This is a genomic window from Bradyrhizobium sp. GCM10028915 (genome assembly GCF_042666195.1).
In the GTDB taxonomy this organism is placed as follows: Bacteria; Pseudomonadota; Alphaproteobacteria; order Rhizobiales; family Xanthobacteraceae; genus Bradyrhizobium; species Bradyrhizobium canariense_D.
The window spans coordinates 687,443-743,699 of record NZ_JBHTFN010000065.1 but is presented as its reverse complement, the minus strand read 5'-3'; the positions used below and the strand labels follow the sequence as shown (position 1 = coordinate 743,699).

Below are 56,257 nucleotides of genomic sequence, written 5' to 3'. Positions count from 1 at the left end.
GGAAAACAGCTCGTTGAAGCGGTGGGTGTCGGCGCGCGTTACCGCGGCATGCGCCATCCATACCTGTTGATTGGCCCAGCCTTCACCCTGCGGCCCCGGCTGGGTCGCCTGGCGAAACAGCGTCCATTGCAGGCCGCACGCCGCGCCGCTGCTATCGACAAGATTCGCCGTGAGATACCACCACTCGATGCGAAACTCCGGATGCGGTCCGTGATCGCCCGGAAAGGCGAACGTCTTTCCCGGTGTGACCTTGGCAAAGCCATCGGCCGTCGCGCCGAGCCCGGCATAGCCTTGCGCGCCCGCTCGGCGGACTGCCGCGAGCGCGGCGATGCCGCCGGCGAAGGTGCGCCGGGAGATCCTGTCAGCGCTCATTGGCAAACACCTTGACGAGGCTCGCCGGCTGCATCCGGGCCAGTCGGATCATTGGCAGTAGGGCGGCAAGCAACGAGGCGAACAGCGCGACTGCGACAAGTTCGACCAGTTGCAACGGAAACACATGGAATGGCAACCGCCAGCCGAACGCTTTCACGTTCACGATCGCGATCAGGCACCACGCCACCAGCAGCCCGAGCGGCACGGCCAGGAGCGACGTGAACAGCGCGACCGACAGCGTCTTGGTCAATTCGATCGCGGCAAGGCGCGGCCGCGTGATGCCGATTGCCCAGAGCGGCGCGAGCTGCGGCAGGCGGGAATTCGCCAGCGTGAGAAGGCTGGTCAGAAGCGCGATCCCGGCGACGCCGAGTGTGAATGCGTTCAGCGCCGAGGTCACCGCAAAGGTGCGGTTGAAGATCCGGATCGACTCCGCCTTCACCGTTGCCTGGTCGGCGACGCTGCGGTCGTCGAGCGCAAACTGCTTCTGCAGCGCCGCGATCAGGCCGGGGATATTTTCCTTCGCGACAATGAGGCCGATGCGTGTCTGCGGCGTCTGCGGAAATTGCCGGATCAGCGCCGCGACATTCACCGCCAGCTGTCCCTTGGGGTTGCCGTAATCGGCATAGATGCCGACGATGTCGAGCTCCCAAGTCCCACCTGGCGCCGGGACGTCGACGACATCGCCGACGCGGACGTTGAGGCGGCGGCTCAGCTGCTCGCTGATGAACGCGGCATTGCCGGGTACGAGCCGGGTCCAGGCACGGGGCGCGGCTTCGAGCAGCGGCCAGCGCTCGCGATAGAGCGCGTGATCGGGCAGGCCGAGCAGCTCCACCGGCTCGCCCTGCACCTGCGTCTCCGCGCGCCCGCCCGACAGGATCGCCTGGACATCGCTGCGCTCCTTCAGCCAGTTGCGGATCGCGACGCCTTTCGCATTGTCGGAGGCGCTGATGTAGACGTCGGCTGCGAGCCGCCCGTTGAGCCAGCCGATGAAAGTGCGGCTGAACGTTTCCACCATGGTGGACACCCCGACATTGACGGCGAGCGCGAGCAGCAGCGCCATCAGGGCCAGCGACAAACCCGAGAGCTGCTGTCGGCTGTCCGCCCAGAACCACAGGGCGAGCGGCCTCCGCGCCAAACGCTGCCCGGCCAGCAGGATGAGTTCGAGGAACGCGGGCAGGATCAACGCGGCGCCGAACATCAGCGCTGCCAGCACGCCAAAGCCGGCGATCAGCGATTGCCCGTACTGGAGCAGCAACAGCGCGACCGCGAACACGGCGCAGGCTGCTCCGCTTTGCAGGATCAGCCAACGGCGCTGTCGCTGCTGCCAGGCGCGCGGCTGCGCGGTGGCCAGCACCGGCATCCTGACGGCCTTGATCAGGCTGGTCGCCGCGGCCACCAGCGCGCCCACAATGCTGATGCCGATCCCGGCGAGCCACCATTCGGGACGCAAGCTGAGCTGTCCCGGAATCTGCGCACCATAGAGTCCACGCAGCGACGCCGCGACGTCGGGCAAGAGCGCGGCCGCAATGAAATAGCCGCAGGCAAGCCCGATCAGGCCTGCGATCAGCGACAGCGCCACGAGCTCGACAACCAGCACGGTGTTGACCAGTCGCGCCGAGGCACCGCAGGCCCGCAGCGTGCGCAGCATCGGCAGTCGCTGCTCGAAGGCGAGGCCGACGGCCGAATTGACGATGAAGAGACCGACGAAGAACGACAGCAGGCCGAACGCGGTGAGGTTGAGATGGAAGCTGTCGGTGAGACGCTCCAATTCGGTTTCCGCATTGGGCTCGACCCGCTGCAGCTGGTCGCCGACGACGCTCGCCAATGGCGCGGGCTTGCCCTTCGCTTTGCCGATCAGAAGCCGCGAGATCTGGTCGGGCTTGTTCAGCAGCCGCTGTGCCACGCCGATATCGACCACCAGCACATCGGGCACGAGCTGCGGCAGCACGCGCAGCGGCGGCAGTTTTGCGCCATTGCTGATCGCTGGTGCCGCGCCCTCCTGCTCCTGCAAATCGTTCAGCGTTTCCTTCGCGACCAACGTCTGGCCCGGCGGCGCGACGAAGCTGCTTAGATCGGCGGCGCCGAGCCGAGGTGCATTGCCGACATCGACCGGCAGCGTCACCGGCTCGATGCCGAGCAGCCGGACCGAACGCCCGTTGACCTGGACTCGTCCCTCCAGCATCGGCGAGACCGGCCAGCCGGCGCGGCGGAGCTTGACGAACAGCTCCTGCGGAAAGGTCGCGGCATCAGGCGCGATCAGCATCGGCGTGCGCGCGCCGCCGAAGGTTGCCGCGGCGCGGTCATAGGCGTTGCGGGCCTGCTGGTTGATCGCCTGCACGCCGCTCCACAGCGCAGTCGCCGCGATCAGCCCGATCAGGAGCGTCGCGAACTGCATCTTGTGGCGCCGCCAATGACTGAGCAGGACGGCGAGGACCCAGAGCGCGCGCCTCATGCGATCCGCCCGGCATGCAGGTTGACATGGCGATCGAGTGCCGCGGCCAGATGCAGGCTGTGCGTCACCATCAGAAAGCCGCAGCCGGTGCGCGTGACAAGGTCGCGCGTCAGGGCCAGCACGTCCTCGGCGGTGGCCTCGTCGAGGTTGCCGGTCGGCTCGTCCGCCAGCAGCAACGACGGCTTTATCGCCAGGGCCCGGCCGATCGCGACCCGTTGCTGCTGTCCGCCCGATAATTGTTCTGGATAACGCTTGAGCAGGCCGCCAAGCCCGAGACGCTCGATCAGCTCTTTATACCAAGCCTCGTCGTACCGGCCGGCGACCCGCGCCTGAAACACCAGATTATCCCCGACCGACAGGCTCGGGATCAGATTGTACTGTTGAAACACCAAGCCGATCCGGTCGCGCCGCAGGCCCGCGCGTCCCGCATCGGACAATTGGGTGACCTCGGTGTCTTCCAGGCGGATCGTGCCGCCATCGGCGGCATCGAGCCCTGCGATCAGGTGCAGCAGCGTGCTCTTGCCGCTGCCGGACTCGCCGGTCAGTGCGACGCGTTCGCCGGCCTTGAGGTCGAGATCGACGCCGCGCAGGACATGGACCGGCTCACCGGCCGAAGAGAACGTCTTGGAGAGGTTTCGGATGCTCAGCACGATGAATGGCGCCGGACGGAATTAGCGGAATTGCTGCGTAGCACAGTTGCTGCGGAAATGCCGGGTTGCGTTGCTATTGAAGCCGTTGTTAGCTCCTAAGCGGATCAATTCAAAAAAGTGCCAAATAGGGACGACGGGGAGAAGTATGAGCGCTCAGGGAACGCAGCCCGCGGCGGGCAAGATGACGGGGACGTCCAAGGAAACCCCCATGGAAACGTCCAAGGAAACGCCAAAGGGTGCCTGGACCGTTACATTTCTCCTGTTTCTTTTCATGCTGGTGAACTTCGCCGACAAGATCGTCGTCGGTCTTGCGGGCGTTCCGATCATGACCGAGCTGAAGCTTGAGCCCGAACAGTTCGGCCTGCTTGGCTCCTCGTTCTTCTTCCTGTTCTCGATCTCGGCCATCGTGGTCGGCTTCATCGTCAACAAGGTCCCGACCCGCTGGGTGCTGTTGACCCTCGCGGTGATCTGGGCGCTGACGCAGTTTCCGATGGTCGGCACCGTCTCGTTCACCACGCTCCTGATCTGCCGCATCGTGCTCGGCGCCGGCGAAGGCCCGGCGGCCTCGGTAGCGATGCACGCGGTCTACAAATGGTTCCCCGATGAGAAGCGCACGATGCCGACCGCGATCCTGTCGCAGGGTTCGGCCTTCGGCGTGATCCTGGCGGTGCCGGCACTGAACTGGATCATCGTCAACCATTCCTGGCACTATGCGTTCGGCGCGCTTGGAATCGTGGGCCTGATCTGGGTCGCCGCCTGGCTCGCACTCGGCAAGGAAGGCCCGCTGGACACCCACGCATCGGCCGTGATCGAAACTAAAATACCCTATCTCCAGCTCCTGACGTCGCGCACTTTCATCGGCTGTGTGACCGCGACCTTCGGCGCCTATTGGGCGCTGTCGCTCGGGCTCACCTGGTTCACGCCCTTCATCGTCAAGGGCCTCGGCTTCTCGCAGTCTCAGGCAGGTTTCGTCTCGATCCTGCCCTGGGTGTTCGGGGCGACCATCGTCATTCTCACGGGCTGGATCTCGCAGGTGATGCTGGCGCGCGGCTACACGTCGCGGATCTCCCGCGGCGTGCTCGGCTCGGTACCGCTGATCGTCGGCGGCCTGATCCTCGCGATGATGCCGCACGTCCAGGGCGCGGGCCTCCAGATCGCCCTGCTCGTGGTCGGCTCCGGCCTGTGCGGCGCGATCTACGTCGTCTGCCCGCCCATGCTCGGCGAGTTCACGCCGACGTCGCAGCGTGGCGCGGTTCTCGCGATCTACGGTGCGCTCTATACGCTTTCGGGCATTGTCGCGCCGCTCGTGATGGGCAGCGTGATCCAGCGCGCCGGCAGCATGCTGGACGGCTACATGACCGGCTTCACCATCAACGCCGCGATCATGGTCGGCTCCGGCCTGCTCGGGCTGCTCCTGCTCTGGCCGAACACGGAAAAGGCCAGGCTGACCGGTGGAACTGCTCCGCAGGCCGCGTCGCTGAAAAGTGCGGTGTCGCCGACGTAAGGGGGCGACTTCAGCCAACCCAATCACAACTGTCATCCCGGCGAAGGCCGGGATCCATAACCACGATTTTTAGTTTGGCGAAGACTGGTATTGACCAGCTCGCGCCGCGACACCTTTCGGTAGCTATGGGTCCCGGCCTTCGCCGGGACGACAATTGAGTTTGTTGCTCACGCCGCGATTTGCCGCTTCCGCTCCGTGAACGGCGACAGCACCACCGTCGCGACCATGAAAATCACGGACGCCCCGAACACCCAATGCGGCGCGCTCTGGTCCATGATCCAGCCGAACAGCAGCGGGCTGACGATGCCGCCGAGATTGAAGCCGGTGGAGACGATGCCGAAGGCGCGCCCCGCCGCGCCGGGAGGTGCTGCATTGCGCACCAGCATGTCGCGCGAGGGCGCGATCACGCCGGAGAGAAATCCCGCGGCCGCCATCGTGGCGGTCAGCGCCCAGCCCGGCAGTGTGACCAGCGCGATCAGCAGCACGATCGCCGCGTTCGCGGCAAAGCAGGCGGCGGCGACATAGCCGTGGCGCTCGGTGTGGTCGGCAAGGAAGCCGCCCGCGAGCACGCCGGCGGCGCTTGCCGCGAGGAACGCGGTGAGCGCGACATTGGCCGCGGAATAGGTTACGCCATAGCCACTCATCAGCGCCACCACGCCGAAATTGTTGATGCCGGCGACCGACAGGCTGAGCAGCATGAACAGTGCCGTGAGCGTGATCAGCGCCGGCGTGATCACGGCTTGTTTGGGTGCGTTCTCGGTGCCCGGCTTGGTCTTGTGCGCGCCGGCATCGGGAATGTTCATCGTCACCAGCAACAGCGCGACCAGAACGCCGATCGCGCCCGATGCCATCAGCGCACCGGCACCGCCAGACATGGTGACCATCGCGGCGACGATCGCCGGTGCCACCGCGCCGCCGAAATAGCCGGCAAAGGTATGGATCGAGAAGGCGCGGCCCATCCGCGCCTCGTCCATGTGCTCGGCGAGGATGGCGTAATCGGCGGGATGGTAGACGCTGTTGGCGAGCCCGAGCAGCACGGCGCAGGCGATCAGCGAGGTGTAGCTCAGGTGCAGGCCGAGCAGGATCAGCGCGAAGCCGCCGAGGGTGAGACCGCCCAGCAGGATCTTTCGCGCGCCGAAATGGTCGACCAGATAGCCGGTCGGCGCCTGCGTCAGCCCCGACACCACGGCCGACACGGTCAGTGCAAAGCCGAGCTCGACATAGCCGACGCCGAGTTGATTCTTGAGGAACGGAAACAGCATCGGCAGGACCAGCAAATGGAAATGGCTGACCCAATGCGCGATCGAAATTCCCGTCAGCGTGCGTAGCGCGCTGTCCGCCTTGCCTTGTTGCGGTGCGGCGAGAACGTCGACCATTGCAGTTCCGTTTCACACGCGCAAACTATCGGGCAGAGCGGTTATTTGTCCATGAACGCAGGCGCATGGCAGTAGCGCGGGGCAGGACGACAGTTGAGAGCGTGGCAAGAGACGAGCCCCTCAAAACGGCTCGTCGTCCGGCCCGTAGCGGTCGCGCTTTGGTGTCGCGATGTCGCCGTCTTCGTAATCATCGTCTTCGGTGTCGCGCGGAGGCTGAGGCTTCTTCGCCTTGTCTTTTGCTGGCGCGTCGTCCGCAATTTTGGGCGGCGCGCTCGGCTTGCCGATCTTGGCCATGGCTGGTCCCGGACAGTGATGCTGCGCCCAAACCTATCCGGAAGATATGTGCAGTTCCTGACTTATCTCAAGGCGGTCAGTGCACCACCGGCCCGCCGGCCTTTTTCCAGGCATCGATGCCGCCGGCGATGTGGGCGGTGTTGGTGAGCCCGGCCTCCTTGGCGGCGGCGACAGCCATCGCAGAGCGTTCGCCGAAGGCGCAGAAGAACACGACGCGGCGACCGGTGGCGGCCGCGACCTCGCGCAGCATGCCGCCGGGCTTGAGGCTGTCCTCAACGGATGGATAGGGTGTATGCAGCGCGCCTTCGAGCATGCCGTGCTTCATCCGCTCATTGGTCTCGCGCAAATCGACCAGCAGGATATCGGGACGGCCGAGGCTGCGGATCGCCTCGACGGCGCGGAGCACGCGGCCCTCTTTCTCCAGCTCCTCCTGGTGCAGGCCGACATGCATGTTGGCGGGCACCGCGACGTCCATCATCTTCGGATTGGGCAGCTTCAGATTGGCCATCAGCTCGATATAGTCGTCGACCGAGCGCACCTGGAGCCGCGGATTGTAGCGTTTCTCCTCGCCGATGGTGGAGACGGTGTCGCCCTTGTAGTCATGCGCCGGGAACACCATGGTCTCGTCGGGCAGCTTGAGCAGGCGGTTGAAGATCGAATCGTACTGCGCGCGCGACGAACCGTTCTGGAAATCGGTGCGGCCGGTGCCGCGGATCAGCAGCGTGTCGCCGGTGAAGACGCGGTCGCCCATCAAGTAGGAGTAGGAGTCGTCGGTGTGGCCGGGCGTGTACATCACGTCGAGCGACAGGCCCTCGATCGTCACCTTGTCGCCGTCGGCAACCCGCATCGCCACCACGTCGGCCTTGGTCTGGTCGCCCATCACGGTCATGCAATGGGTGCGGTCGCGCAGCTCGCCGAGGCCGGTGACGTGGTCGGCGTGCAGATGGGTGTCCACGGCCTTGACCAGCTTGAGATCGAGCTCGCGCAGGAGCTGGCAGTAGCGGTCGACCTTCTCCAGCACGGGATCGAGGATCAGCGCCTCGCCGCCGGCGCGGCTCGCCAGGAGATAGCTGTAGGTGCCCGAAACACTGTCGAAGAGCTGGCGGAAGATCATGGCAAGACCCGGCGTGAACTACCCCGAGATTCTACTACATTTCGAGCTTACAAGAGAAGCAATTCACTGCGTAAGCAAGAAAATTTGGAAGATTTTTATTCCTGTGACGGGCGGGTGGGCGTCACCTAGCCACCGCTGCCATTCCCCGCGAAGGCGGGGAATCCAGTACGCCGCGCCCTCCCGTACCCCTCGCGCTCTCGGAGTACTGGATCGCCCGCCTTCGCCGGCGATGACACCGAGTATGCCGCGACGCTTCGCCCCGGCAAAAGGCTCAGGGCCTCACCACCGTGTATCCGTTCTCGCTGAGGAACAGGATCTGCCCGACCCCGACCTGCACCGGCGTAGCGGCAGGGATGAACTCCGGCCGCTTGCCGGTCTCCCGCTCGATCGTGTCGACAGTGTTGAGGCAGATGTCGAAGCGTACGCCTTGCGCGATCAGGCTCTCGACCTGCTTGCGGCGCTCGCTGCCGGTGAACAGGAGGTCGATGCCGGGACCGAACGCCACCACCTCGATTGCGACCTTGTCGGGGTCGTAGGCCTTCAGCAAATTGTTGGCGACGCTGAGCACCAGAGCTTGCTTCCTGGCATCGCCATCGGAGAGCTGCAGCACGATCTTGTGCTCGGCGAACGGCTTGTCCTGGAGCGGCACCTGCTGCGCGAAAGCCGGTGGCATCGCCGCCCAGGCGAACAGCGCCAGCAGCATCGCGGATAGGGTTTGCGACCGCATCATCCCTGTCCTGCGATGCCCGGATTACCCTCGACGCCCTTTAGCGTGACGCCGGAGCCGAGCCGCTCCTGAAACATCCGGCCCGAGCGCAGATATTTTGCCACCACATCCCACACCGGCGCGCCTTGCTGGCCGTTGACCGAGGCCCAGCCCGCGACCTTGTAGCGGTGGCTGGCACTGAGCGCCTTGCCGCCATTGAGCTTCAGCTCCGAGATCCGGCTGCCGATCGTCGCCGTCGGCGTGCAGGTGTAGCTGAGCCCACCGGCGCGCACCATGTCGCCGCCCTGCTGGTAATAGGGATCGGTATTGAAGAGGTTGTCGCAGACGTCTTCCAGCACGTCCTTGATCTCCGCGCCGGTCATCTCCTGCACATAGGTCTCGGGATAGCTGATCGCGGTTTCCGCGAGCAAATCCTCCATCGTCAGTGCCTGGCCGGACAGTCCGGTGACGCCCCAGCGGAAGCCCGGCGACAGCGCGATCTCGGCGTCGAACTCGGTGCGCAGCGCGCTGCAGATAAGCTCGTCGACCGGGCCGGCGAAATTGTCGCGTCGATACAGCAGGCGATCGGGCGTCGCGATCTTCTCCAACCAGTCGGTGACGAAGGGTGCCCGCAACCGGCCGATCAGTTCGGCCATCCCGGGATCGGGTTTCAACAGCTCGGAATAGACCGGCAGCAGATGATATTTGACGTCGCCGACCTTGCCCTTGTCGAGCGCGAGATCGAGCACGGCCAGAAATTTTCCGTTGGAGCCGGCATTGGTGACGAGCGTCGTGCCGCTCGCATTCTTCACGGCGATGGGCTGCGGGATCGCATCATGGGTATGGCCGCCGAGGATGACGTCGATACCGGTGACGCGGCTTGCGAGCTTGAGATCGACGTCCATGCCGTTATGCGACAGCAGGATGACCGCATCGACCTTGTCGGTGCCGCGCAGGCCGTCGACATGCTTCTGGAGCTCTTCCTCGCGGATGCCGAAGGACCAGTCCGGCGTGAACCGTTTGGGATGCGCGATCGGCACGTAAGGGAAGGCTTGGCCGACGATCGCGACGCGATGGCCGCCGAGCTCCTTGATCACGGAGGGCTTGAACACGCGTCCCGTCGCCTTGTCGAAGGCCGGGGCATCATTGAATGCGGCTTCCTCGGTGAGAAAAACGTTCTGCGCCAGAAACTCGCCCCTGAAGCGCGCGAGATTGTCGCGCAGCGCCTGCTCGCCATAGGTGAATTCCCAATGCCCGGTCATCGCCTCGACACCGAGCAGGTTTGCGGCCTCGACCATGTCGCGGCCCTGCATGATGTTGGCAAGTCCCGAGCCTTGCCAGAGGTCGCCGCCGTCAACGAGCACGGAGCGTTTTTCGCCGACATCGCCACGCAAGCGGTCGATCAGCGTCTTCAGATGGGCGAAGCCGCCGAGCTTGCCGAAGCGGCCTGCGGACTTCTCGAACTCGAAGCAGCTGAAGGCATAGGCATCCGCGCTGTCGGGCCTGATGCCGAAACGGTCGAGAAAGGCGCGGCCGACCAGATGCGGCGGCCGTCCCGCCATCTCGCCGATCCCGATATTGACGCTGGGCTCGCGAAAATAGACTGGATTGAGTTGCGCATGCGTGTCGGTGAGGTGAAGGATGCGCGCATTGCCGAACCGTTCGAGGTCGTAAATGCTCGCAGCCTCAGCACCGAGCGCAAGCCGCGGCAGGCTCAGCGATGCGGCAGCAAGGCCTGCATTCTTCAGGAAATCGCGGCGGCGGATCGCCATCCAGAAATTCTCCGCGCCCTCTCACGGTCGCAAGGCTGTTGCACAAGCGAACAGTCTAACGGATTTCCATCGCCTTCCAGGCTTCTTTTTCGGAAATCGCCTGGAAGATCGACGCCTTCGCCAGCGCCTCGGCCTCCCTGGCTGCGGCCACGGCGCGGTCGAAATCGCCGCCATCGGCCGCCTTCTTTGCGGCGGCCAGCGTCGAGACGGTCACGGTCCATTGGTTGCGCATGCCGGCGGCCTCCTTGGAGGCGGCCTCGGCGGCGGCAAAGGCCGCCTTGTAGTCTGCCTCATCTGCCGCGCGCGCCGCCGGCGCGAGCCCGAGGGTAAGCAGCAAGGCAAGCAGCCGGACGAAAGGGAGTGACAGCTTCATGGCCGCGCTCCCGGTCCCGATATCGGCAGGCCGTTGGCGACGTAGGACAGGAAATATTCGACGTCGCGATATTCATCCGCCTGCGGCTCCAGCGGAACCGCGCGGGTCTGGCTGTTGCAGGTGACGAAGCGGCGGCTGGTGGTGCCCATGCCGCTCCATTCGGAGCGGTAGATCGGCATCGCGTTCAGAATGCCAAGCGCCGGCGCCAGGATCTCGGCGCGGATGCGCTCACCCGGGCTCTGCACATGGCAGCTCGCGCAGGAGAAATTCAATTGGCCGCGGCGGGTGTAGAAATAGCGCTTGCCGTTCTCGAATGCCGCGAGCGCGCGAGGATCGTCGGGGATCTTGATGTCCATCGGCTTGCCGCGCGAGGTGAAGGCCATGTACGCCGTGAGCGAGGCCATCTCGTCCTTGACGTAAGAATAGGGCGCCTCGCCATTGGCCTCGCGGCAGCGGTTGAGCGCCAGCTCCAGCGTGACGACCTTGCCTTCCTTCTCGTCGAAATAAGGATAGTTCTGGCGGATGCCGATGCCGCCGTTCGGGAAGCAGTCCGCATAGGTCTTGCCGTTCTTGAACGGGGTGGCGAACATCTCCTTGCCGGCGTCGAGCGCAAACTCGTAGGGCGGGAATTCCTCCTTCTCCTGCCACTGCCGCTTCATGTCCTCGTTCATGGAATAAGGACCGTTGACGAAATCCTCGTGCTTCACATCAGGGAATTTCTGGAAGAAGAAGTTCTGGAACGCCTTGGCATCGGCGATGGGATCGACCTTGTCGGCCGCCACCACGCGTGGAGAGGTGAGGGCCAACGCGACGAGCGCGGCGCTCAACGAACCAAGCAGGATGGTGGTGCGGGCCTTCATCACGAGATCTTCGCAGTGGTCGTGTCCGACGCACCCTTGTTATCCGTCCAGGAGACCTTGAGATCGTCGCCCTTCTTGGCTCCCTTGAAGCTGAACTTGACGTAGGGGTCCTTCGAGACCGCGGTGCCCCAATCGGCAACGAAGACGTCCTTGCCGTTACATTCGAATTTCAGCTGCTGGATGTAATGCGCCGGGATCAGTTCGCCCTTGGCGTCCTTGACGAAGCCGGTATCCATCGGGTGCTGGATCAGCGCCTGCACCTCGGTGATGTCGCCGTTGGTGGTGGCGCGGACGCGAATGCTGGATGCCATCTCGATCTTCCTCGCTTAGCCGCCGCAGCCGCCGACGGTGACCTTGACCTCTTTGGTCGCGCTGTAGAGCTTGCCGTCGGCCTCCACGATCGCGACCACGTTGGTGGTCTTGGCCATCTTCAGCCGGTTGGCGACAGCAGGGATCGTGCCTTCGGGAATCCTGTAGCTGGCGGCCAGCGCGCTGGGATTCTCGGCCACGAAGAATGAAATCGAGGTGACCTTGTCGAGTGTCGTCGTCACCGAGATCGGCACCACACCGCCGTTCTCGGCGATCTCGGGGGCGTCCAGCTTGACCTTGTCGGACGGCTCGGCGGTTTTGCCGTAGAGCGCCTTGATGGCGTCCGCCTCGCTCTTTTGCTTGAACGCCTCTTCCGGATATTTGTCGTTGGCCGCGGCGCGCGCGGGCGCGGCGCCGAACGGCAGATTGCCGAGGCCGAGCAACGCGACCGAGGCTGCGCCCTGAAGGATCAGGCGCCGCGTCGCGCTTGGGCCGGTGAGTGTGGTCATCTCTGGTCTCCCAACCAAATCTCGTGGCATGCCTGAAGTCACAGGGTCTGCAGGAAATCAACGATCGCGCTGATCTCCTGTTCGGTCAAAATCCGGTTCCGGCCGAACGGCGGCATCATGGTCTGCGGATTGCGCTTGGTCTCGTCGAAGATGATCGCGGTCAGTTCGTTGCGATCGGGGTACTTGGCCTTGAGGTCCTTCAGTTCCGGCCCGATCGTTCCCGGCAGGTCGCCACCCCTGATGACATGGCAGGTCAGGCAATTGCCCTTGCCGCGGTCGAAAGCGAGTTTCTGGCCGTCGGCCACAGCGGACTGCGCCCACGCCGGGGTGGCGAGGCCGGCTGCAATGGCCAGCAAGATGAACAGAACGGGCGTCCGGGAAAAGGCGGTCAAGGCGTTATTCCGAGGCGTTATGCGATGGTCTCGATTACGAAATAGAAGCGTTCCAAAGCACAAAGGGCGCCGCCTGACAATCAAGACTATCCACGCGACAAAATGGAGTTAATATCTTCCCGATTGCAACTAAAGAGATTATTTGTTCAGCCGGTTTGGTCCGAGAGTTAGGGACCGTGGCGCGGGCCGGCTGTTTCCTGAGCGTTTGGGCGCTCAACCTGTTTTCATCGCGTTCTCGTTTTTTCAAGGGGACCTCACTTGGCTGAATATGTCGTCGAATTCGGCAGGGATGGCGGTCGGGTCGAGTCGGATGGGCGGCTCGATGCGCCGGCATTTCATCGCAATCACGAGCCGCTCTGGGCGGCACTGGAACGGCATCTCGCCGGCTGCACCGGCAACGTGGTCGAGCTCGGCAGCGGAACCGGCCAGCACGTGGTCTACTTCGCCCGTCACACGCCCGGCCTGATCTGGTGGCCCAGCGATCTCAACCAGCGCCACCTCAAGAGCATCGAGGCCTGGCGCGTTCATTCAGGCCTCAAAAACATCCGCTCGCCGCTGCGGATCGATCTCACCGATCCGGACTGGTGCCCGGAGATGAAAAGCGGGCAGGGGCCGTCGAGTCTTGCCGCATTGTTCTGCGCCAATGTCATCCACATCGCGCCATGGAGCGTCGCCGAGGGTCTGTTCGCCGGCGCCGGCCGCTATTTGCGGGCCGACGGCAAGCTGTTCCTCTACGGCCCGTTCAAGCGCGGCGGCAAGCACATCGCGCTCAGCAATGCGGTGTTCGACACCTCCCTGCGTGAAGGCAATCCCGACTGGGGCGTGCGTGACATCGCCGATGTCGAGGCGCTTGCCCGCGGCGTTGGTCTTCGCCTTGTCGATACGATGGACATGCCCGCGAACAATCTGACCTTGGTATTCGCGCGATAGGAGGTCGTCATGCCCGGGCTTGTCCCGGGCATCCACGTTCTTCGTGCACCAGCTAAGGCGTGGATGGCCCGGTCAAGCCCGGCCATGACGGTGCGGAGATGTCAGCGCCGCAAACGCTAGCCCTCGTCCTTCCACCCGATCTTGTCCTTTAAGAACCGAAAGCCAATCACCTCGAACCCGGCGCGCTCCTTGTTGTCCTTGCCGTAGCCGTGGCCACCGGCTTCAGGCTCGTAGAACCAGGCCTCGTAGCCCATGGCCTGGAGCTTTGCCGCCATCTTGCGCGCATGCCCGGGATGGACACGGTCGTCGCGTCGCGTGGTGGCGATCAGGATCGGCGGATACGGCTGGCCGGCCTTGACGTTGTGATAGGCGGAGTAGGACTTGAGCCAGTCCCACTCCTCGGGCTTGTCGGGATCGCCATATTCCGCGATCCAGCTCGCGCCGGCGAGCAGCTTCGTGTAGCGGCGCATATCGATCAGCGGGATGGTGCAGAACAGCGCGCCGAAACGTTCGGGGTATCGCACCAGCATGTTGGTGATGAGGATGCCGCCGTTTGATCCGCCCTGCGCGGCGATGCGCTTTGCCGTCGTCACACCGCGGCGGACGAGATCGGCGGCAACGGCGGCGAAATCGTCGTGCGACAGTTTCTTGCCGGCGAGCCGGCCGGCATCGTGCCAGCGCGTGCCGAATTCGCCGCCGCCGCGCAAATTCGCCTGCACCGTGGTGCCGCCACGCTCCAGCCACAGCTTGCCGAGCGACGGGTTGTAATACGGCTTCACCGAATGGGCGAAGCCGCCATAGGCGCTCATATAGACCGGTGCATCGCCGGTCTCGCCGGCGGGGCCGGTCTGTACATAGGGGATGCGTTCGCCGTCGGTCGAGATCGCTTCGTGCTGGGTCACCACGAGGCCGTCGGCGTTGAATGTTTTCGGCGCCTGCTTCAACACGGTCGGGCTCGCGACGCCGCGCTCGATCAGCAGCAACGACGGCGGCGTCAGCGGATCCTGCACATTGGCAAGCAGGTCGCCATTGCTCTCGGAGGGATGGCGATCCAGCGGCCAGATGTCGACGACGCCAATCTGCGGCAGGCCGCCGAGCGACGCGCGGCTCCAGCCTGTGGCCGACGGCGTGCAGATCTCGAATTGCGGCTGGAGCTCGTCGAGGATCGACAGCACCAGCTTGCCTCCGGTCCAGAACAGGCCTTGCAGGGCGCGGCGAGGTTCCGGCTCGAACAGCACCGCGAAATCGCGGCTGCCGGCGAGGAACGCCGAGAGCGACATGCCGAGCACGGTGTCGGCGGCATAGGTCTTGCCCTCGATCGACCAGGCTTCGCGCAGCTTCATCGCGAACCAGTCGCCATGCGCCTGCAACCAGATGCCGGTCGGCAGATCGAGCTTCGTCGTCGCACCGTCTGCATCGCGCAGCCAGAGCGCATGATTGAAGAAGTCGATCTGGTCGACGATCCAGCTGCGCGGGGCCGCAGCGGTGTCGTCGACGATGCCGGAGATCGCCATATGATCGGCCGTGGTCTCGATGATCACCTGCGCCTGATCGACAGGCTGGCCGCGTCGCCACAGGCGAACCGTCCGGGAATATCCCGAGCTCGTCGCCATGCCTTCGCCATGGGCGCTCGACAGCAGCAGCGTGTCGGCATCGAGCCAATCGGCGCCGCCCTTGGCTTCCGACAGCGCAAATCCGTCCGCAACGAAACTCTTGGTGTCGAGGTCGAATTCCCGCAAGGTGACGGCATCGCTGCCACCGCGCGACAGCCCCAAAATGGCGCGCGCGCTTCCCGGCTGCGTGGTGATGCCGCTCAGCAGCCAGTCCTCGCCTTCGCGTGCCGCGAGCTGGTCGACATCCAGCATGATTTCCCACGTCGGATGCGGTTTGCGAAACTCCGCGAGGGAAGTCTTCCGCCACAGGCCGCGCGGGTTGGTGGCGTCCTTCCAGAGATTGTGCAGTTCGGTGCCGCGGCGGCTGACATAGGGAATGTTGTCGGGACGATCGTAGATCGCCGCGAGGATGTCGCGATCGCGCGCGAAGGCCGCTCCGCCGAACGCGTCGAGTGTCAGGCTGTTCTGCCGCGTGACGAAATCGAGCGCCTGCTTGCCTTCGATCTCCTCCAGCCAGAGCCAGGGATCGTCGTCAGGAGCGCTGAGCGTAGGCCTGTCGTCGACGGACATGAACGAAACTCCGGAAGGTCGTGGCGGATAGGATTTGATCGAGCGCAAGCCGTCAAGTGCGCGGCCCATTATCATCGGCCCGATTGCGTCAGAGACATGGCCTGCGCCCGTTTGCGCCGGTTGCCCGCCCTCCCGCGTCCCGCCATAGTGCCGGGAATCAAGCGAGCCCTTGAAAGCACTTAAAAGCCCGTTGGGGCGGAAATGCCGATGCTGGATGTGACTGCAGCCAATGAGGTCGCCGCCGACGCCCGCGTGCGCGCCAATGTGGTGCGCCTTGCCGCCGCGCAGGCGCTGACCGGCGCCAATTCGGCGGTGATCTTCGCCACCGGCTCCATCGTCGGTGCGACGCTTGCACCCGACATGTCGCTCGCGACGGTACCGCTGTCGATGTACGTGCTGGGGCTTGCGGCCGGCACGCTGCCGACCGGCGCGATATCGAGTCGCTTCGGCCGCCGCTGGGCCTTCATCATCGGCACGGGCCTGGGTACGCTCACCGGCCTGCTCGGCTGCTTCGCGATCCTGCACGCTTCGTTTCCGTTGTTCTGTCTGGCGACTTTTCTCGGCGGCCTCTACGGCGCGGTGGCGCAGTCCTATCGCTTCGCTGCCGCCGACGGCGCCAGCGCGGCGTACCGACCCAAGGCGGTGTCCTGGGTAATGGCGGGCGGCGTGTTCGCCGGCGTGCTCGGTCCGCAGCTCGTGCAATGGACCATGGATGTCTGGCAGCCTTATCTCTTCGCCTTCAGCTTCTTGGTCCAGGCGGCTGTCGCGCTCATCGCGATGGGCATCGTCGCCGGGGTCGACATGCCGAAACCGGCGCCGGCCGATCTTCATGGCGGGCGGCCGCTGCTCGAGATCGTGACCCAGCCACGCTTCATCGCAGCGGCGCTGTGCGGCGTCATCTCCTACCCCATGATGAACCTGGTGATGACCTCGGCGCCGCTTGCCATGAAGCTGTGCGGCTTGAGCGTTTCAGATTCCAATTTCGGCATTCAATGGCACATCGTCGCCATGTACGGGCCGAGCTTCTTCACGGGCGCGCTGATCGCCCGCTTCGGCGCGCGCAAGGTCGTTGCCGCCGGCCTGCTGCTGGAGGCCGGCGCGGCCGGCATCGGCCTGTCCGGCATCACCGCGATGCATTTCTGGGCCACGCTGATCGTGCTCGGTGTCGGCTGGAACTTCTCCTTCATCGGCGCCTCGGCGCTGGTGCTGGAGACGCACCGGCCGCAGGAGCGCAACAAGGTGCAGGCCTTCAACGATTTCCTGGTGTTCGGCATGATGGCGATCGGCTCGTTCTCGTCCGGCCAACTGCTCGCCAGTTACGGCTGGTCCGCGGTGAACATGGTGGTGTTTCCGCCGGTGCTGCTCGGTCTCGCCGTGCTCTCGCTGGCGTCCTGGACCCGTCGCCGCAAAGCGCGGCTCGACGCGGCCATGGGCGAGTTCCCGGATGCGATCTGAGATGGCGGGAGGCTGTCAGCAGCGTTGATAGTTCGAGCCAGGTCGAAGTGATTTCTGAGGCTTGGATCGTTACATGATGCTCGTCATGAACAGGCGAGCGTGAAACACGGCGCTCGCGGGGGAAACCAAGGACAAGCGCAAATGCTCGATAACCCCCGACACGACGGATGCGTCGACGAATCCTCTCTCCGCTACGAAGGCTGGCGCATCGTTGCGGTCTGCTTCCTGCTCGCGACCTTCGGCTGGGGGCTCGGCTTCTACGGCCAGAGCGTCTATGTCGCCGAGCTCCAGCGTGCGCACGGCTGGTCGGCCTCGCTGATCTCGTCGGCCACGACGTTCTTCTATCTGTTCGGCGCGCTGCTCGTCGTCTTCGTCGGCGAAGCCGTCAACAAGTACGGCCCGCGCCTCGGCCTGATCGCAGGGACGCTGGCGATGTCGGCCGCGGCGGTCGCGATCGGCGCGGTGCGCGAACCGTGGCAGCTTTATCTCGCGAACGCCGTGCTCGCCTTCGGTTGGGCCGGCACGAGCCTGGCCATGATCACCAACACGATCAGCCTGTGGTTCGACCAGAAGCGCGGCATGGCGATCAGCCTCGCGCTGAACGGCGCAAGCTTCGGCGGCATCGTCGGCGTGCCGCTGCTGGTGACCTTGATCGGCCATGTCGGCTTCGCCAGCGCGATGTTTATCGTCGCCGGCGCCATGCTGGTACTGCTCGTGCCGGTGATCCTGATTGTCGTCGGCCGCCCGCCCGATCTCCATGGCCGGCGCGCCGCGACGAAAACGAAGCCGCAATCGTCGGCGCAGATTCGTAGCCAGGCGTTGCGCGATGTCGGCTTCCTCACCGTGACCATTGCCTTTGCTTTGGTGCTGTTCGCGCAGGTCGGCTTCATCGTCCACCTGATCTCGTTCCTCGATCCCGTGATCGGGCGCGAGCGCGCGGCCGTCGCGGTTGCGGTGCTGACCGCGATGGCGGTGATCGGCCGGGTGCTGTTCTCGCTGGTGATCGACCGACTCAACCAGCGGCTCGCCTCGGCGCTGTCGTTTCTGAGCCAGGCCGTGGCGCTTCTCGTCGTCATCAATTTGCACAATGATTACGTGCTGATCGCCGCCTGCGCGTTATTCGGCTTCTCGGTCGGCAATCTCATCACGCTGCCGTCGCTGATCGTGCAGCAGGAATTCGATTCCGCCTCGTTCGGCGTGCTGATCAGCCTCAACACCGCGATCAACCAGGTGACCTATGCGTTCGGCCCCGGCGTGGTCGGTTTTCTGCGCGATTTCTCCGGTGGCTATGAGCTGCCGTTCTATCTGTGTATTGCGCTGGAGCTGCTGGCGGCGGCGTTGATCATGGTGCGGGGGCACACAAGGCGATCGACCCCTTCAGTCTGATCGCGGCGCGCGCGGTGCCCGCTTGGGCGACCTCGCCTTTCCCGATGCCGCGACCCGCATGAGGCGGCGAAAATGCGGGCATTCCATGTGACTTGGCGCCGGACAGGCCGCGGCATGGCGCAGGCCGTCGCGCATCGCGATAAGCTTGCGGATCGTTCGGTCCAACTCGTCGGCCTTGGCGGCAAGCTTCCGCCGGTCGATACGCGGCCGTCCGTCGGGTGCGAACATCCGGGCAACTTCATCGAGCGAGAAGCCCGCCGCGCGCCCCAGCGCGATCAGCGCCAGGCGATCCAGGATCTCCAGATCGAACAGCCGGCGCAGGCCGCGCCTGCCGATCGGGGCAATCAACCGCTTTTCCTCATAGAATCGCAGCGTCGACGCCGGAACACCGGAGCGCCGTGCGACTTCGGCGATATCGATCGTCATCACGCCTCTTGACCTCAAGTTCACTTGAACTGGCAGTATGCCGCGTCCAACGCCGCCAAGGCAAGACGAAAGGGGAAACCATCATGGACGCTATGCAGAAGGCGATTGAGCAGATGAGGCTTTGGAATGGTCCCGCCGGACGCGCCTGGGTCGAGACCCAAGACATCCTGGATGAGATGTTCAAGCAATTCGAGAGGCCGCTGTGCGAGGCCGTTCCTGCCGGCTCCAATCGTCGCGTCCTGGACGTCGGCTGCGGCACTGGTGGTCTGACCGTTGCGGTCGCGCGAAAGCTCGGGCAAGGCGGCCGTGTGGTCGGCATCGACATCTCCGCGCCGATGATCGGGGCGGCGCTGGCCCGCGCCGAGCGCGAAGGCACCTCGGCCAGCTTTATCTGCGCCGATGCGCAGCACCATAAATTCGACCCGGCGAGCTTCGATACGATCATTTCACGTCTCGGCGTGATGTTCTTCGAAGACTTCGTTGCGGCCTTCGCAAATCTGAGGCGCGCTGCCGCCGAAGGCGCCGGGCTCGCCGTCGTTGCATGGCGGGGCGCAGCGGAGAATCCGTTCATGACGGCGGCCGAACGAGCCGCCGCGCCCCTTCTGCCGAATATGCCTGCCCGTCCATCCGGCGGTCCGGGGCAGTTCGCCTTCGCTGACAAAGATCGGGTCAGGACCATCCTGCTGGAGAGCGGCTGGACCGAGATCGACATCCGGCCGGTGGATATTCCATGCCGCTTTCCTGCCAGCGAACTCGCTCGCTATGTCGGTTGGCTGGGACCCGTCGGAACGATCCTGCAGGACGCCGACAGGGGATTGCGCGAAAGGGTCGTGGATGCGGTGCGGCCCGCCTTCGCCCCCTACGTGGAGGCAGATGCGATCCGTTTTACCGCCGCATGCTGGATGATCCAGGCGCGGGCTTCAGCCGACGCGGCAGGCGAGGTCTCGAATGGGTGAAATGATTGAATTTCTGGTCGGCGCCGCCTTGATCGGATCCGGTGCAACGGCCGTGATCGATGGTTGGGCAGTTCTCCGCGCGCATGTTCTTGGAATCCCATCGCTAGACTATGGACTCCTAGGTCGCTGGCTCATCCTGCTCGCGCGCGGACAGTATCGGCATCTTAAGATCGCGGCACCCGATCCGGCTCCACGCGAGCGCCTGATTGGGTGGGCCGCGCACTACCTGATCGGCATTGCGTTCGCGGCCGTCTTGCTGGCGATCTGGGGGCTCGATTGGCTGCATTCCCCGCGTGTCGGCCCCGCATTGATCGTCGGAATCGGCAGCGCGGCGGCACCTTTCCTGATCATGCAGCCGGGCATGGGCCTCGGCATTGCTGCCCATCGCGCGCCACGTCCCAACGTGGCGCGTCTCAACACGCTACTCACGCATGCCGTGTTCGGCGTCGGGCTCTATGCGGCCGGATGGGTCCTGAGGCTCGTGCAGTGGCGAGGTGCGGACTAGGCCTCCCGCTGCTTCAGCAGCTCCTCCACATCCAGCCGCTTCGTGAACATCGAAAGCTTGCCGTCCGGCCCGAATGGCCATTGCTCCCGCGGCTTGTCCCAATACAGCTCCACACCGTTCTGGTCCGGATCGCGCAAATACAGCGCCTCGCTGACGCCGTGGTCGCTGGCGCCGTCGAGCGCAATGCCGGCCGAGAGCACGCGGTGCAACGCATCCGCCAGCGCCGGCCGCGTCGGATAGAGGATCGCGGTGTGATAGAGCCCGGTCGCATCAGGCGGCGGCGGCGAGCCGCCCTTGCTCTCCCAGGTGTTGAGCCCGATGTGGTGGTGATAGCCGCCGGCCGAGATGAAGGCCGCGCCCGAGCCCATGCGCTGCATCAGCTCGAAACCGAGCACGCCGCAATAGAAGCCCAGCGCGCGATCGAGATCGGCGACTTTGAGATGGACGTGGCCGATCCTGGTGCCGGCGGCGACGGCTTGGTTTTGCGACATGCGGCTGCTCCGTTGATGAACTCCACATAAGTCCGGCCTCGGGACAGTGCTACCGGCCGATCCCGAAACCCAGCGTTTCCGGATAGGCAACTTACGACAGCTCCCGCACCTCGCCCTCCGGCAGCTCGAACTCAAACGTGTTCAGCGTCATCGACACCAGCGTGTAATAGCCGCAGAGACCAATCACCTCGACCACGCCGCGCTCGCCGAGCAGCTTCACCGCCTCGTCATAGAGGCCCTTCTCGACGCCGTGGCTCTCATGCAGCGATTTTGCGACGTCGTAGATCATCTTAGCCCTGGGATCGTCGAAGACGGGCGTGCGGCGGTCGCGGATCGCGTCGATGATGTCAGGGTCCATGCCGCCCGCAAGCGCCAGCCGCTTGTGCGCGTACCATTCGTAATGGGCGGTCCAGTGCCGCGCCGTCACCAGGATCGCGATCTCCGAAAGTTTCGCGGGAAATATCGTATCGTAACGCAGGACCTCGCCGAGCCGCGTGGCGTGACGGGCCATGTCGGGGCTGTTGAGCCAGGCCATCATCGGCGCCGGCGGCTTGCCGCGCTTGCCGGCAATCGACTCGTCATAGGTCTGCCGCTGGCTCTCGTTCATTTCGCCAGGCGAAAGAAGCTTCAGGCGCATTGTTGTTTCCTCTTTGTTTTCAAGCTCGCCGTGGCGGCGACTATAGCGGATGCGTGACACGGAAGTGGTTGAATTCCGCGGGAGCTTGGCCCAGAGTCGCGCCCAACAAACCGACATAGATTGATGGAAACGACCCATGACTGACTCCAGGGCCAGCGAGACTGAGACCGCCGATTTCGAAACATTCCGCAGCGAAACGCGCGCCTGGCTCGAGGCCAATTGCCCGCCGGAGATGCGCAAGCCCGCGACGTCCGACGCCGACGTGTTCTGGGGCGGACGTAACGCAAAATTCTCGTCGGAGCCGCAACGCATCTGGTTCGAGCGCATGCGCGACAAGGGCTGGACCGTACCCGATTGGCCGAAGGAGTACGGCGGCGGTGGTCTGAGCGCCGCCGAGCACAAGGTGCTGCGCGCGGAGATGGCCAGGATCGGCGCGCGGCCCCCGCTGTCGAGCTTCGGCATCTGGATGCTCGGGCCGGCGCTGCTGAAATACGGCAACGATGCCCAGAAGAAGGAGCATCTGCCAAAGATCGCCGCGGGCCTGATCCGCTGGTGTCAGGGCTATTCCGAACCGAACGCCGGCTCCGATCTCGCCTCGCTGCAGACCCGCGCCGAGAGCGACGGCGATGATTTCGTCATCACCGGCCAGAAGATCTGGACGTCCTACGCCAACTACGCCGACTGGATCTTTTGCCTCGTCCGCACCGATCCCGCCGCGAAGAAGCATGACGGCATCAGCTTCATCCTGTTCGACATGACCTCGAAGGGCGTGACGACCAAACCGATCCTCCTGATCTCCGGCTACTCGCCGTTCTGCGAGACTTTCTTCGACAATGTCCGCGTGCCGAAATCGCATGTGGTCGGCACCGTCAATCGAGGCTGGGACGTCGCAAAATATCTGCTCCAGCATGAGCGCGCGATGATATCAGGCATGGGCGAGCGCGGCGTCGGCCGTCCGCTGGGCCAGATTGCGGCCGATTCCGTCGGCACCGATGCGCTGGGGCGGCTCGACGATGCGATGCTGCGTGGCCGCATCGCCAGCTTCGACGTCGATGAAGCCGCCCTTGCAGCCTGCGCCGAGCGCGCGGTCGATCTCGCCAAGGCGGGGCAGGCGCATCCGGCGTTCTCGTCGGCGATGAAATATTACGGCACCGAGCTCAACAAGCGCCGTTACGAGATTCTGATGTCGGCCGGCGGTGTCGATGCACTGGAATGGGAGAGCGAGCGTTCGAAACAAGGTGCTCGTCCGCGCGCCTGGCTGCGTACCAAGGCCAACTCGATCGAGGGTGGCACCACGGAGGTCATGCTCGGCATCGTCGCCAAGCGCATCCTCGATCTACCGGGGGCCTAGGATAAGCCTCATCCTGAGGAGCGGCCGTCAGGCCGCGTCTCGAAGGATGAGTCGGGCCTGCATGGTTCGAGACGGCGCTCCGCGCCTCCTCACCATGAGGGTCACCACGAATTCAGCCGAACCGCACTTTGTTGGAAACACGTACATGGCTCTCGTCCTCACCGAAGAACAATCGATGCTCCGCGACAGCGCGCGCGGGCTGATCAGCGACAAGGCGCCGGTGTCGCATTTGCGGCATCTGCGCGATAGCAAAGACCCAATCGGCTTCTCCAGGGAGTTTTGGCATTCCTTCGCCGAGATGGGTTTTGCCGGCTTGCTGGTGCCGGAAGAGTTCGGCGGCAGCGGCCTCGGCTATGTCGAGGCCGGGGTGGTGATGGAGGAGATCGGCCGCACGCTGATGCCCTCGCCCTTCCTCGCAACCAGCGTGGTCGCGGCCTCGGCACTGAACCGTGGCGGCAATGCCGCGCAGAAGTCGGAGTATCTGCCGAAAATTTCCAACGGCTCCCTGCTCGCGACGCTCGCGATCGACGAGGGCGCAAAACACCGCCCGCTTCAGACCAGCCTCCAGGCCGTGCGCGCCGGCAACGGCTTCAAACTCTCCGGCGCCAAGGCGCTGGTGGTCGACGGTCACGTTGCCGATCTCCTCATCGTCGCTGCGCGTACGGCGGGTTCGGCCGGCGAGCGCGAGGGGCTGACGCTGTTCCTGGTCAACCCCAAGGCCAAGGGCGTTGCGATCGAGCGCACCATCATGGTCGACGCGCACAATGCGGCGCGGATCGAGCTTGCCAATGTCGAGGTCGATGCCGACAGCGTGCTCGGCGAAGTCGACCAGGGAGCCGGCTTGCTCCACGGCGTGCTCGATATCGGGCGGGGCGCAGTGGCCTCCGAAATGGTGGGTCTGAGCGAAGAGGTGTTCAACCGTACCGTCGAGTACCTGAAGAGCCGCAAGCAGTTCGGCAAGCTGATCGGCGAATTCCAGGCGCTGCAGCACCGCGCCGCCGAACTCTATGTCGATATCGAGATCACCCGCGCCGCCGTGATGAAGGCGCTGCAAGCGCTCGATACGGACGTCGCCAAGGCGGCGTCAGCCGTCGCAGTGGCGAAAGCCCGCGCCGGCACCACCGCCACGCGCGCGGTGCAGGAAGGCGTGCAGATGCATGGCGGCATGGGCATGACCGACCAGTTCGACATCGGCTTCTTTATGAAGCGCGCGCGCGTGTGCGAGGAATTGTTCGGCGACGCCAATTACCACACCGAGCAGCTGGCAAGGGCGCGGGGGTATTGAGGCGCACCGTCGCGTCGCATTGGGTGTCATCGCCCACCTTGTGCGCAATTGCGCACTGGGGCGGGCGATCCAGTACGCCGCGGCCCCTCAGTATGCGATTGATGTCTCGGAGTACTGGATCGCCCGTCAAGCCGGGCGATGACAGTTGAGAGAGTGGAAAGCGCCTGCCCCAAGCTCGTCATTGCGAGCGCAGCGAAGCAATCCAGTCTGTCACCGAGGAGCGACTCTGGATTGCTTCGTCGCTGCGCTCCTCGCAATGACGGCGGATAGAGCGCCTTACCGCACCGGCGGCGCGTACTGCACGCCGCCCGCATTCCACAGCTGGTTCATGCCGCGCGGGATCTTCAGCTTCGACTTCTCGCCGATGTTGCGCTCGTACATCTCGCCGTAATTGCCGACGTGGCGGATGATGCGGACCACCCAATCCTTGGTCAGGCCGAGCTGCTCGCCGTAATTGCCCTCGGTGCCGACCAGCCGCATCACTTCCGGCTTCTTCGACTTCAGGGCCTCGTCGATGTTCTCCGAGGAGACGCCGAGCTCCTCGGCGTTGATCATCGCGTACAGCGTCCACTTCACGATCATCATCCAGTCGTCGTCGCGCTGGCGCACGACGGGGGCGAGCGGCTCCTTGGAGATCATGTCCGGCAGGATCATGCTGTCGCCGGGCTTCGACAGGTTGATCCTCAGCGCGTAGAGCTGGGAGACGTCGGCGGAGAGCGTGTCGCATTTGCCGGTGTCGTAGGCCTTCACCACGTCGTCCAGCTTGTCGAACTTCACCTCTTCATACTTCATGTTGTTGGCACGGAAGTAATCCGCGACATTGAGCGCCGTGGTGGTCCCGGTCTGGACGCAGACCTTGCTCCCGGTCAGGTCCAGCGCGGTTTCCTTGTTGCGCGCGCGCGGCAGCATGAAGCCTGCGCCGTCGTAATAGGCGACCGCGGGGAAATAGAGATCGTAGTCGAGCTCGCGCGCCATGCTCCAGGTCGAGTTGCGCGAGAGGATGTCCACTTTCCGGCTCTGCAATTCCTTGAAGCGCTCGTTGGCATCGAGCGCGACGAATTTCGCCTTGCTCGGGTCGTTGAAGATCGCGGAGGCCACCGCGCGGCAGAAATCGACGTCGAAGCCGGTCCAGTTGCCCTTGTCGTCGGGGATCGAGAAGCCCGGCAGGCCCTTGTTGACGCCGCACAGCACCTCTCCGCGGCGTACGGTGCGCTTCAGGGTGCGGGTGTCGTAGAATTCATAGATGATGGCCAGGACGGCGACCAGCACGGCGACTGCGAGCCCGATCAGCAGGCCGCCACGAAAAGTGCGCATCATGTTGCTCTCTCGAAATAATCGGGAAAAGGAATATTCGCTAAGGCGAGGAGATCAGATCAGAGCTCGGGCTTCTGCCGGATGACGACCTTGGTGCCGACAGGGACGCGATCGTAGAGATCGGCGACGTCGCGGTTGACGAGCCGGAAGCAGCCAGAGGAGACCTTGGTGCCGATCGTGTCGGGCCGGTTGGTGCCGTGGATGCGGTAGACCGTGGTGCCCAGATACATGGCGCGCGCACCGAGCGGATTACCGGGGCCGCCGGCCATGAAGCGCGGCAGATAAGGCTGGCGCTGGATCATCTCCGGCGGCGGCGTCCAGTCCGGCCACTCTTTCTTGTTGGTGATGTTCACCAGCCCCTGCCACTGAAAACCGTCGCGGCCGACGCCGATGCCGTAGCGGATCGCACGGCCGCCGGGCTGCACCAGATAGAGATGCCGTTCGGCGGTCGAGATGATGAGGGTGCCCGGCGCTTCGGTGGTGCGGAAGTAGACGACCTGCTTCTGCCATTCCGGATCGAGCTCATAGGCATCGTCCGCGACCAGGCCCGGCTCGTCGCCGCGGTCGGGCTGCTGGGCGTAGGCGTGGGGCGCGGACAGGATCAGGCCGATCGCAGCCACAAACATCCCGGTCAGGCGACGAAAATCCGTCATTTCAAGCTCTCCCCGCGGCCAAAGCCAAATCATCTGGAACCATCAAATCTCAGGGCCATCTTCATGGCAAGTTCAAGGCACCCTTAGACCATATGTCACGAGAATGCTTTGGTTTTTTGACGGACCGCGCGCAATGCCACAAACGGGGGATGGCGCGAAAAGCAGTGGTCGCAGCATCCTCACCGCGCGCGGCCTGTCAGATCTGGTTATTCTCAGCCGCGATCCCGAGCCGCCGGACGATTTCGGCACCTACGGCCCGGGCCTCAGGTCGAGAGCCGATGCGAGGACTGCGAAACCGTTGTCCTGACTGCAATCGGATCACGACGATGCAGTGCTCGTCCTCGGAGCGGCCGCGGCGCTCGACCGTGATCGTCTTGACGTCGCGCCCTTCGATGTGGTCGGCGCGCAACGTGCCGTCGCCCCATAGGCGTTCGACGCGGATATCGCCCTGGCGGATGATCCAGAACGCGCCGGTCACAAGGTTGGCATAACGGGAAACGCCGAAAGCGGCCATCGCGCCGACCGGCAGCAGCACGATGTCGACCGGCCCGGGCGACAGGCCGCGCCAGAGCCTGTAGGCGTAGGGAACGGCGCACAATGCGACGACGATCAGCGCGACGATCCTGATGTCTCTCTTCGAGAACGGCTCGAGGGGGTCGCCGAGACGCATCTCGGGATTGCTGGCATCGAGCGGATTGACCGGAGACTCGACGTCGGGAACGTCGAATTGCGCGGCGATCCGCGCCACCGTGTCGTGTACGTGGGTGATATCGGCGATCGGCGGCGATGTCAGGCGCTCACCGGAGGCCAGCGTGAATGCGAGCTGGAAGCGGGCTTTCGCCCTCTTGCTGCCGGGAACCTGCAATCCCCTGATGTTTTCCTTGGCGACGATCCGCGTCCGCAGTTTTCCGAACGGGCGCTGCTCGCCGATCAATATCTCGTCCGGCGTGATGATCCACACCACCGCCGGCGCCAGCATGATGATGCCGACGAACGCCGCTCCCACGAGCAGCGCGACCACGGAGATGAGTACCTCCAGAGTGTCGTGCGTGAACAGGCCCGGCGTGAAGCACAGCGCAACGGCAGCCGCAAAGCCGGACATGACCAGCCGCTGCGCGATCGAGGCGCCCTCGCGAAGGCGAATGTCGGTGCTGTTGGTGGCGTCGTCCATCGCGGGCGGCTGATTACGTGGCCCGCGAAACTCCACGGACGGGTCCGTGGAGTCAAGCAACAAGGGCGCGACCCGTGCCGGGCGTCAGCTATTGGCGTTCAGCAGCTTTGCCACGGTGCGATCGATCTCGTCATAGCGGCCTTCGCCCTCGTGCTGGAACACGATCTTGCCGTCCTGGTCGATGATGTACTGCGCCGGCCAATATCGGTTGCGGTAAGCGTTCCAGGTCCTGGAATCATTGTCCTGCGCCACCGGATAGGTGATGCCGTGGCGCTTCAGGGCGGCCTGCACATTGGACGCCGAGCGCTCGAACGGGAATTCCGGCGTGTGCACGCCGACCACGACGAGGCCCTTGTCCTTGTACTTGGCATAGAGATCGGTGACGTGCGGCAATGTGTTGACGCAGTTGACGCAGCCATAGGTCCAGAAGTCCACCAGCACGACCTTGCCGCGGAGATCGGCGATATTAAGCGGCTTCGAGTTGAACCAGTTGTTGATGCCGGCGAAGTCGGGCGCGGTGTCCTGGCTGGCGGCGGCGGTGACGACAGGGACAGCGCGCGCGGCCTCGTCGCAGATGCCGGGGATGACGGCGCCTGTTACGGCGATGCCGATCAGTGCGGCGGAGACGGCGAGCAGTTTGAAAGTCATGGAAAGATCCTCCGGTGAAAATGAGTGATGATCACAGGCCGATCTGGCCGGTGGGATAGAAGCCGGTGAGCCACGCCACGATCAGCGTGTCGTATTGGAAATAGGCGGCGAGCGCGAAGCCGATCACGACGACGCCAAAGCCCTGCTGCAGCCGCGGCGAGATGCGCGCGAGACTGCGCACCCGCGTGGTGGCGGCTTGCCCGCCATAGGCGATCGCCAGCATGGGAATCGCCGCGCCGATGGCGTAGGCGATCAGCAGCGTGCCGGCCCAGGTCGCGTTCTCAGTGGTCGCGACCAGCGTCAGGATCGAGCCGAGCACCGGGCCGGCGCAGGGCGTCCAGACCAGGCCGAGCGTGGTGCCGAGCACGAGCCCGCCGAGTGCGCCCTCGCGCTGCGTGGCGCTGGAGTTGCCGAGATCGAGCCAGCCGTTGAGCCGGATCGACAGCCATTCGAACGGCGCCGGCCACAGCATCAACAGGCCGAAGCCGAGCAGCAGGATCGATGCCGCGTCGCGCAGCACGTTCGGATCGAAATCGAACAGCCGCGTGATAGCGCCGAGCAACAGCGCGGTCGCGGAGAACGAGATGACGAAGCCGAGCGCGATCATCGCCGGGCGCAGATGCGAGCTGCGGCCGATCGAGGCGCCGAGCAGGATCGGCAGCATCGGCAGCGTGCACGGCGCGGCGATGGTGAGGATGCCGGCGAGGACAGCAAAGACAAGTTCGAGCATTGGGGCACTCGTGGAGAGGGTCACGAGGGCAGTTCGGGATGAGCGAGGCAGTCGTTACGCCGCGTCACGCCTTCGTGACGGGAGTGCTGCTGCCGCAGCGGTGCCCCAAGCACAAAACGACCCGGAGGGGGGCATCCCGTCCGGGTCGTTGGAGGTCTTGGGAGGTTTAACGAAACCGTATGTGAGCTTTATAGGAGGGAAGTTTTTCCGCCTGATGTTGTGCTTTGTTTCAATTGTTTCGTCGGCGGTAACACTTCCGTGTCCGGGGTAGGGTTTAAACTTGTGTCCTATCCCATTGAAATATCTGAACTTCAGGCGGCGAAGCGCTCGACGCCACAGCCCTTAAGCAATTCGGCCAGTTGCTTGCGGGCGTAGAACATCCGGGTCTTCACCGTGCTCTGCGGGATGCCGATGATCTGTCCGACCTCCTCCACCGACTTCTCATGGTAGTAGACCAGCGTGATGATCTCACGATGCGCGGGCGACAGCTTCTGAACGCAGGCGCGCAGGATGGCGCTGGTGTCGCTGCGGTCGAGCGAGGTCTCCGGCGTGTCGCAACCATCGGCGATCTGGCGCACGTCTTCCTGGTCGATATCCTCGAAGCGGCGCTGGCGCATCGCAGTCAGCGCCTTGAAGCGAGCGATCGAGAGCAGCCAGGTCGAAACCTGCGAGCGGCCCTGGAATTGGCCGGCGGTCCGCCACACGTCCAGAAACACCTGGCTGACCAGGTCTTCCGCCGTGGTCGCGTCGCGCACGATCCGCAGGATGAAGCGGTAGACGCGCACATTGTGCCGGCAATAAAGGATGTGCATGGACGTCCGGTTGCCGTCGGCAATGCTTTCGAGAAGCATGTCGTCCGAGGTCGCCTGAGCGGCAATGATGCTCTGGCTGGCTTGGGCGTTGATGGCGATGACGTTCGGCATTGACTTGGCTCCCCGTAGCGCCGCAACCGAGCGGCGTTTCCTTGGACCAAAGTGTTAATGAGCCAACGTTTCGGGACGTCTGCACGAAAAGCGGAAAATGGTTTCGTGCGCCGACAAATTGTTTCGTCGAATTAGCCGCGACGAAACATTCGGGGCAAAAAAGCGTGTAATTTCAATGTACGGAAAATACGGGGATGGGATTAGGCAGCGAGCGGATGCGCCGGGAACGTATTTCGGGCCTTTGCGTTCGCACTCCCGTGTCGTCCTGGACAAGCGAGCAAAGCGAGCGCCGATCCATGACCCATGACCCCAGGGAGACGTTTTGCGGAAACGCGTGGTTGCCAGCCTCGCGCCACAATCTCTGCCTGGGGTAATGGGTCCTGGCCTTCGCCAGGACGACGATGGGAGGCGCTACGCCTTCTCGCCCGCCGGCGAGAACAGATAGCCGCCGCCGCGGATGGTGCGGATCACGGCGGGTTTTGCCGGATCGGGCTCGATCTTGCGGCGGATGCGCATGATGCGCAGGTCGACGGCGCGGTCGAAGGCTTCGGCGTCGCGGGCATTGGCCAATTCCAGCAGGCGCTCGCGCGACAGCACGCGCTTCGGATTGGCCGCGAACACTTTCAAGAGCCCGAACTCGGATGCGGTCAGCGGATGCTCGTTGCCCTCGTCGTCGCGCAAGGCCTGCGCTTCGAGATCGAGCCACTTCGTCCCGAACCGTACCAATTGCTCCTTGTCCGATTTCGCAGCCGCCGTGTCCGCCACGGCTTTCGCCGGCGCGCTCCGGCGCAGCACCGAGCGGATGCGTGCCATCAGCTCACGCAGCTCGCACGGCTTGGCCACGTAATCGTCGGCGCCGAGCTCGAGGCCGACGACGCGGTCGATCGGGCTTGCCGTCGCCGTCAGCATGATCACCGGCACGTTGATGCGGCTCTTGAGGTCGCGGATGATCGAGAGCCCGTCTTCCTCCGGCATGTTGAGGTCGAGCACGACGAGGTCGGGCATGCTGCCGTCGATCGCCGTGCGCAACGACTTACCGCCGTCGCACAGCGTCACGGTGAAGCCGTGCATCTTGAGGTAATCGCCGACCATCTCCCGGGCCGGGGCCTCGTCGTCGACGATCATGATGTGCTGGCTTTGGGTCATGGTCCTGAGATCACGAAATTTCGGTCGCGGGGAGGGTGATGGTGAAGGTCGAGCCCTTGCCGGGGCCCTCGCTCTCGGCGGTCACCTCGCCGCCGTGCATGTCGATAATACGCTTGACGATGGACAACCCAAGCCCGGTCGAGCTCTCGCCGGCGGTCGGTTTTGCCGACAGCCGCTGGAACCGGCCGAACAGGCGGCCGAGATCCTCCGGCGACAGGCCGGCGCCCTCGTCGCTGACGCGGACGATGGTGTCGCCGCCCTCATGGCTGACGACGACGCCGATCTTGCCGCCGATCGGTGAGTATTTGATGGCGTTGCTGATCAGATTGTCGATTGCCTCGCGAATGCGGTCGGTGTCGCACATGGTGACGACGTTGACGGGCGCGGTGACGCTGATCGCCTGCTGCTTGTTGACGGCGAGCGGCTGGTTGGCCTCGGCGACCTCCTTGACCAGGGCCGCGACGTCGACGGGCTCGCGGCGGATGGTGATGTCGAAGGCATCGGCCATCGCATCCGAGATCAGATGATCGACCATCGTGGTCAGGCGCTTGGTCGCATCGCGGATGTGATCGACCTGGGCCACGACGCCGCCTGACGACGCGCCGGTCGAGATCAACTCCTTCAGCATCTCGGTGCGGCCGAGGATGACGCCGAGCGGATTCTTCAGATCGTGGGCAACGGTACCGAGGATTTCGTTCTTGAAGCCGTTGGCGCGTTGCAGCCGCAGCCATTGCGCCGAGAGGCGGCGGTTGGCCTGCATCAGCGCGCGGGTGCGCTGGGCGACGCGGTCTTCCAGCTGGGTGTTGGCGGCCTGGAGCTGCTGGTAGAGGATGACGTTGTCGAAGGCGATCGAGAGCCGGCTGGAGAAGATCTCGACCAGCGAGCGGTCGGTCTCGGACAGCTCGCGCTCGGCCTGCAGCAGCACCACGACCTCGCGGCCGCTTCCGGTGCGCAAATAGATCACGCTGCGGTGGTCGGCGAATTCGTTCTTGCGGCCCTGGAACGCGGCTTCCACCATCGCGCGCAGATCGGGGTCGAGCGCCTTCGACGAGGTGGTGCCGATGAAGCGGCTGTAGCAGCCGCTGCCGGCGAGCACCGAGAGCTCGGGGTCGATGCCGCCATTGTCGCGCAAAACCAGGATACCGGCGCAATCGACGTTGAGCAGCGAGGCAAGCTGGGTCAGTACGCCCTCGGCGAGCCGCTGCATCGACTTGAAATCGTACAGCGTCGAAGCCGCGTCGATGATGATCTCGAGCCCGCGCCTTGTCTGCAGCATGCGCTCGAGCTGCTGGTAGGAGCGCAGCGCCGCGGTCAGCGAGGTGAACAGCTTGTCGGCGGTGAGCTCGGTCTTCGCTTTGTAGTCGTTGATGTCGTACTGCACGATCACGCGCCGTTCAGGCGCTTGACCGGGCTGTCCGGTGCGCAGGATGATGCGCACGGTCTCGTTCTTGAGCTCGTTGCGGATGTACTCGACCAGCTCGAGGCCGGCGACGTCCGTCTCCATGATGACGTCGAGCAGCACGGCGGCGATGTCGTTGTGCGCGGCCATCAGCTTGCGACCTTCGGCCGCGGAATGGGCGGAGAGGATCTCCAGGCCCTGGCCGTTGAGGGAATAGTCCGAGAGCGCAAAACGCGTACCGTCATGCACGGCCGGATCGTCGTCGATGACGGCGATCTTCCATTTCCGGGCGTCAACATCCTCCGATGCGGTACCGGTGTCGTCGATCAGGTGGAGGACATCGTCCTGTTCGGCCATTGAGAAGTCCCGTCAGTCTCTGTGCTTTGCCCGCCGCCCTTGGCGACCCGGGGCATGATAATGCGAAAAGTAGTGCCTTGTCCCAGCTTGGATTCCAGCATCATGCGACCGCCGAGCTGCTGGGTGACGAGGTTATAGACGATATGGAGGCCGAGTCCCGTGCCACCTTCATTGCGCCTGGTGGTAAAGAATGGGTCAAAGGCCTGGCGCTGCACGTCGGAGGTCATGCCGGCCCCGTCATCGGTGAAGATGATCTCGACGTCGTCGGCCCCGCGCGGCCGCGCCGAGATCGTGATCGTGCCGGCGCGGCCGTCGGCAAAGGCGTGGTTGGCGGCGTTGAGGAACAAATTGGTCAGGATCTGGCCGTAGGAGCCGGGATAGCCGTCGAGCAGCAGCCCCTCGGGCATGTCGACATGGAGCGTGATCGGCGACCGCTTCAACACCGGCCGCAGGCTCGCGATGATCTGCTCGGTGGCTTCGCTCAGTGAGAACTGTCGCCGCTCGGCATGGGAGCGGTCGACCGCGACCTGCTTGAACGACTGGATCAGCTCGCCGGCGCGCTGGAGATTGGCGACGAGCTGCTGCGAGGCGTCGCGCGAGGACTGCACGAATTCTTCCAGCTGCGAGCGGCGCAGGCCGCCGTCGCCCTTGAGCTGGGCCTCGAAGATTTCGGTGCGCCGGGCAAAGCTCGACGCAACGGTGAGGCTGATGCCGATCGGGTTGTTGACCTCGTGCGCGACGCCGGCGACGAGGCCGCCGAGGGCTGCGAGCCTCTCGGCATCGATCAGATTCTGCTGCGCGGCGTTGAGCTCGAGCAGCGCGCTTTCGGCCTTCTCCTTGGACGCGCGCAGCTCGTCCTCGGTCTGGCGCTTCGCGATGGCGTTCTCGCGGAACACTTCCACCGCGCGCGCCATGGCTCCGACCTCGTCGCGCGCGCGCGTGCCCTGCACCTCGCGGCCGAGGTCGCCGAGCGTGATCGCGCGCATCGCCGCCATGATCTGCTGCAGCGGCAGCCGGATCGACAGCGCGATCAGCACGCCGGCGGTGAGGATGATGCCGAGGAAGATCACGGCGATGGAGAGAACGCGACGGGAAATGTCCGCCAGCGTGCGGTCGAACGTCTCCTGCGCCTTTTGCTCGCGCTGGCGCATCTTGGTGGAGAGATCGTCGATGGCGCCGATCGCCTCGGCCTGGTTGGCGTCGATGGTGTTGCGCAGCAGCTCGGTACGGTTCGTGAGCTGCTCGGAGAGCTTTGCAAAACCCTCGCGCAGCGCGGCGGTCCGGGCGGCGAGTCGTCGCAGCGCCATGCGCTGGAGGTCGTTGTCGGCGAGATCGATCATCACGGGGATGGTCTTCTCGATGGTCTCGGTGTTGCGGCGGGCGTCGTCGGCCGCACCCGATGACAGCGACAGATAGTAGGAATTGGCCGCGACCAGCATCGCGGTGAAGGCCTCGCGCGACTTGCCCAGCGAAGGCCAGATCAGCGCGTCGCGATGGCCGGTGGCGCCTTCGATGATGGAGTAAAGGCCGGCCATGTCCCTGGCCGGTCCCTGCACCTGATCCTCGTAGGTCTTCGCGATGGTGGCCTGCACGCCGCGCAGCTCGCCGAAGCCGTTGAGGAAGCGGTCGGTGGTGCGCTCCAGCTCCTCGACCGAGCCCGACAGCATCGGGTCCTTGGCGGCGCGATTGGTCAGCGTCCCCAGCACCGCCTCGCGCAGCAGCAGGATCTCGGCGAACAGGTCGGGGCTCGGCTGGTTGATGTAGCGGTGGATCAGATTGTGCAGCCGCCCGGTCTCGCTTTCGAGCAGCGCCAGAATCCGGTCGGATTCGCGCACCTGGCGCACGTCGTCCCAGGCCGAGCCGAGCACCTGCGAGCCGTTCCAGATCAGCCCGACCAGCACGATGACCACGGCGGAGTTCAGCGCCGCGATCGACAGGATGCGCCAACGGATCGGCACCGCCCGGAGCACGCCGACCAGCCGCGCGCGCAGCCGCCCCATCGGGCCGGGCGACCTGTCTGCATGCTCGCTGTGTCCAAGCCCGGGCAAGAGGCCTCACTCCACCTTGCGAATGCGTTCGATCAGCGCGGCCGCGGCCGGATCCTGCCCGGCCTTGGCGTAGATCGCGACCATCGCGTCTTCGAACGGCTTGCGGTCGATATCCCTGACGATGGTGACGCCCGCTGCTTCCGCCTTGCGCTGCGACTGCTCCTCCAGGTCGCGCCATTTCTCGCGCATGAAGCGGCTGGAGCGCTGTGCGGCTTCCCTGAAGATGGTTTGCTCGTCGGCCGACAGGCTTTTCCAGGCCTTCAGCGAAATCACCAGCACTTCGGGGCTCATGGTGTGCTCGGTGAGGGCGAGATAGCCGGCATGTTTGTAATGGTCCGTCGTCACGTAGGATGGCCAGTTGTTCTCGGCGCCGTCGATCAGGTGGTTGGCAAGCCCGGCAAGCACCTGCCCATAGGGCATCTCGACCGGCTCCGCGCCGAGCGCGCGGATCATCTGGCTCATCAACTCCGACTGCTGCACCCGGATCCGCAATCCCTTGAGGTCCGCGACGTTTCTGACCGGGCGGGCGCCGTTGTAGATCGATCGCGCGCCGGAATCGTAGAAGGCGAGGCCAACGAAGCCGTAGGGCTCGAAGCTGCCGAGGATCTCGCTGCCGATCGGCCCGTCCAGCACCTTCTGCATGTGCTCGATGGACCGGAACAGGAACGGCATCGCCAGCACGTTCATCGCCGGAACGAAATTGCCGATCAGCGCCACATTGGTCCGGTTGAGATCGATCGCACCGACCCGGGTCTGCTCGATGGTCTCCTTCTCCTCGCCGAGTTGGCGGGAGTGGAAGACCTTGACCTCGTGCCGACCGCCGCTGCGCTCGGCGATCAGGGCGCCCATGTAGCGCAGCGCCTGCACGGTCGGATAATCCTCGGTCTGGGTGTCGGCGGCGCGGAACTCACGCGCAGCAGCTCCCGTCGCGCAGAGGGCGATCAAAAGCGCGACGAAAACCACCCCGGTCCGCGTGCGTTCGGCACGGTTCAACACTGGCACACTCAACCCCTCAGTGGTGGAGTCTATGGCGGGAGGAAAAGGTTCAATGCAATCTAGCAGATGGTCGTGGGAAGGCCATCCCGCCGGGCGCCTCGACGTGATTGTGCGGCGCGGCCGGGGCTCATTCCCGGTTGAAACCGCAAATGCCGCGCCTTAAGCAGGGGCAGCCGCTTTCGTCGGTGCGGCATGGAAAGAGCCATCGTGACTTCAGCATCGCGCCTTTTGCAGGTCGTCGCCGCCTTTGCGGCGCTCTCCTTGGCCGCGCCGGTGCGTGCCGCGACCGACATCGCGTGGTGGCACGCCATGTCCGGCGAACTCGGCCGGCAACTGGAAAAGCTCGCCTCCGACTTCAACGCCTCGCAGCCGGATTATCGCGTGGTGCCAACTTACAAGGGCAGTTACACCGAGACGGTGACGGCCGCGATCTTCGCCTTCCGCTCGCGGAGCCAGCCCGCGATCGTCCAGGTCAACGAGGTCGCCACCGCCACCATGACCGCGGCCAAGGGCGCGATCTATCCCGTGTTCAGCCTGATGCGGGACATGAAGGAGCCGTTCTCGCTCAATGACTACCTTCCCGCGGTCTCCGGCTACTACACCGATGCGGCCGGCAATCTCTTGTCCTTCCCGTTCAATTCGTCGACGCCGATTCTTTATTACAACAAGACCATGTTCCGCGACGCAGGGCTCGATCCGGAGGCGCCGCCGAAGACCTGGCCGGAGCTTGGCGCTGCTGCAAAACGCCTGCGCGATCGCGGCGCGGTGTGCGGCTTCACCACCTCCTGGCCGTCCTGGATCCATGTCGAGAATTTTTCAGCCTTCCACAATCTGCCGCTGGCAACGCGGGCGAACGGCTTTGCCGCGTTGGATGCCGAGCTGACCATCAACAATCCGTCTCTCGTGCGTCACGTCTCCGAGCTCAGCGAGTGGCAGAAAACGAAAGTGTTCGACTATAGCGGCCGCGGCCAGTCGGCCGAGCCGCGCTTCCAGAACGGCGAATGCGGCATCTTCATCGGCTCCTCGGCGACGCGCGCCGACATCAAGGCGAATTCGAAGTTCGAGATCGGCTACGGCATGATGCCGTATTGGCCCGACGTGAAGGGTGCGCCGCAGAATTCGATCATCGGTGGCGCCACGCTGTGGGTGCTGCGCGACCGTCCGCGCGAGGAATACAAAGGCGTGGCACGATTCTTCGCCTATCTGTCGCAGCCCGGCGTGCAGGCCGCCTGGCACCAGAACACCGGCTATCTGCCTGTCACCCGCGCCGCCTTCGAGCTGACGCGCGCGCAAGGTTTTTACGAGCGCAATCCGGGCTCGGCGATGTCGTTCGAAGAGATCACGCTGCATCCGCCGACGGAGAATTCAAAGGGCATCCGGCTCGGCTCCTTCGTGCTGATCCGCGGCGCGATTGAGGACGAGCTGGAGGAGGCCTTTGCCGGCCGCAAGAGCGCGCAAGCCGCGCTCGATGCTGCGGTCGAACGCGGCAACAAGATCCTGCGCCAGTTCGAGCGCGCCAGCCCGGATAGGTAGGGGGAGGGATGGTAGCTCGGCGTTAAGGCGCAAGGCCATTCCACAGCGTCATGGCCGGGCTTGTCCCGGCCATCCACGCCTTGGCCGCAGCACGAAGAACGTGGATGCCCGGGACAAGCCCGGGCATGACGAGCTCAACAGCCGTTAGGTTACGATGTCGATGAAACTCCCTCACTGCGCCGACGCGGCAAGCTTTCGCGCCTTTCGCGCCGACCCTCCGCGATGGCTGCCGATCGCGCTCGACATCGCCCGCAGCCACGATCTCGATGCCAGCGCGCCGCACGTCTTTGCGACCGGCACCAATCTCGTGGTCGGGCTCGGCGATCGCCTGATCCTGAAAATCTTCCCGCCGCTGCTCCGCGCGCAGTTCGTCTCCGAGCACGGCTCGCTGGCCCAACTTGCCGGTCGCATTGATTTGCCAATTCCCGAGATCGTCGCGGAAGGCGATCGCGACGGCTGGCCTTATCTGATCATCACACGCCTTGCCGGCACGCTCGGCTCGGAGGTCTGGCCGTCGTTGCCGGAAGCGCAGAAGGAGCGCGTGCTGCGACAGATCGGCGAGACCATCGCCGCCGTGCAGCGCGCGCCGCTCGGCTCACTCGCGCAGATCCAGCCGCGCTGGGACGACTTCATGCGGGCCCAGATGCAGGGCTGCAAGGCGCGGCACACGCGTCTCGGCCTGGCGCCGAAATTCCTCGCCAGCCTCGACGATCTCCTGCGTGATGCGGCCGCGCTCATTCCGATGGATGCGTCGCCGGTGATCCTGATCGGCGAATACATTCCGGAGAACTTCCTGCTCGCCCGCCACGACGATCAATGGTCGCTCGCCGGCCTGTTCGACTTCGGCGACGTGCTGGCGGGATGGCGGGACTACGATCTGCTCGGCCCTAGCGCCTTCATGGCAGCGGGCCGGCCGGGCAGGGTGCGCAACCTGCTCGAAGGCTTTGGCTATGCGAAGCTCGACTTCGCGCTCAAGCGACGGCTGATGGCCCTGATGCTGCTGCATCGCGCCAGCGACCTCAACAGCCACATCTGCATCGAGGGCTGGCAGGAGCAGGCGGATGATCTGGTCGAACTTCAGGAGCTGATCTGGCCGGGGTGACGGGCCGCGATCGATAGCCGCGCCACCTAGGGGCGAGACGCGCTCACGCAATAGGCTGGTATTGTCGAAAGCCTATTTTTTAGGCAAATATACCTGTTTGTATGCAATGTCCGACGGCTTGGCTTCTGATCGACGGCCCGGATAGCAGCCTTTTCCTATAAACATTTCATGGGCTTATGCTGGTTTAATCCTTGCTTAAGCCTTGGCACGAACCTTGCGAATCCAGTTCCAACCAGAAAACTTTTGTGTTGGAGCCATTCCATGAAGCGCCGCGATTTCCTCAAGTCCGTTTCCGGATTGGCCGCAGGCGCGGCGCTTCCGGCCATGCCGTCCGTGATCTCGTCGGCCAAGGCCGATGCGCGCTCGGAGACGCTGCTGATCGTCTCGGAAGGCGGCCCCAACAATCTCGATATCCACGGCGTCGGCACCAACGTGCCCGGCTATGAGGTGTCCTGGAATTGCTACGACCGCCTGCTCAGCCACGAGATGAAGACCGGCCCCGGCGGCGTGCCCTATTACGACCGCGACAAGTTCAAGGGCGAACTCGCCGAGGACTTCAAGATCGACGACATGTCGGTCACCTTCAAGCTGAAGAAGAACGCCAAATTCCACGACGGCGCGCCTGTGACCGCCAAGGACGTGAAGTGGTCGCTCGACCGAGCCGTCAGCGTCGGCGGATTCCCCACCTTCCAGATGAGCGCGGGCTCGCTCACGAAACCCGAGCAGTTCGTCGTGATCGACGACTACACGGTACGTGTCGACTTCCTGAAGAAGGACAAGCTGACGATCCCCGATCTCGCGGTGATCGTGCCCTGCATCATCAATTCCGAGCTGGTGAAGAAGAACGCCAGCGAGAAGGATCCCTGGGGACTCGAATTCACCAAGCAGCAGACCGCGGGCTCCGGCGCCTACAAGGTGACGAAGTGGACCGCCGGCACCGAAGTGGTGATGGAGCGCAACGACGATTGGGTCGGCGGCCCGCTGCCGAAGATCAAGCGCGTGATCTGGCGCATGGTGCCGCAGGCCGGCAATCGCCGCGCGCTGCTGGAGCGCGGCGACGCCGACATCTCCTATGAGCTGCCGTTCAAGGATTTCCAGGAGATGAAGGCGAGCGGCAAGCTCAACGTGGTGTCGCTGCCGTTCTCCAACGGCATCCAGTATATCGGCATGAACGTGACCAAGCCGCCGTTCGACAATCCCAAGGTACGTCAGGCGGTCGCCTGCGCGATTCCCTATCAGAAGATCATGGACGCGGTGATGTTCGGGCTGGCTAACCCGATGTTCGGCGCGCCCAAGGACAAGCCAACCGAAGTCGCCTGGCCGCAGCCGCACAAATACAACACCGACATGGACAAGGCGAAGGCGCTGCTGGCCGAGGCCGGCTACCCGAACGGCTTCGAGACCACGATCTCGTTCGACCTCAACTTCGCCGGCGTCAACGAGCCGCTCTGCGTGCTGGTGCAGGAGAGCCTGGCCCAGATCGGCATCAAGACCACCATCAACAAGGTGCCCGGCGCCAACTGGCGCACCGAATTGAACAAGAAGGAAATGCCGCTCTTCACCAACGTATTCTCGGGCTGGCTCGATTACCCCGAATACTTCTTCTACTGGTGCTATCACGGCAATAATTCCGTCTTCAACACCATGAGCTACAAGTCGGCGGAGATGGACAAGCTGATCGACGGCGCACGCGCGGCCGCCGCGACCGGCGACACCGCGACCTACGACACCGACGTGAAGGGCTTCGTCGACCTCGCCTACAGCGACATCCCGCGCATCCCGCTGTACCAGCCGTTCGTCAACGTCGCGATGCAGAAGAACATCAGCGGCTACCAATACTGGTTCCACCGGAGGCTGGATTATCGCGCGATGGCGAAGGGGTAAGGGGATGGCGGGCGAGATGGTCGCGTCATCGACTCTCTTTCTGAGTGAGGCGGCCACCGCTCAATCATTCCATCTCCCCTTGTGGGAGAGGGGCAGGGTGAGGGGTAGCCACGAACTCCGATCTCGCTTGGGGCTCCCCCTCACCCTGCCCCTCTCCCATCGCAAGTCGGGCCTGCCCGACTTGCGCCAATCACCAATGCGCAACCGGGGTAGACCCCGGTTGCGTGGGAGAGGGGGCGCAGCGGAGCACGTGGCGCGAACCCGCCCACAAACGCAGAGCAGCAGGAGCGCAACCCCATGCTGACCATGATCGGCAAGCGCCTGATGTTCGCGATTCCTTCGCTGATCGGGGTCGTCATCGTCACCTTCCTGCTGACCCGCGCATTGCCCGGTGATCCCGCGGCGTATTTCGCCGGCCCCGCCGCAACGAAAGAAGCCGTCGAGCAGATCCGGAAAAAACTCGGCCTCGACAAGCCGCTGATCGAGCAGTTCTTTCGCTACACCAACGATCTCGCCCATGGCGATTTCGGCAACTCGCTCACGACCGGCCAGCCGGTCGCAGCCGAGATCCGCAACCGCCTGCCGGCCTCCGCCGAGCTGACGCTGCTCGGCCTCATCGTCTCGGTCGTGATCGCGATTCCGCTCGGCGTGCTGGCGGCGACGCGGCCGGGCTCATGGGTCGACCATCTCTGCCGTGTGACGACGACGGCCGGCGTCTCGCTGCCGGTGTTCTTCACAGGTCTGGTGCTGGTCTATGTGTTCTATTTCCGGCTCGGCTGGTCGCCCGCGCCGCTCGGCCGGCTCGATGTGTTCTACAGCGCGCCGCCGACAGTGACCGGCTTCTATCTGATCGACACCCTGATCGCGCGCGACTTCGAGGCGTTCCGTTCGGCATGCAGCCAGCTCATCCTGCCGGCGACGACGCTTGCGATCTTCTCGCTGGCGCCGATCGCGCGCATGACGCGCGCCTCGATGCTGGCGGTGCTGTCCTCCGAATTCGTGCGCACCGCGCGTGCCAGCGGCCTGTCGCCGGCGACCGTCATCGTCACCTACGCCTTCCGCAACGCGATGCTCCCCGTCATCACCACGCTGAGCATGGTGTTCTCGTTCCTGCTCGGCGCCAACGTGCTGGTGGAGAAAGTGTTCGCCTGGCCAGGCATCGGCTCTTACGCCGTCGAAGCGCTGATCTCGTCGGACTTCGCGCCGGTGCAGGGGTTCGTGCTGACCATGGCGGTGATGTACGTGCTGCTCAATCTCGTGATCGACATTCTCTATGGCGTGATCGATCCGCGCGTGCGGCTGGAGGGGTAGAGCATGATCCGGAAAAGTGGGCACCGGTTTTCCGATCAGATCATGCTCAAAAGGATAGAGTCATGAGCACCGTTGCGCCTGCCGTTGAACCCGTCGGCCCCGCGCGCACGTCGGGTCTCGTCGCGCTCCTCGACCAGACCCGCTACGTGCTCGGCGAGAACAAGGTCACCGGCTTTGCATTCGCGCTGCTGATCGTGATCCTCCTTGCCGCGATCTTCGGCCCCTATGTGGTGCCGTATGACCCGCTGGCGTCCGACACCGTGGTGTCGCTGAAGCCGCCGTCGGCCGCGCACTGGTTCGGTACCGACCAATTGGGCCGCGACATCTTCAGCCGGGTCGTGGTGGCGACGCGGCTCGATACGTTCATCGCGGTCGCCTCCGTCGCGCTGGTGTTCCTGATGGGCGGGCTCGCCGGCATCGCGGCCGGCTATTTCGGCGGCTGGACCGATCGCATCGTCGGCCGCATCGCCGACACCATCATGGCATTCCCGCTGTTCGTGCTCGCCATGGGCATCGTCGCCGCGCTCGGCAATACGGTGCAGAACATCATCCTGGCCACGGCCATCGTGAACTTTCCGCTCTATGCCCGCGTCGCGCGCGCCGAAGCCAATGTCCGCCGCAATGCCGGCTTCGTGCAGGCCGCGCGGCTGTCCGGCAACGGCGAATTCCGCATTCTCCTCGTGCATATCCTGCCGAACATCATGCCGATCATGATCGTGCAGATGTCGCTGACCATGGGCTACGCCATCCTCAATGCCGCCGGTCTCTCGTTCATCGGCCTCGGCGTGCGTCCGCCGACGGCGGAATGGGGCATCATGGTCGCCGAAGGCGCCGGCTTCATGGTGTCAGGCGAATGGTGGATCGCGCTATTCCCGGGCCTAGCTCTGATGATCGCCGTGTTCTGCTTCAACCTCGTCGGCGACGGCCTGCGCGACATCGTCGACCCCCAGCGGAGGACGTGATGGCTGGGTTAGGCGTACTTTTTCGCTCGAAATTCCCCAATGAAATCAACCTCATTCTACTGTGCATGGGGTTGTTTTCGCCATTTTTAGTTGGGAGGTGCCCATGACCGCCCCGCCGCTGCTCGACGTCCAGGACCTTACCGTCGAATTCAGCACCCGCCGCGGCATCGTCAAGGCGGTGCAGCACGTCAACATTTCCGTCGCCAAGGGCGAGACGCTCGCGATCGTCGGCGAGTCAGGCTCCGGCAAATCGGTGACCTCCTACGCGGTGATGCGCATTCTCGACCGCGCGGGGCGGATCGCCGAAGGCTCGGTGATGTTCTCGGGCATCGACGTCAAGGCTGCGACCGAAGACCAGATGCGCGATTTGCGCGGTCGCGAAGTCTCGATGATCTTCCAGAATCCGCGCGCCGCGCTCAACCCGATCCGGAAGGTCGGCGACCAGATCGAGGACGTGCTGCGCACCCATGTCCAGCAGGCCATGGTTTCGGACCGCGGCGAGAAGGCGATCGAGGCGCTGGAGCAGGTCAAGATCGCCCGCCCGCGCGAGCGCTATCACGCCTATCCGTTCGAGCTGTCCGGCGGCATGTGCCAGCGCGTTGTCATCGCGCTCGCGCTCGCCTGCAATCCGCAGCTACTGATCGCGGACGAGCCGACGACCGGATTGGACGTCACCACGCAGAAGGCGGTGATGGATCTGATCGTGGAATTGACCAAGCGCAAGGCAATGTCCACCATCCTGATCACGCACGATCTCGGCCTCGCCGCTGCTTATTGCGACCGCGTCGTCGTGATGGAAAAGGGCAGGGTGGTCGAGACCGCCAAGGCCGCCGACATCTTCGCCAACCCGCAGCACCCCTACACCAAGAAGCTGATGCGCGCGACGCCGCGGCTCGGCGTGAGCCTGCGGGATCTGTTGCCGGAGGAGGAAGGCGCAGCACTCGCCGCCACGAGCGCAGCATCCGCGGAATTGGCTCCGACCGCCGCGGCGGGCAAGACGCCCCTTCTCCTCATCGACAAGCTGGTCAAGGAATATCCCCGTCAGGGCGCCACTGCCACGCTCGGGAAATTGTTCGGCCGCAAGCCGCCTGTAGAGCCCGACGTGTTCCGCGCGGTCGACGGCATCAGCTTCACGGTCGGTCACGGCGAGAGCGTCGGCCTGGTCGGCGAGTCCGGCTGCGGCAAATCGACCACGTCGATGATGGTGATGCGGCTGCTGGACCAGACCTCGGGGCTGATCCAGTTCGACGGCGAGGACATCGGCGGCATCGCGCCCGCCGGCTTTGCCCGGCTGCCGCAGCGCAGCCGCATCCAGATGGTGTTCCAGGATCCGACCGACAGCCTCAACCCGCGCTTCACCGCCGTGCGTGCCATCGCCGATCCCATCATGCAGCTCGGCGACGTCAGGGGGCGCGACGCGCTCCGCGCCCGCTGCGAGGAGCTCGCCACCATGGTGGGCCTGCCGCACAATCTGCTGGATCGCTTCCCGCACCAATTGTCGGGCGGCCAGAAGGCCCGCGTCGGCATCGCCCGCGCCATCGCCCTGCACCCGAAACTGGTCATCCTGGACGAGCCGACCGCCGCGCTCGACGTTTCGGTCCAGGCCGTGGTCCTCAATCTGCTCCAGGACCTCAAGGCCCGGCTAGGTATGAGTTATCTGTTCGTCTCGCATGATTTGAACGTAGTGCGCTTGTTGTGCGATCGTGTCATTGTCATGCGGTCGGGTCGAATCGTCGAGGAAGGATCTTCCGAGAGGGTCTTGAGCGATCCGCAGGACGACTACACCAAGGAGCTGCTGACGGCGATCCCGCATCCGCCGCTGCAGACACTGGGCGCACACTGAGAGCTTGTTTGGGAGCGTGATGGCCGAACCGTTGGACGATTATATCGACGCTGTCACCAAAGCGTTGGCGTTGCCCGTCGAGGAAGCATGGAGGGCGTCCATCCGCGCCAATCTCGAGGTCTCGCTGCGGCTCGGCCGCCTCGTCGACGAATTCGCGCTGCCGGACGAGGCCGAGCCGGCGCCCGTGTTCACGGTCTGACGCCGCCATGACGACCAAGCCAGAGATGACGGCCTCCGAGATCGCGAGCGCGGTTGCGGGCCGCAAGATGTCCGCGCTCGATGCGACCGAAGCCGCGCTTGCGCGCATCAAGCAGCACGACACCATCCTCAATGCGTTTACCGACATCGCCGCCGATCGCGCCCGCGCCAAAGCGCGCGCAATCGATGCCGATATCGCCGCCGGCAAGACCGTCGGCCCGCTCGCCGGCGTGCCCTTTGCGGTGAAGAATCTGTTCGACATCGCGGGCCTCGCCACCCGCGCGGGTTCGAAGATCAACCGAGACCGCGTGCCCGCCAGCCGCGACGCCACGCTGATCGAGCGGATGGAAGCGGCCGGCGCCGTGCTGGTCGGCGCGCTCAACATGGGCGAATACGCCTACGACTTCACCGGCGAGAACGTCCATGACGGTCCCTCGCGCAATCCGCACGATACGACGCGGATGAGCGGCGGCTCCTCCGGCGGCTCGGGCAGCGCCGTTGGTGGCGCGCTGGTGCCGATCGCGCTCGGTTCCGACACCAACGGTTCGATCCGCGTGCCGTCCTCGTTCTGCGGCATCTTCGGCCTGAAGCCGACCTATGGCCGGCTCTCGCGTGCGCGCTCTTTCCCGTTCGTCGCGAGCCTCGATCATCTCGGCCCGTTCGCGCGCTCCGCCACCGATCTCGCGCTGGCCTATGACGCCATGCAGGGACCGGATGCCGACGATGCCGCCTGCACCACCACACGTGGTCTGGAGCCGACGACACCGCTGCTTGCCAATCCGGTGTCCGACCTGCGCATCGCGATCGCCGGCGGCTACTTCCAGAAAAATTTGTTTCCGGAAGCCGTCGAAGCCGTCAGCCGCGTCGCCAAGGCGCTGGGTGCAACGCGCGTGGTGGACGTGCCCGAAGCCGCGCGCGCCCGCGCGGCGGCCTATGTCATCACCACCACCGAGGGCGCCTCGCTGCATCTCGATCGGCTGCGCACACGCCCGAACGACTTCGATCCTGCCGTGCGCGACCGGCTGATCGCGGGCGCCATGGTGCCGGCGCCGCTGGTCGACCGCGCGCAAAAATTCCGCCGCTGGTATCGCGCGCAATTCGCGGAGATTTTCAAATCCGTCGACGTACTGATCGCACCGGCGACGCCATGCACCGCGCCGAAGCTCGGCCAGGTCAATTTCAATCTCGGCGGCGTCGAGCTGCCGGTGCGCGCCAATATCGGCATCCACACCCAGCCGATCTCATTCATCGGCCTCCCCGTCGTCGCCGTGCCGGTGCCGCTCGAACCGTTGCCGATCGGCGTGCAGATCATCGCCGCGCCATGGCGCGAGGACATCGCGCTGCGCGTCGCGTACGCGTTGGAGAAGATGGGCGTCGCCGCCGCGCCCAGCCCAAAAGGATTTTGAGATGGAGATCGATCTCCCCGACGTGATCGCGGACGTCAAAGCCGCATTCGAGCGCTATGAGCAGGCCCTGATCACCAACGACGTCGCGGTGCTCGGCGAGCTCTTTCGCAACGATCCCCGCACGCTGCGCTATGGCATCGGCGAGAACCTCTACGGCTATGAGGCGATCTCCGGATTCCGCGCCGGGCGCTCGCCGGTCGGCCTCAACCGCCGCACCGCCAAAACCGTGATCACCAGCTATGGCCGCGACACCGCGGTCGCCTCCACCCTGTTCTATCGCGACACGATGCCGGGTAAGGTCGGCCGGCAGATGCAGACCTGGGTAAAATTCCCGGAGGGCTGGCGCGTCGTCGCCGCCCATGTCAGCATCATCGACGAGTCGAAAGAGACCTGACCGTATGACGCTTGACGATCTTCCGCCCGGAACGCTGCCGGCCGAACCGGCGGTGCCGCGTGTCGACCGGGGGGCGCCGTCAGCGCACAAGGTCACGCGCGCCGAGGAGCTGCGCCTGCAACTCGCCGACGAGATCGTGCGCGGAGCTCTGCCACCCGGTGCGCCGCTTGACGAGACCGACATCGCGCGCCGCTTCAGCGTTTCGCGCACGCCGGTGCGGGAAGCCCTGCGTCAGCTCGTGGCAAGCGGCCTCGTCGAAGCGCGCGCTCATCGCGGCGCGGTGGTGGCGCAGCCCTCGTTCGAACGGCTGACGGGCATGTTCGAGGCCATGGCGGAGCTTGAGGCGCTGTGTGCGGGTCTTGCCGCCGAGCGCATGTCCGCCACTGAGCGTCACGGCCTGGAAGCCATCCACGAAGAACTGCGGGTGTTGAGCTACGCCGGCAATCCCGAGCGCTTCCACGAGGTCAACGAGCGCTTCCACAACGCGATCTATGCGGGATCGCAGAACGGCTACATCGCCGAGATCACGCTGGCGACGCGCGTGCGCGTACAGCCGTTTCGCCGCGCCCAGTTCCGCAATCTCGGCCGTCTCGCCAAGTCGCAAGCCGAGCACGACCGCGTTGTCGTCGCCATCATGCGCGGCGACAAGCAGGGCGCCGCCGCCGCGATGCGCGCGCATATCGAGCTGGTGCGCGGGGAGTACGAGATCTACGCGGTGTCGGTTTAGGGGCGCGCGCACGGTTGCGTAGGGTGGGCAAAGGCGCAAAGCGCCGTGCCCACCATCTCCCCAAGCTGACGGTGATGGCGGGCACGTTTCGCTTTGCCCACCTACGAGACCTACGCTGTCGTAGCTTCCGCCATATACTTCCGCCAGCCGCCATACGCGGTGATGTCGCGAGCCTCGCCCAGCACCTCGGGCTCGACGAGAAATCCCTTCACGCTGCGGCCATCGGCCAGCCGCACCGTGCCGATCGCCATCGGCGCGGGAATCGCGTTGACGAACTTGCCGAAGGCGGACGACGACAGCGACCAGATTTCCAGCTCGATCGACGCGCCCTTGCCGGCCTCGACGCGCAGCATGCCCGGCTTTGGCGGCGTGGTCTTCAATGCGTAGAGCTTGTAGTCCGCCGCGGTCCTGGTTGCCTCGATCAGCTGGCCGTTCAGCGCTTTCAGTTCGCCGTTCAGCGCCATGCCGGACAGATGCGCGCCGACCACGGCGATGGGAATCTCGTCGACGCCGCTTGCGGCAAGCGGCGCCAGCGAGGCTTGCACGACGCCCTTTGCGCCAAGCGTCAGTTTGGTATCGGCATGGAACACGCGGCCGATGCTGGCGAGCAGCGCATCGTGCCCGGTGGGTGCAAGAATTGTGATGCCGAACGGGATGCCGTCGGCGCGCATCGCCGCCGGCAGCGCGAGACCACAGAGATCGAGCAGATTGACAAAATTGGTATAGGTGCCGAGCCGGCTGTTGAGCTCGACCGGATTGGCCCGCACTTGCGCGGTCGTATAGGCCGTCGGCGCCGTCGGCAGCACCAGCGCGTCGATATTGGTGAAGGTGCGTTCGGCGATCTTGCGCAGGCCCTGCAGACGATAGAGCGCGGAGAAGGTGTCCGTCGCCGTCAACCGCGCACCGGCCGCGGTGATCTCGCGCGTCACGGGATGGATCGCCTCCGGTGCCGAGGCGAGCAGGTCGCGGATCACGAGATAGCGCTCGGCCACCCACGGTCCCTCGTAGAGCAGTCGGGCCGTCTCATAGAACGGCTCGAGGTCGAATTCGACGAGCGTTGCCCCAAGCGCGGTCCAGCGCTTCAGCGCCTCGGCGTAAGCCGCTTCCGCCTTCTTGTCGCCGAAGAAGATCAGCTGTCCGCTGCGTGGCACGCCCAGGCGCAGGTTTGCCGGGAGCGGGGTGATCGCGCCAAGCGGCCGGTCGCGCGAGAACGGATCTGCCTGATCGGGACCTGCCATCACGGAGAGCGCCAGCGCGGCGTCGTCGACCGTCAAAGCGAATACCGAGATGCAGTCGAGCGTCCGGCAGGCCGGCACCAGGCCAGCGGTCGAAATCATGCCGAGGCTCGGCTTGAGACCGACGATGTTGTTGAGCATCGCCGGCACGCGGCCTGAGCCGGCGGTGTCGGTGCCGAGCGACAGTGGCACCAGCCCGGCGCCGACGGCGGTGGCCGATCCCGAGCTCGAGCCGCCGGGAATGAGGTCCTCGCGGATCGCGTTTCTGGGGATGCCGTGGGGCGAGCGCACGCCGACAAGGCCGGTCGCGAACTGGTCGAGATTGGTCTTGCCGATGATGATCGCGCCGGCGGCGCGCAGCCGCTGCACCGCGGTCGAATCATGTGTCGGGGTATACGAGAAGGCCGGGCACGCCGCGGTGGTCGGAAATCCCAGCGCGTCGATATTGTCCTTCACCACGACCGGCACGCCATAGAGCGGCAGGCTGGCGGCGTCCTTGGTGGCGAGCTTCTCGGCCTCCGTGATCGCGTCCTTTTCGTCGCGCAGGCTGATGAAGACGGCGGGGTCGTTGTGGTCGCGGATGCGCTGATAGGTGCGCGCGACCGTCTGCGCCGGTGTGAGCGTGCCCGCGCGATGCGCGGCCACGATCGCGGCGACCGTTTCAGGCTGCTCAGCCCCCATTTCAGCCTTCATGGCGACAAATCTCCGGCTACGTCTCTTCACCCCGATCGAAGCAAGCGATGTGCCATTGTGTACAGAATCCGGGCAGGACAAGTGCTGCGGATATTACCGAGAGATCAGTGGCTTGTGGGATATTTCGAGCTCCGGCGGACCTTCGTGTCAGCGCCCTGTTACGAGCATTTGCGCAAATAATAGGCAGCTAGATCAGGTGCAGCCAGCAATCCATGCCGCGGATGCGCGGCGACCAGCCCTTTGAACGGCGGCGGGCCCGTCCCACTTGGCCCCAGCTTGCGCCCCAACAATTGTCGTGGCCAACATGCTGGCCAACGCGGGCCGCGACGAGGCTGCGACCGGTCCCGGCTTCCGGGCGAGGAGGAAACCATGACAGCCGCCCCACGCGGTGATGCTTCGAGCCTGTTTGCGACACCCAGAACCGTTGCCGAGCATCGCGCCGACGGCAGCATCGTGCTGCGCTCGCCCGAGCCTCTGCGCGATGGCGCGCGCTGCGTCGGCGACTGGCTGGAGCAATGGGCGCGGCAGAGGCCCGACGCGATTTTCCTCGCCGAGCGCAGCAGTGCCGAAGCGCCATGGAGCACCGTTACCTATGCGCAGGCGCTGCGCCAGGCGCGCGCGGCGGCGTCCTGGATTCTGGCGCACGGTCTCGGCGCGGAGCGCCCGCTCGCGATCCTCTCCGACAACAGCATCGATCATGCGCTGCTGGCACTGGCGGCGCAGCACGTCGGCGTGCCCTCGGCGGCGATCTCGCCGGCCTATTCCCTGATGTCAAAGGACTTCGACAAGCTCAAGAGCATGATCGCGTTGCTTGAGCCCGCCGCGATCTATGTCTCCGCGACGAGGCCGTTTGCGGCGGCGCTGGCCGCGATCAAGCCGCTGCATAGCGCGCAGATTATCAGCGGCAATGCCGACGATGCCGATGCGCTGGCCTTTCGCACTATCGCGGCAACGCCCGAGAGCCCCGACGTCGCAAAGGCCTTCGCCGCGGTGACGCCCGATACGATCGTAAAACTCCTGTTCACTTCGGGCTCGACCGGCACGCCGAAAGCCGTGATCAACACCCAGCGCATGCTGACGTCCAGCCAGCAGGCCAAGGCGCAGACCTGGACTTTTCTCGAACAGGCGCGCGACGATCTGGTCATTCTCGACTGGCTGCCCTGGAGCCACACGTTTGGCGCGAACCACAATTTCAATCTCGTGCTGCGCAATGGCGGCTCGCTCTATATCGACGGCGGCAAGCCGGCGCCCGGTCTGTTTGCGATGTCGCTCGCCAATCTCAGAAGCGTGATGCCGACGGTCTATTTCAACGTGCCGCGCGGCTTCGACATGTTGATCGCGGCGCTGCGCGGCGACGAGGAGCTGTGTCGCCGCTTCTTCAGCGAGGTGAAATTCGCGTTCTACGCCGGTGCGGCGCTGCCGCAGAATCTCTGGGATGCGCTGGAAGAACTCTCCGTCAAGACTGTTGGCCGCGCGATGCCGATGGTCTCGGCCTGGGGCTCGACCGAGACGTCGCCGCTGGCCACCGACTGCCATTTCCTCGCGGAGCGCTCGGGCAATATCGGCGTGCCCATTCCCGGCACCGAACTGAAGCTCGTTACCTCCGGCGACAAGCGGGAGGTGCGCGTGCGCGGCCCCAACGTCACGCCGGGCTATTGGAAGGCGCCGGAGCTGACCAGGCAGGCTTTTGACGACGAGGGCTTTTATCTCATCGGTGATGCCGTGAAGTTCGCCGACGCGAACCGGCCCGAACGCGGCCTATTCTTTGACGGCCGCGTCGCGGAGGATTTCAAGCTCAATTCCGGCACCTGGGTCAGTGTCGGCACACTGCGCCTCGCCGGCATCGCCGCGCTGGCGCCGCTCGCGCAGGACATCGTCGTCACCGGCCATGGCGGCGACGAGGTGCGCTTCCTGGTGTTTCCGAACATCGCTGCGTGCCGCGCGCATGCCGGCCTGCCCGAGACCGCAGGCGTGAACGACGTGCTCGCGCATGAGAAGATCAGAGCCGCGATCGCGCGGGGGCTGGCGAAACTGAAGCAACACGGCGCCAACTCCTCCGGCCACGCCACGCGCGCGTTGCTGCTCGCCGAGCCGCCGTCGGTCGACGGCGGCGAGATCACCGACAAGGGCTACATCAACCAGCGCGCGGTGCTGACGCGCCGTGCCGATGCGGTGGCGCGGTTGGATGACGATGCGCCGGGCGAGTGGATCGGTCTGTAGCGCTTGGGCCTGTGCCCCGGACGCAGCGCAGCACGCAGTGATGCGCTGCAGAGCCGGGGCCATTCTTCGTGATTGGCATCTATGGATCCCGGCTCTGCGCAGCAGCGTTTCACGCTGCAGCGCGTCCGGAGAGCTCGGCAAACCCAACTACGCCAGCCGCCTTGCCGCATTATGCTGCACGATTCTTTTGTTGCCCACGCAACTAATTTATGCGAACCGTTCCAGACACGGATGACGGCGGGAGGAACCGCCGCGTCGGATCGGAGGAAGCTATGCTCGGCAGAGAGGGTGCCGCCGGCGAATGTTGGCGCATGCCTGGAAATGACAGGGCTCAGCGCCCGCTGTGTGGCCCGTCAGGTCTCGGTGCTGCCGGTCACCGCGCCGAGATTTTCATGCAGGCGGCGCAACAGGTCGATCAGCACCTCGCGCTCGTCCTTGTCCAGGCAGGACAACAGGCGCCGTTCGCGCTCGAATGCAGCGACGATCACCTTGTCATGGATGGCGCGGCCCTTCGCCGTCAGCGAGATCGAATGGGTGCGCCCGTCATTGGGATCGGTACGGATCGAGATCAACCCCCGCTTTTCCAGGCCGGCCAGCGTCCGACTCACCGGGCCCTTGTCGAAACCGATGACGTGGCAGATGCGCGAGGCGGGAATGCCGGGCTCGATCGCGAGCAGCGACATGATCCGCCATTCCGTGACGTTGACGCCGAACTCTCGCTGATAGAACGCGGTGGCGCTGTTCGAGAGCTTGTTGGCGATGAAGGTGATGAACGCGGGGACGTAGCGGTCGAGATCGAGCGTCGGTCCCGTCTCGGCGGGCGCAGGTTTCTGGCGGGCTCTGGTCGAAGGCGGCGGCATGTCGGGATTCTGTCTCGCGGCGTGTCTGGAGACCTAAAGGTAAGCGCGGCCCTTTCACAAGATCAAAATGAGGGAGGACTTCCATGAGCACTTCCAGCTCCCAGGAAATTAACGGTTCGTCGGCCGTCCCGCATCTCGACGTCGATCCGTTCGCGATGGATTTTTTCGCCGATCCCTATCCCACGCATGAGCTGCTGCGGGAGGCGGGACCTGTCGTCTATCTCGACAAGTGGAACGTCTATGGCGTGGCGCGCTATGCCGAAGTTCATGCCGTGCTGAACGATCCCGCAACGTTCTGCTCCAGCCGCGGCGTCGGCCTCGCCGATTTCGCGAAGGAGACGCCGTGGCGGCCGCCCAGCCTGATCCTTGAGGCCGATCCTCCCGAGCACACCCGCACCCGCGCCGTGCTCTCAAAGGTGCTGTCGCCGACGGTGATGAAGGGGCTGCGCGACCGCTTTGCCGCGGCAGCGGAAGAGCGTGTGGACGCGCTGCTGGAGAAACGCAACTTCGATGCCATCACGGACCTTGCCGAGGCCTATCCGCTGTCGATCTTCCCAGATGCGCTCGGGCTTAAGCCTGAGGGACGCGAGAATCTCATTCCCTATGCGAGCCTGGTGTTCAACGCCTTCGGCCCGCCGAACCAGTTGCGCAACGAGGCGATCGCGCGCTCGGCGCCTCACCAGGCCTACGTCACCGAGCAGTGCCAGCGGGACAGCCTCACGCCCGGCGGCATCGGCGCCTGCATCCACGCCCATGTCGGCGAGGGTGCCATCACCGCGACCGAAGCGCCGCTGTTGGTGCGTTCGCTTCTGTCAGCGGGCCTCGACACCACCGTCAACGGCATCGGTGCAGCGGTCTACTGTCTCGCGCGCTTCCCTGAGCAGTGGCAGCGCCTGCGCAACGATTTTACGCTGGCGCGCAACGCTTTCGAGGAGGCCGTTCGTTTTGAAAGCCCGGTGCAGACCTTCTTCCGCACGACCACGCGCGAAGTCGAACTGTCAGGCGCGACCATCGGTGAGGGCGAGAAGGTGTTGATGTTCCTGGCGGCTGCCAATCGCGATCCGCGGCGCTGGGACAAGCCCGACAGCTACGACATCACCCGCCGCACGTCCGGCCATGTTGGCTATGGCTCAGGTATTCACATGTGCGTCGGCCAGCTGGTCGCGCGGCTCGAAGGCGAGACAATGCTCGCGGCGCTGGCCCGCCGGATCGCAAAGATCGAGATCATGGGCGAGCCGCAGCGCCGCTTCAACAACACGCTGCGCGGGCTCGACAGCCTGCCTGTGAGCATTACGCCAGCCTGACGCTGTCGTCATCGCAAACAACAAATACGACAGGGGAGGGAACAATGAAGAACTTGAAGTGGACGCTTGCGCTGGCCGCGAGCCTGATTGGCGGCGCGGCAAATGCTGAGATCTCGGACAATGTCGTGCGCGTCGGCGTGCTCAACGACATCTCCGGCATTTTCCAGGACACCAACGGCATGGGCTCGGTCGAGGCCGCGCGCATGGCCGCTGAGGATTTCAACGGCGGCGGCAAAGGCATCAAGGTCGAGATCGTCTATGCCGATCACCAGAACAAGGCCGACGTCGGCAATGCCATCGCGCGCAAATGGCTCGATGTCGAGGGCGTCGACGCCATCGTCGACGTGCCGAACTCGGCCGTTGGCCTCTCCATCAACACGCTGCTGCGCGACAGCCGCATGACGTTCCTGGCGTCGTCCACCGCGAGCTCCGATCTCACCGGCAAGGCCTGCTCGCCCAACACTATCCAGTGGGTCAACGACGCCTGGGCGACCGGCAACACCACGGCGGCCGCGATGATGTCGCGCGGCGGCAAGGACTGGTATTTCCTCACGGTTGACTACGCACTCGGCAAGGGCATCGAGGCGGAAGCCCAGAAATACATCGAGGCGCATGGCGGCAAGGTGTTGGGCTCCTCCAAGCATCCGCTCGGCACGTCCGACTTCGCGTCCTTCCTGTTGCAGGCGCAGGGCTCGAAGGCCCAAGTGATCGGGCTCGCCAATGCCGGCGGCGACACCATCAACGCGGTGAAGCAGGCGGCCGAGTTCGGGATACAGCAGGGCGGACAAAAGCTCGTCGCCTTCCTGCTCTTCATCAACGACGTCCACGGCATGGGCATCAAGGTCGCGCAAGGGCTCCAGCTCATGGAGGCCTTCTACTGGGACATGAACGACGACACCCGCGCCTTCGCCAAGCGCTTCGCGGCGCGGCCCGGCATGAACGGCAAGATGCCGAGCGGCAACCAGGCCGGGGTCTATGCCTCCACGCTCGCTTATCTCAACGCGGTTGCCGTCACGGGCAGCGACAATGCCAAGGACGCCGTGCCTGAGATGAAAAAGTTCAAGGGCAAGGACAAGCTGTTCGGCGACACCGCGATTCGCCAGGACGGCCGCGTCGTGCATCCGATGTATCTGTTCGAGGTGAAGAAGCCGGAGGAGTCGAAATATCCGTATGACTATTACAAGCTGGTTTCGACGATCTCAGCGGAGCAGGCGTTTCGGCCGCTGGCGGAAGGTGGATGTGAGTTGGTGAAGTAGGTCTCGTGCCCGAACGAACTGCGGCGCGTAGCGCTGCGCTGCAGAGGCAGGGCCATGACTGGCTGAGTCCCATGACTTCTGAGTCCCATGGCTGCTGGGTCCCGGCTCTGCGTCGCGCCATTTCATGCCGCGCCGCGTCCGGGACACGAGAGGAACGCCCCTACACCACCTTGCTCGATCCCTGCGTGATCAGCCGCGCGGCGCGCTGGTCGCGGGCGTAGATCCAGAGCCAGCTCAGGGCGACGCTGAGGCGGTGGCGCAAGCCGATCAGGAAGTAGATATGGGCGATGCCCCAGATCCACCACGCGATGGTGCCGCGCAGCTTGATGCGGCCGAAGTCGATCACCGCCAGCCGCTTGCCGATCTGCGCGAGGCTGCCGGAGTGCTTGTAGCGGAACGGGCCTGTCGGCTCCTGGCGCAGCCGGGCCTTGATGGTCTCGGCCACGTGACGGCCCTGCTGCTTGGCGGCCGGCGCGATGCCGGGCACAGGCTTGCCGTCCCAGGCGTTGATCAAAACGGTGTCGCCAATTGCAAAGATCTCGGGATGACCGGGGATCGTAAGATCGGCCTCCACTTGGACGCGCCCGGCGCGATCGGCCGGTGCGCCCAGCCATTCCGCCGCGGGCGAGGCGCGCACGCCGGCGGCCCAGATTCGTGTCTTGGCTTCGAGCAGCTTGCCGCCGAACACCACGCCCTCGCGGTTGATCTCAGTGACGGCTTGGCCGAGCACGACCTCGACGCCGATCTTCTCCAGCGAGGCCTGGGCATAGGCCGAGAGATCATCTGGAAAGCCTGCCAGCACCCGCGGACCCGCCTCGATCAGCACCACGCGCGCCTTGTTGGTGTCGATGTTGCGGAAGTCGGCTGGCAAGGTGTGGTGCGCCATCTCGGCGATGGTGCCGGCGAGTTCGACGCCGGTGGGGCCGGCGCCGACGATGACGAAAGTCAATCGTGCCGCGCGTTTGGCCGGATCGGTCTCACGCTCGGCGCGCTCGAACGCCACCAGGATATGACGGCGCAGCGTGGTCGCGTCCTCCAGTGTTTTAAGACCCGGCGCCCATTGCTCCCATTCGTCGTGGCCGAAATAGGCGTGACGCGCGCCGGTGGCGAGCACCAGCGTGTCGTAAGGCACCTCGCTGCCGTCGTCGATCAGCACGCAGCGCCTGTCGGCATCGACGCCGCTGACCGTCGCAAACAGCGTCGTAACATCGCGCCGGTCGCGCATCAGGTGCCGGACCGGCCAGGCGATCTCGCTGGTGGCGAGCGAGGCGGTGGCGACCTGATAGAGCAGCGGCTGGAACAAATGATGGTTGCGGCGGTCGATCAGCGTGATCTCGACCGGGCTGCCGGCGAGCCGGTGGGTCGCCTCCAGCCCGCCGAAACCGGCTCCGACGATGACGACGCGGTGCGGTGTCGTGGTCATGATGCGCCCTTCCGAATCTCGCGGCTCTATCCTCATCTAAACGCTGATCAGGCGCCGCGGTCCAATAGCCGTCGTCAATCGAGGCATAGGCCGGGTGTATCGCGCCCGCGAGAAAGCGCCGCAGCCTTAGCCGAAGTAAGTAGAATTATATTTCTTGCTATCGCCATTCGGGGCGAAATATGGTGCAGGGCGGGCGCTGAACCATTGGCGGCGCGACAGATTTTGCGTTCAAT

General features: G+C 64.8%; 51 protein-coding genes (1 of these 51 only partly in view). 21 read left to right on the top strand and 30 right to left on the bottom strand.

Annotated features, from left to right (window positions below):
• The 3 genes in view from ACFQX9_RS33195 to ACFQX9_RS33185 are tightly spaced (each overlapping or abutting the next) and all read right to left on the bottom strand, a layout consistent with a single transcriptional unit that may run on beyond the window.
• Nucleotides 1-372, bottom strand: the 5' end (the start) of a protein-coding gene (locus ACFQX9_RS33195; protein WP_377791585.1) for a lipocalin-like domain-containing protein. 711 nt of this gene lie to the left of the window's left edge; 372 of the gene's 1,083 nt are visible here — the first part of the coding sequence; its start codon is at nt 370-372; its stop codon lies beyond the left edge, outside the window.
• A complete protein-coding gene (locus ACFQX9_RS33190; protein ID WP_377791584.1) occupies nt 362-2,824 on the bottom strand; it encodes an FtsX-like permease family protein in 2,463 nt (820 codons plus the stop codon). Before ACFQX9_RS33190 ends, ACFQX9_RS33195 begins: the two co-directional genes overlap by 11 nt.
• Entirely contained in the window at nt 2,821-3,474 is a 654-nt protein-coding gene (locus ACFQX9_RS33185; RefSeq protein ID WP_377791583.1) for an ABC transporter ATP-binding protein, read from the bottom strand. The genes ACFQX9_RS33190 and ACFQX9_RS33185 overlap by 4 nt, the downstream gene beginning before the upstream one ends.
• A 145-nt stretch (nt 3,475-3,619) precedes the next feature.
• Between ACFQX9_RS33185 and ACFQX9_RS33180 the strand changes: the two genes are divergently transcribed.
• Nucleotides 3,620-4,978: an MFS transporter gene (locus ACFQX9_RS33180; protein WP_377791582.1), complete on the top strand. Its 1,359-nt coding sequence runs from the start codon at nt 3,620-3,622 to the stop codon at nt 4,976-4,978.
• Between the two features lie 167 nt (nt 4,979-5,145).
• Here the strand turns inward: ACFQX9_RS33180 and ACFQX9_RS33175 are convergent, their stop codons facing one another.
• The 10 genes from ACFQX9_RS33175 to soxX all read right to left on the bottom strand — a co-directional run bounded on the left by ACFQX9_RS33175 (nt 5,146) and on the right by soxX (nt 12,683).
• Entirely contained in the window at nt 5,146-6,354 is a 1,209-nt protein-coding gene (locus tag ACFQX9_RS33175) for an MFS transporter (protein ID WP_377791581.1), read from the bottom strand.
• 120 nt (nt 6,355-6,474) lie between these two features.
• Nucleotides 6,475-6,648, bottom strand: a complete 174-nt coding sequence (locus tag ACFQX9_RS33170) for a hypothetical protein (RefSeq protein ID WP_018455980.1) — start codon at nt 6,646-6,648, stop codon at nt 6,475-6,477.
• A 76-nt stretch (nt 6,649-6,724) separates the two neighbouring features.
• Nucleotides 6,725-7,762 carry an MBL fold metallo-hydrolase gene (locus tag ACFQX9_RS33165; protein ID WP_018455981.1) on the bottom strand — a complete coding sequence of 346 codons (1,038 nt, stop codon included), beginning with the start codon at nt 7,760-7,762 and terminating at the stop codon, nt 6,725-6,727.
• Between the two features lie 271 nt (nt 7,763-8,033).
• A complete protein-coding gene (locus ACFQX9_RS33160; protein WP_018455982.1) occupies nt 8,034-8,492 on the bottom strand; it encodes a hypothetical protein in 459 nt (152 codons plus the stop codon).
• On the bottom strand, nt 8,489-10,240 hold the full coding sequence (gene soxB, locus ACFQX9_RS33155) for a thiosulfohydrolase SoxB (protein WP_018455983.1): 1,752 nt from the start codon (nt 10,238-10,240) through the stop codon (nt 8,489-8,491). Before soxB ends, ACFQX9_RS33160 begins: the two co-directional genes overlap by 4 nt.
• Before the next feature lie 55 nt (nt 10,241-10,295).
• A complete protein-coding gene (locus ACFQX9_RS33150) occupies nt 10,296-10,613 on the bottom strand; it encodes a hypothetical protein (RefSeq protein ID WP_018455984.1) in 318 nt (105 codons plus the stop codon).
• Complete coding sequence (gene soxA, locus ACFQX9_RS33145) at nt 10,610-11,473, bottom strand: sulfur oxidation c-type cytochrome SoxA (RefSeq protein ID WP_018455985.1); 864 nt, start codon at nt 11,471-11,473, stop codon at nt 10,610-10,612. The genes ACFQX9_RS33150 and soxA overlap by 4 nt, the downstream gene beginning before the upstream one ends.
• Nucleotides 11,473-11,784, bottom strand: a complete 312-nt coding sequence (gene soxZ / locus ACFQX9_RS33140; protein ID WP_018455986.1) for a thiosulfate oxidation carrier complex protein SoxZ — start codon at nt 11,782-11,784, stop codon at nt 11,473-11,475. Before soxZ ends, soxA begins: the two co-directional genes overlap by 1 nt.
• Nucleotides 11,785-11,799: 15 nt before the next feature.
• On the bottom strand, nt 11,800-12,291 hold the full coding sequence (gene soxY / locus ACFQX9_RS33135) for a thiosulfate oxidation carrier protein SoxY (protein ID WP_018455987.1): 492 nt from the start codon (nt 12,289-12,291) through the stop codon (nt 11,800-11,802).
• 38 nt (nt 12,292-12,329) lie between these two features.
• Complete coding sequence (gene soxX, locus ACFQX9_RS33130) at nt 12,330-12,683, bottom strand: sulfur oxidation c-type cytochrome SoxX (protein WP_018455988.1); 354 nt, start codon at nt 12,681-12,683, stop codon at nt 12,330-12,332.
• A 258-nt stretch (nt 12,684-12,941) separates the two neighbouring features.
• Here soxX and ACFQX9_RS33125 point away from each other — a divergent pair, with 258 nt between their 5' ends.
• Nucleotides 12,942-13,613 carry a DUF938 domain-containing protein gene (locus ACFQX9_RS33125; protein WP_018455989.1) on the top strand — a complete coding sequence of 224 codons (672 nt, stop codon included), beginning with the start codon at nt 12,942-12,944 and terminating at the stop codon, nt 13,611-13,613.
• Between the two features lie 116 nt (nt 13,614-13,729).
• Here ACFQX9_RS33125 and ACFQX9_RS33120 read toward each other — a convergent pair whose 3' ends face one another.
• Nucleotides 13,730-15,796 (bottom strand): prolyl oligopeptidase family protein, encoded by a 2,067-nt coding sequence (locus ACFQX9_RS33120; protein WP_026233064.1) that lies wholly within the window; start codon nt 15,794-15,796, stop codon nt 13,730-13,732.
• A 207-nt stretch (nt 15,797-16,003) separates the two neighbouring features.
• On the opposite strand from ACFQX9_RS33120, the gene ACFQX9_RS33115 reads away from it, so the two are divergent.
• Both ACFQX9_RS33115 and ACFQX9_RS33110 read left to right on the top strand, forming a co-directional pair.
• Nucleotides 16,004-17,251, top strand: a complete 1,248-nt coding sequence (locus ACFQX9_RS33115; RefSeq protein ID WP_377791579.1) for an MFS transporter — start codon at nt 16,004-16,006, stop codon at nt 17,249-17,251.
• A gap of 141 nt (nt 17,252-17,392) precedes the next feature.
• Complete coding sequence (locus ACFQX9_RS33110; protein ID WP_377791578.1) at nt 17,393-18,637, top strand: MFS transporter; 1,245 nt, start codon at nt 17,393-17,395, stop codon at nt 18,635-18,637.
• On the opposite strand, the gene ACFQX9_RS33105 is transcribed toward ACFQX9_RS33110, so the two are convergent.
• Complete coding sequence (locus tag ACFQX9_RS33105) at nt 18,629-19,063, bottom strand: helix-turn-helix domain-containing protein (protein ID WP_377791577.1); 435 nt, start codon at nt 19,061-19,063, stop codon at nt 18,629-18,631. The two genes, ACFQX9_RS33110 and ACFQX9_RS33105, sit on opposite strands and share 9 nt — an antisense overlap.
• 8 nt (nt 19,064-19,071) lie before the next feature.
• On the opposite strand from ACFQX9_RS33105, the gene ACFQX9_RS33100 reads away from it, so the two are divergent.
• Nucleotides 19,072-20,019, top strand: a complete 948-nt coding sequence (locus ACFQX9_RS33100; RefSeq protein ID WP_377791576.1) for a class I SAM-dependent methyltransferase — start codon at nt 19,072-19,074, stop codon at nt 20,017-20,019.
• Nucleotides 20,012-20,524 (top strand): DUF2938 domain-containing protein, encoded by a 513-nt coding sequence (locus tag ACFQX9_RS33095; protein ID WP_085349644.1) that lies wholly within the window; start codon nt 20,012-20,014, stop codon nt 20,522-20,524. The genes ACFQX9_RS33100 and ACFQX9_RS33095 overlap by 8 nt, the downstream gene beginning before the upstream one ends.
• On the opposite strand, the gene ACFQX9_RS33090 is transcribed toward ACFQX9_RS33095, so the two are convergent.
• Nucleotides 20,521-21,015, bottom strand: a complete 495-nt coding sequence (locus ACFQX9_RS33090; RefSeq protein WP_018455996.1) for a VOC family protein — start codon at nt 21,013-21,015, stop codon at nt 20,521-20,523. The genes ACFQX9_RS33095 and ACFQX9_RS33090 overlap by 4 nt on opposite strands.
• A gap of 91 nt (nt 21,016-21,106) precedes the next feature.
• Nucleotides 21,107-21,652 (bottom strand): carboxymuconolactone decarboxylase family protein, encoded by a 546-nt coding sequence (locus ACFQX9_RS33085; RefSeq protein WP_377791575.1) that lies wholly within the window; start codon nt 21,650-21,652, stop codon nt 21,107-21,109.
• Nucleotides 21,653-21,788: 136 nt separating this feature from the next.
• Here ACFQX9_RS33085 and ACFQX9_RS33080 point away from each other — a divergent pair, with 136 nt between their 5' ends.
• Both ACFQX9_RS33080 and ACFQX9_RS33075 read left to right on the top strand, forming a co-directional pair.
• Entirely contained in the window at nt 21,789-23,003 is a 1,215-nt protein-coding gene (locus ACFQX9_RS33080; protein WP_377791574.1) for an acyl-CoA dehydrogenase family protein, read from the top strand.
• Between the two features lie 145 nt (nt 23,004-23,148).
• Entirely contained in the window at nt 23,149-24,288 is a 1,140-nt protein-coding gene (locus tag ACFQX9_RS33075) for an acyl-CoA dehydrogenase family protein (protein ID WP_018455999.1), read from the top strand.
• A 276-nt stretch (nt 24,289-24,564) separates the two neighbouring features.
• Here ACFQX9_RS33075 and ACFQX9_RS33070 read toward each other — a convergent pair whose 3' ends face one another.
• From ACFQX9_RS33070 to ACFQX9_RS33025, 10 genes are all read right to left on the bottom strand, one after another.
• Nucleotides 24,565-25,602 carry an amino acid ABC transporter substrate-binding protein gene (locus ACFQX9_RS33070; RefSeq protein ID WP_085362044.1) on the bottom strand — a complete coding sequence of 346 codons (1,038 nt, stop codon included), beginning with the start codon at nt 25,600-25,602 and terminating at the stop codon, nt 24,565-24,567.
• Nucleotides 25,603-25,661: 59 nt separating this feature from the next.
• Nucleotides 25,662-26,255, bottom strand: coding sequence for a L,D-transpeptidase (locus tag ACFQX9_RS33065; RefSeq protein ID WP_007597994.1), 594 nt, complete (start codon nt 26,253-26,255; stop codon nt 25,662-25,664).
• A gap of 196 nt (nt 26,256-26,451) precedes the next feature.
• Complete coding sequence (locus ACFQX9_RS33060) at nt 26,452-27,426, bottom strand: hypothetical protein (protein ID WP_377791573.1); 975 nt, start codon at nt 27,424-27,426, stop codon at nt 26,452-26,454.
• 84 nt (nt 27,427-27,510) lie between these two features.
• Nucleotides 27,511-28,074, bottom strand: coding sequence for a redoxin domain-containing protein (locus ACFQX9_RS33055; RefSeq protein ID WP_377791572.1), 564 nt, complete (start codon nt 28,072-28,074; stop codon nt 27,511-27,513).
• 31 nt (nt 28,075-28,105) lie between these two features.
• Nucleotides 28,106-28,804 carry a cytochrome c biogenesis CcdA family protein gene (locus tag ACFQX9_RS33050; protein WP_377791571.1) on the bottom strand — a complete coding sequence of 233 codons (699 nt, stop codon included), beginning with the start codon at nt 28,802-28,804 and terminating at the stop codon, nt 28,106-28,108.
• Nucleotides 28,805-29,115: 311 nt separating this feature from the next.
• Nucleotides 29,116-29,727, bottom strand: a complete 612-nt coding sequence (locus ACFQX9_RS33045; protein WP_018456005.1) for a sigma-70 family RNA polymerase sigma factor — start codon at nt 29,725-29,727, stop codon at nt 29,116-29,118.
• 411 nt (nt 29,728-30,138) lie between these two features.
• On the bottom strand, nt 30,139-30,873 hold the full coding sequence (locus ACFQX9_RS33040) for a response regulator (RefSeq protein ID WP_085361898.1): 735 nt from the start codon (nt 30,871-30,873) through the stop codon (nt 30,139-30,141).
• Between the two features lie 10 nt (nt 30,874-30,883).
• The gene (locus tag ACFQX9_RS33035) at nt 30,884-32,629 is read right to left on the bottom strand and encodes a DUF3369 domain-containing protein (RefSeq protein ID WP_018456007.1); all 1,746 of its coding nucleotides are present in this window, start codon (nt 32,627-32,629) and stop codon (nt 30,884-30,886) included.
• On the bottom strand, nt 32,599-34,629 hold the full coding sequence (locus ACFQX9_RS33030) for an ATP-binding protein (protein WP_018456008.1): 2,031 nt from the start codon (nt 34,627-34,629) through the stop codon (nt 32,599-32,601). Before ACFQX9_RS33030 ends, ACFQX9_RS33035 begins: the two co-directional genes overlap by 31 nt.
• Before the next feature lie 54 nt (nt 34,630-34,683).
• Entirely contained in the window at nt 34,684-35,679 is a 996-nt protein-coding gene (locus tag ACFQX9_RS33025; protein ID WP_026233068.1) for a TRAP transporter substrate-binding protein, read from the bottom strand.
• A gap of 186 nt (nt 35,680-35,865) precedes the next feature.
• Here ACFQX9_RS33025 and ugpB point away from each other — a divergent pair, with 186 nt between their 5' ends.
• The 10 genes from ugpB to ACFQX9_RS32975 all read left to right on the top strand — a co-directional run bounded on the left by ugpB (nt 35,866) and on the right by ACFQX9_RS32975 (nt 47,033).
• Complete coding sequence (gene ugpB / locus ACFQX9_RS33020; protein WP_377791570.1) at nt 35,866-37,206, top strand: sn-glycerol-3-phosphate ABC transporter substrate-binding protein UgpB; 1,341 nt, start codon at nt 35,866-35,868, stop codon at nt 37,204-37,206.
• Between the two features lie 154 nt (nt 37,207-37,360).
• A complete protein-coding gene (locus ACFQX9_RS33015) occupies nt 37,361-38,308 on the top strand; it encodes an aminoglycoside phosphotransferase family protein (protein ID WP_377791569.1) in 948 nt (315 codons plus the stop codon).
• A 261-nt stretch (nt 38,309-38,569) separates the two neighbouring features.
• A complete protein-coding gene (locus ACFQX9_RS33010) occupies nt 38,570-40,192 on the top strand; it encodes an ABC transporter substrate-binding protein (RefSeq protein WP_085349651.1) in 1,623 nt (540 codons plus the stop codon).
• 297 nt (nt 40,193-40,489) lie between these two features.
• Nucleotides 40,490-41,503, top strand: a complete 1,014-nt coding sequence (locus ACFQX9_RS33005) for an ABC transporter permease (protein ID WP_018456013.1) — start codon at nt 40,490-40,492, stop codon at nt 41,501-41,503.
• Nucleotides 41,504-41,565: 62 nt separating this feature from the next.
• Nucleotides 41,566-42,465 carry an ABC transporter permease gene (locus ACFQX9_RS33000; protein WP_377791568.1) on the top strand — a complete coding sequence of 300 codons (900 nt, stop codon included), beginning with the start codon at nt 41,566-41,568 and terminating at the stop codon, nt 42,463-42,465.
• A gap of 103 nt (nt 42,466-42,568) precedes the next feature.
• Entirely contained in the window at nt 42,569-44,308 is a 1,740-nt protein-coding gene (locus tag ACFQX9_RS32995) for a dipeptide ABC transporter ATP-binding protein (RefSeq protein ID WP_377791567.1), read from the top strand.
• Nucleotides 44,309-44,327: 19 nt separating this feature from the next.
• The gene (locus ACFQX9_RS32990) at nt 44,328-44,507 is read left to right on the top strand and encodes a DUF4089 domain-containing protein (RefSeq protein WP_085384932.1); all 180 of its coding nucleotides are present in this window, start codon (nt 44,328-44,330) and stop codon (nt 44,505-44,507) included.
• A 7-nt stretch (nt 44,508-44,514) separates the two neighbouring features.
• Complete coding sequence (locus ACFQX9_RS32985) at nt 44,515-45,912, top strand: AtzE family amidohydrolase (RefSeq protein ID WP_166517593.1); 1,398 nt, start codon at nt 44,515-44,517, stop codon at nt 45,910-45,912.
• A 1-nt stretch (nt 45,913) separates the two neighbouring features.
• Nucleotides 45,914-46,306 (top strand): oxalurate catabolism protein HpxZ, encoded by a 393-nt coding sequence (gene hpxZ / locus ACFQX9_RS32980; protein ID WP_007615793.1) that lies wholly within the window; start codon nt 45,914-45,916, stop codon nt 46,304-46,306.
• A gap of 4 nt (nt 46,307-46,310) precedes the next feature.
• Nucleotides 46,311-47,033, top strand: a complete 723-nt coding sequence (locus tag ACFQX9_RS32975) for a GntR family transcriptional regulator (protein WP_368508881.1) — start codon at nt 46,311-46,313, stop codon at nt 47,031-47,033.
• Between the two features lie 110 nt (nt 47,034-47,143).
• Here the strand turns inward: ACFQX9_RS32975 and atzF are convergent, their stop codons facing one another.
• Entirely contained in the window at nt 47,144-48,961 is a 1,818-nt protein-coding gene (gene atzF, locus ACFQX9_RS32970; protein ID WP_166520820.1) for an allophanate hydrolase, read from the bottom strand.
• 369 nt (nt 48,962-49,330) lie between these two features.
• On the opposite strand from atzF, the gene ACFQX9_RS32965 reads away from it, so the two are divergent.
• Complete coding sequence (locus ACFQX9_RS32965; protein WP_085349655.1) at nt 49,331-51,181, top strand: feruloyl-CoA synthase; 1,851 nt, start codon at nt 49,331-49,333, stop codon at nt 51,179-51,181.
• Nucleotides 51,182-51,534: 353 nt separating this feature from the next.
• Here the strand turns inward: ACFQX9_RS32965 and ACFQX9_RS32960 are convergent, their stop codons facing one another.
• Entirely contained in the window at nt 51,535-52,041 is a 507-nt protein-coding gene (locus ACFQX9_RS32960) for a MarR family winged helix-turn-helix transcriptional regulator (protein ID WP_018456022.1), read from the bottom strand.
• 83 nt (nt 52,042-52,124) lie between these two features.
• Here ACFQX9_RS32960 and ACFQX9_RS32955 point away from each other — a divergent pair, with 83 nt between their 5' ends.
• Both ACFQX9_RS32955 and ACFQX9_RS32950 read left to right on the top strand, forming a co-directional pair.
• Entirely contained in the window at nt 52,125-53,345 is a 1,221-nt protein-coding gene (locus tag ACFQX9_RS32955; RefSeq protein ID WP_368508879.1) for a cytochrome P450, read from the top strand.
• Nucleotides 53,346-53,389: 44 nt separating this feature from the next.
• A complete protein-coding gene (locus ACFQX9_RS32950; RefSeq protein WP_377791566.1) occupies nt 53,390-54,601 on the top strand; it encodes an ABC transporter substrate-binding protein in 1,212 nt (403 codons plus the stop codon).
• A 160-nt stretch (nt 54,602-54,761) separates the two neighbouring features.
• Here ACFQX9_RS32950 and ACFQX9_RS32945 read toward each other — a convergent pair whose 3' ends face one another.
• Entirely contained in the window at nt 54,762-56,024 is a 1,263-nt protein-coding gene (locus tag ACFQX9_RS32945; RefSeq protein ID WP_018456025.1) for an NAD(P)/FAD-dependent oxidoreductase, read from the bottom strand.
• Nucleotides 56,025-56,257 lie beyond the last annotated feature (233 nt).

Bases quoted from the DNA above. Each gene is read 5' to 3' on its own strand.
- ACFQX9_RS33105 (WP_377791577.1), bottom strand. From the start codon at position 19,063: ATGACGATCGATATCGCCGAAGTCGCACGGCGCTCCGGTGTTCCGGCG.
- ACFQX9_RS33120 (WP_026233064.1), bottom strand. From the start codon at position 15,796: ATGTCCGTCGACGACAGGCCTACGCTCAGCGCTCCTGACGACGATCCC.
- ACFQX9_RS33175 (WP_377791581.1), bottom strand. From the start codon at position 6,354: ATGGTCGACGTTCTCGCCGCACCGCAACAAGGCAAGGCGGACAGCGCG.
- ACFQX9_RS33045 (WP_018456005.1), bottom strand. From the start codon at position 29,727: ATGCCGAACGTCATCGCCATCAACGCCCAAGCCAGCCAGAGCATCATT.
- atzF (WP_166520820.1), bottom strand. From the start codon at position 48,961: ATGAAGGCTGAAATGGGGGCTGAGCAGCCTGAAACGGTCGCCGCGATC.
- ACFQX9_RS33060 (WP_377791573.1), bottom strand. From the start codon at position 27,426: ATGGACGACGCCACCAACAGCACCGACATTCGCCTTCGCGAGGGCGCC.
- ACFQX9_RS32945 (WP_018456025.1), bottom strand. From the start codon at position 56,024: ATGACCACGACACCGCACCGCGTCGTCATCGTCGGAGCCGGTTTCGGC.
- soxB (WP_018455983.1), bottom strand. From the start codon at position 10,240: ATGGCGATCCGCCGCCGCGATTTCCTGAAGAATGCAGGCCTTGCTGCC.
- ACFQX9_RS32995 (WP_377791567.1), top strand. From the start codon at position 42,569: ATGACCGCCCCGCCGCTGCTCGACGTCCAGGACCTTACCGTCGAATTC.
- ACFQX9_RS32965 (WP_085349655.1), top strand. From the start codon at position 49,331: ATGACAGCCGCCCCACGCGGTGATGCTTCGAGCCTGTTTGCGACACCC.
- ACFQX9_RS33170 (WP_018455980.1), bottom strand. From the start codon at position 6,648: ATGGCCAAGATCGGCAAGCCGAGCGCGCCGCCCAAAATTGCGGACGAC.
- ACFQX9_RS33115 (WP_377791579.1), top strand. From the start codon at position 16,004: ATGCTGGATGTGACTGCAGCCAATGAGGTCGCCGCCGACGCCCGCGTG.
- ACFQX9_RS33050 (WP_377791571.1), bottom strand. From the start codon at position 28,804: ATGCTCGAACTTGTCTTTGCTGTCCTCGCCGGCATCCTCACCATCGCC.
- ACFQX9_RS33040 (WP_085361898.1), bottom strand. From the start codon at position 30,873: ATGACCCAAAGCCAGCACATCATGATCGTCGACGACGAGGCCCCGGCC.
- ACFQX9_RS33030 (WP_018456008.1), bottom strand. From the start codon at position 34,629: ATGGGGCGGCTGCGCGCGCGGCTGGTCGGCGTGCTCCGGGCGGTGCCG.
- ACFQX9_RS33085 (WP_377791575.1), bottom strand. From the start codon at position 21,652: ATGCGCCTGAAGCTTCTTTCGCCTGGCGAAATGAACGAGAGCCAGCGG.
- ACFQX9_RS32960 (WP_018456022.1), bottom strand. From the start codon at position 52,041: ATGCCGCCGCCTTCGACCAGAGCCCGCCAGAAACCTGCGCCCGCCGAG.
- ACFQX9_RS33160 (WP_018455982.1), bottom strand. From the start codon at position 8,492: ATGATGCGGTCGCAAACCCTATCCGCGATGCTGCTGGCGCTGTTCGCC.
- ACFQX9_RS33095 (WP_085349644.1), top strand. From the start codon at position 20,012: ATGGGTGAAATGATTGAATTTCTGGTCGGCGCCGCCTTGATCGGATCC.
- ACFQX9_RS32950 (WP_377791566.1), top strand. From the start codon at position 53,390: ATGAAGAACTTGAAGTGGACGCTTGCGCTGGCCGCGAGCCTGATTGGC.
- ACFQX9_RS33110 (WP_377791578.1), top strand. From the start codon at position 17,393: ATGCTCGATAACCCCCGACACGACGGATGCGTCGACGAATCCTCTCTC.
- ACFQX9_RS33010 (WP_085349651.1), top strand. From the start codon at position 38,570: ATGAAGCGCCGCGATTTCCTCAAGTCCGTTTCCGGATTGGCCGCAGGC.
- ACFQX9_RS33190 (WP_377791584.1), bottom strand. From the start codon at position 2,824: ATGAGGCGCGCGCTCTGGGTCCTCGCCGTCCTGCTCAGTCATTGGCGG.
- ACFQX9_RS33055 (WP_377791572.1), bottom strand. From the start codon at position 28,074: ATGACTTTCAAACTGCTCGCCGTCTCCGCCGCACTGATCGGCATCGCC.
- ACFQX9_RS33015 (WP_377791569.1), top strand. From the start codon at position 37,361: ATGTCGATGAAACTCCCTCACTGCGCCGACGCGGCAAGCTTTCGCGCC.
- ACFQX9_RS33070 (WP_085362044.1), bottom strand. From the start codon at position 25,602: ATGCGCACTTTTCGTGGCGGCCTGCTGATCGGGCTCGCAGTCGCCGTG.
- soxA (WP_018455985.1), bottom strand. From the start codon at position 11,473: ATGAAGGCCCGCACCACCATCCTGCTTGGTTCGTTGAGCGCCGCGCTC.
- ACFQX9_RS33180 (WP_377791582.1), top strand. From the start codon at position 3,620: ATGAGCGCTCAGGGAACGCAGCCCGCGGCGGGCAAGATGACGGGGACG.
- ACFQX9_RS32955 (WP_368508879.1), top strand. From the start codon at position 52,125: ATGAGCACTTCCAGCTCCCAGGAAATTAACGGTTCGTCGGCCGTCCCG.
- ugpB (WP_377791570.1), top strand. From the start codon at position 35,866: ATGGAAAGAGCCATCGTGACTTCAGCATCGCGCCTTTTGCAGGTCGTC.
- ACFQX9_RS33000 (WP_377791568.1), top strand. From the start codon at position 41,566: ATGAGCACCGTTGCGCCTGCCGTTGAACCCGTCGGCCCCGCGCGCACG.
- ACFQX9_RS32985 (WP_166517593.1), top strand. From the start codon at position 44,515: ATGACGACCAAGCCAGAGATGACGGCCTCCGAGATCGCGAGCGCGGTT.
- ACFQX9_RS33090 (WP_018455996.1), bottom strand. From the start codon at position 21,015: ATGTCGCAAAACCAAGCCGTCGCCGCCGGCACCAGGATCGGCCACGTC.
- ACFQX9_RS33035 (WP_018456007.1), bottom strand. From the start codon at position 32,629: ATGGCCGAACAGGACGATGTCCTCCACCTGATCGACGACACCGGTACC.
- ACFQX9_RS33075 (WP_018455999.1), top strand. From the start codon at position 23,149: ATGGCTCTCGTCCTCACCGAAGAACAATCGATGCTCCGCGACAGCGCG.
- hpxZ (WP_007615793.1), top strand. From the start codon at position 45,914: ATGGAGATCGATCTCCCCGACGTGATCGCGGACGTCAAAGCCGCATTC.
- ACFQX9_RS32975 (WP_368508881.1), top strand. From the start codon at position 46,311: ATGACGCTTGACGATCTTCCGCCCGGAACGCTGCCGGCCGAACCGGCG.
- ACFQX9_RS33065 (WP_007597994.1), bottom strand. From the start codon at position 26,255: ATGACGGATTTTCGTCGCCTGACCGGGATGTTTGTGGCTGCGATCGGC.
- ACFQX9_RS33005 (WP_018456013.1), top strand. From the start codon at position 40,490: ATGCTGACCATGATCGGCAAGCGCCTGATGTTCGCGATTCCTTCGCTG.
- ACFQX9_RS33080 (WP_377791574.1), top strand. From the start codon at position 21,789: ATGACTGACTCCAGGGCCAGCGAGACTGAGACCGCCGATTTCGAAACA.
- soxY (WP_018455987.1), bottom strand. From the start codon at position 12,291: ATGACCACACTCACCGGCCCAAGCGCGACGCGGCGCCTGATCCTTCAG.
- ACFQX9_RS33150 (WP_018455984.1), bottom strand. From the start codon at position 10,613: ATGAAGCTGTCACTCCCTTTCGTCCGGCTGCTTGCCTTGCTGCTTACC.
- ACFQX9_RS32990 (WP_085384932.1), top strand. From the start codon at position 44,328: ATGGCCGAACCGTTGGACGATTATATCGACGCTGTCACCAAAGCGTTG.
- ACFQX9_RS33165 (WP_018455981.1), bottom strand. From the start codon at position 7,762: ATGATCTTCCGCCAGCTCTTCGACAGTGTTTCGGGCACCTACAGCTAT.
- soxZ (WP_018455986.1), bottom strand. From the start codon at position 11,784: ATGGCATCCAGCATTCGCGTCCGCGCCACCACCAACGGCGACATCACC.